This window comes from Roseateles asaccharophilus (assembly GCF_031458115.1).
Taxonomy (GTDB): domain Bacteria; phylum Pseudomonadota; class Gammaproteobacteria; order Burkholderiales; family Burkholderiaceae_C; genus Pelomonas; species Pelomonas asaccharophilus_A.
This window is the reverse complement of the sequence record NZ_JAVDXV010000008.1, coordinates 342,012-397,841: the sequence shown is the minus strand read 5'-3', so window position 1 is coordinate 397,841 and position 55,830 is coordinate 342,012. Positions and strand designations below refer to the sequence as shown.

The following is a 55,830-nucleotide window of genomic DNA, read 5'->3' as shown; positions in this document are numbered from 1 at the left end:
AGGTGCTCCACCGCCTCGTCCCATTCGATGAACAGCTGCACCCGGCCCTCGCGCAGGAACAGCACGTGGCTGACGACGCGCTCCAAGTCGCTGAGCAGGTGGCTGGACACCAGCACCGTGCGAGGCGCCAGCTTGCGGCGCATCGCGAACAGCGCGCGCATGAAGTCGCGGCGCGAGATCGGGTCCAGGCTGGCCACGGGCTCGTCCAGCAGCAGCAGGTCAGGGTCATGGGCGAGCGCCAGCACGACGGCCAGCTTCTGCTGGTCGCCCAGCGACAGCGCATCGGCTCGCCTGCCCAGCGGCAGGTCCAGCCGGGCGGCCAGCGCAACGGCACCGCGCAGGTCCACGTTGGGATAGATCGCGGCCATCTCGTCCAGATGCTCCTGCCCGGTCAGCCGCGCGAACAGATCGGGCGTCTGCGCCGCATAGCCCAGGCGGGCGCGCACGCTGTCGGGCAGCGCCGAACTGGGCTGGCCCAGCAGCCAGGACTCGCCCTCGTCAGGCGTCTGCAGGCCCAGCAGGCAGCGCATCAGCGTGCTCTTGCCGGCGCCGTTGCGGCCCACCAGGCCCACCACGGCCCCTTCGGGCACCTTCAGGGCTATGCGGTCCAGCAACTGCGGGCGCGCCGCGCTCCACTGGCTGTCGGGCAGGCGCAGGCTGAGCTGACGGGCCTCGATGGCGGGGGTCATGGGCGATCCTGTTCTATGGATTGAAAGGCTTGCTCCAGCGCCTTGACGGCCTGGGCGGGTGTGACGCCGAGCTGGTTCGCCTGCCGTGCCACGGCCAGCAGGGCCGGCTCCAGCAACGCGAGCCGGTCGCCGCCCACGCGAGCGGGCTGGGCGCTGGCGGCGACCACCATGCCCAGCCCGCGGCGGCGCTCCAGCAGGCCTTCGGCTTCCAGCAGGCTATAGGCCTTGCTGACGGTCATGGGGTTGATGGCGTGCCGCTCGGCCACGGCGCGCACGCTGGGCAGTTCGTCTCCAGCAGCCAATTGACCCCCCGCCACCAGCCGCTGCACCTGCTCCACCACCTGGCGGTAGATGGGCGTGGCCAGCTGGGGCTGGATGTCGAAGAGGACCGGCGAGGTGCTGCTCATGTGTATTAGTGTATTGCACACATAATACACATCGCAAGCACTAGCCGAACAATCGCCGCCAGCGCCGCTGCAAGTCCAGCCACTGCCGCCCTCGCGAGCGGTCGATGCGCTTCACGTCGATCAGCGAGAACGCGTCGTCGCAGCCGGTCAGCGTGTGCAGGCCGGCCGTGTGCGTGGCGCTGACGAGGTCGCCGGTCAGGCGCTCGGCACCGGCCTCGACGACGACGTGCCCTGGCATCAGCACCGGGAAGCGCAGCAGCCGCGTGGCGCCGCCATAGCCGGTGGAGCTGTCCTGCACGGGCAGCGTCAGCACGCCATCCCGCGCCACAAACGGCCGGCCAGCCGGCCGCGCGCCGTCTCGGGCCACGCGCACCGGGTTGGCCGCCAGCGGCGTCCACGGCCCGGTCAGCGTCGGCGCGTGCGCCATGTGCAATTCGCGCTGGTCGCGGGCGTTGGGGCCGACCAGCGTGTAGAACATCCACCAACGGCCGTGGAGCTCGACCAGCGACGCATCGGCGCCCGGCAGGCCGGCCAGCAGCGCGCACTCGCGCTGCCAATGGTCCAGCGACGCGTCGGTCGCGCGGTACAGCGCGATCTCACCAGCCTGGTAGCTCTCCGGAACCATCCAGGTCTCACCGCCGTGCTCGAACACCTGCGGATAGGACAGGTGGAAGGGCCGATCCAGCACGGTCGCCTGACGGCGCCAATGCAGGTCGGCCTTCGAAAACTCGTGGCGCTCGATATGGGCGCGCTTGGTACGGTAGTCGAAGGCTTCGACGAACACGTGCAGCGCGTCGCCGCGCACCAGGCCGAACGGGTCGGCGAGGTAGCGCCAGCGGCCGGCGTCGGGCAGCCAGGTGATGCGGTCGCGCACGGCGGCCAGCCGCGCGGCATCCACGTCGGCCAGCGCCAACGGCACGATGCCGACTTGCCAGAAGTCGGTGCGGGGAGCCTTGAACATCAGGCGGCGACAGCCTCTTCCTCGTCCTCCAACCGCGGTACCGGCACGGCCTGCCGACCCATCACGTCGCGATAGAAGGCCAGCGTGCGCGCCACGGCGTTGCTGCGATCGTAGGCCGCGGTCGCATAGGCGACCGTGCGGACGGCAAGCGGCAGCGCCCGCAGTCGCTGCAACTCGTCCGCGATGGCGCGGCCCAGTGCGTCGGCGTCGTCCACCGGCACCAGGCGGGCCGGCTGGCCGGCCAGCATTTCCAGCGGGCCCTGCGTCGCGGTCGACAGCACCGGGCGACCGGCGCGCATGGCTTCCAGGATGGCCAGCGGGAAGGCTTCCTCGCGCGACGGCGACACGAACAGGTCGAAGGCCTGCAGCGCGCGGTCCACGTCGCTGCGGAAGCCCAGCAGCCGGATGCGCCCGTCGCCGGCAGCCAACGCGCGCAGTTCCGCCTCCTCGGGGCCTTCGCCCAGGATGGCCAGCACCGCGTCGGCCGGCGCATGCGACTTGAAGCCGGCGATCAGCAGGTCCATGCCCTTGCTGCGATGCAGCCGGCCCACCGTGCCCACCAGCAGCTGGTCGGGCGCCAGGCCCAGTTCGGTGCGCAGGTCACCGGTGCCCACCGCCGCCGCGTCACGCTCAGGCGCCCAGTTGTAGATGACCCGTGCCAGCGCCCGGCCGGCCGGCAGGCCGTCGTGCTGAGCGCGATTGACGCAGACCAGCCCGTCCAGCCGCGCATGGTGGTGGGCCTTGTAGCCCACGTGCAGCGTGCCGATGCGCATGCCTTGCGCGCTGTGGGCAACGGCCTTGCAGGCGGGGCCGAGGTGACCGTGGCAGACATCGGCGCGCAGTCGGCGGGCCAGCGCCGCGACGCGCCAACCGCGCAGCAGCGGCAGCTTCAGGCCGTGGAAGGTCACGCCCGGCGCCAGCGCGCCGGCCACGGCCGACCCGGCCGAGCCGATCACGTGCACGCGGTGCCCCAGCGCGGCCTGCGCGTTGGCGAGATCGATGCAATGCCGCTCACCCCCCGCGATGCGGGACGAAAACACGACATGAACCAGGGTCAGCGGTTCGAAGGAAGACAGCATGGCGGTGGCGCAGCGGGGCACGATTTCAGTGCGCGCCAATTTACGTACAGACACATTCGGAAACTTTTGGAAAGCTGTACGCCGGCTTGCTGCTGGCCGTCTGTCCCGCTGCGCCTGTCGGCACCCGGTCTGGAAAAGCGGGGCCGTCACCCGCCTTTTCGGCGGCTTCGCGGGCTCAAGCATCCGCAGAATCGGCCGAGTGAAGTACCTGCAAGCCCTCCTCCTCAGCCTGGCCGTCGTGCTGGCGCCCTTCTCCCATGCCGCGCGCATCAAGGAAGTCGCCTCCGTCGCCGGGGTCCGTTCCAACCCCTTGACCGGCTACGGGCTCGTCGTGGGCCTGGATGGCACGGGCGACCAGACCACGCAGGCGCCGTTCACCGGCCAGAGCCTGCAGGCCATGCTGCAGCAGTTCGGCGTGATCCTGCCCCAGGGCGTCACCATGCAGCCGCGCAACATCGCCGCGGTCATGGTGACGGCCTCGCTGCCGGCCTTTGCCCAGCCCGGCCAGCAGCTGGACATCAATGTCTCGTCCATCGGCAATGCCAAGAGCCTGCGCGGCGGCACGCTGATCGCGACTCCGCTGCGCGGCGCGGACGGCCAGGTCTACGCCATCGCCCAGGGCAACCTGGTGGTGGGCGGCGCAGGCGCATCCGCCGGCGGCTCCAAGGTGCAGATCAACCACCTGAGCGCCGGCCGCATCCCGTCGGGCGCACTGGTCGAGCGCGCCGTGCCCACGCCGCTGGCCAACGGCGACTTCATCCAGCTGGACCTGAACAGCAGCGATTTCGCGACCGCCCGCGCGGTGGCCCAGGCCATCAACAAGGCCAAGGGCAACGGCGTGGCGCAGGCGCTGGACGGCCGCGTCGTGCGCGTGAAGGCACCCGCCACGCCGGACGAGCGCGTGGCCTTCCTGGCCGACGTCGAGAACCTCGCGGTGGACGCGGCCTCGCCGGCCGCGCGCGTGGTCATCAACGCCCGCACCGGCTCCATCGTCATGAACCAGGCCGTCACGCTGTCGGCCTGCGCGGTGGCGCACGGCAGCCTGTCCGTCACGATCAACTCCACGCCCATCGTCAGCCAGCCCAACGCGTTGTCCGGCGGCCAGACGGTGGTTACCGAGAAAGCCGACATCTCGGTCCGCCAGGAACCGGGCAGCCTCATCCAGCTGGCCGCCGGTGCGCGACTGGCTGACGTCGTCAAGGCACTCAACTCGTTGGGTGCCACCCCTCAGGATCTGCTCGCGATCCTGCAGGCGATGAAGAGCGCGGGCGCACTCAATGCCGAGCTCGAGGTGATCTGATGTCGTCCTTCCAGTCCATTGCCGGCCAGGGTCTGGGGAGCCTCGACGCTCTCAAGGCCCAGGCCTCGCGCGATCCCAAGGCCAGCATCCGCGAGACGGCCAAGCAGTTCGAAACGCTCTTCATGCAGGAAGTCATGAAGAGCATGCGCGCATCCACGCTGGCCAGCGGCATGCTGGACAACAGCGCCACGCAGCTGGGCACCGAGATGCTGGACCAGCAGTTCGCCGGCAAGATGAGCGGCCTGCCGGGCGGGCTGTCCGACGCGATCCAGAAGCAGCTGGCGCGCCAGATGGGCATCAAGGATTTCAGCCCCGAGGGCGTCAAGCGGGCCAGCCAGACGACGCTGGCCCAGGCGCTGCCAGCGCTGGCCACCAAGGGCATTCCCAACCACGTGCAGAGCTTCATCCAGCAGCACGACGCGTCGGCCAAGGCTGCCTCGGCGGCCACCGGCATTCCGGCCAGTTTCATGGTCGCGCAGGCGGCCCACGAGAGCGGCTGGGGCAAGCGCGAGATCGTGGGCGCCGACGGCAGCAAGAGCCACAACATCTTCGGCATCAAGGCCACGCCGGGCTGGACCGGCAAGACCGTGGACGTGAAGACCACCGAGGTCATCAACGGCCAGGCCGTCAAGGTGACGGCCAAGTTCCGCGCCTACGGCAGCTACGACGAGGCGTTCAAGGACTACGCCCGCCTGATCAGCAGCAACGACCGCTACTCCAAGGTCGTCGCGCAGGCGCAGGCGGGCAACGCCGCCGGCTTCGCGCGCGGCTTGCAGCAGGCTGGCTACGCGACCGACCCGGCCTACGCCGAGAAGATCGCCAAGACCATCCACACGACGCAGCGCGTCCAGAGCACGCTCGCATAAGGACTGAACGATGGCCGGCTTGCTCACCCTCGGCGCCCGCGCGATGTTCGCCCAACAGGCGGCATTGCAGACCGTCAGCCAGAACATCGCCAACGCGAACACGCCGGGCTACTCGCGCCAGGCCGTGGTGCTGACCACGTCGGCCGGCCAGTACACCGGTGCCGGCTTCTTTGGCAAGGGCGTGGACGTGCAGACCGTCGTGCGCTCGCACAACGAGTTCCTGACGAAGGAAGCCGCCACTTCCAAGTCCACCGCATCGGCCGACGCCACGCGCGCCGAGCAGCTGGCCCGCATGGAGAAAGTGTTCCTGCCCGGCACCGACGGCCTGGGCTATGCCGCCAGCCAGTTCCTGAACGCGATGATGGACGTGACCAGCCGCCCCAGCGACCCGTCCGCGCGCCAGGTCGCGCTGGGCCGCGCCGCCGAGCTGGCCACGCGCTTCTCCAACGCCGGCCAGCAGCTGACCGACCTGCAGTCCGGCGTCGTCAGCGACCTGAAGGCCAGCGTCACGGTGGTCAACGAGATCGTCAAGCAAATCGCCGCGGTCAACGACCAGGTGTCGCGCACGCAGGGCAGCGGCCACACGCCCAACGACCTGCTGGACCAGCGCGACCGCCTCGTCGCGCAACTGGGCGAGTACGTCGCCGTGACGACGCTGCCCGCCGACGATGGCACGCTGGGCGTGTTCATCGGCGGCGGCCAGCGCCTGGTGCTAGGCAGCCAGGCCACCACGCTGCAGGTCACGCCCGACCCCTACGACGCGACGCGCGCGCGGCTGTCCATGAACGAGGGCGGCCGGCTGCGCTCGCTGGACGACAGCGTGCTGACCGGCGGCTCCATGACCGCGCTGCTGCGGTTCCAGAACACCGACCTGCAGGACGCCCGCAACCTGCTGGGCCAGCTGGCCGCGGCCATCGGCACCCGGGTCAACGACCAGAACGCGCTGGGGCTGGACCTGTCCAACCCGCCCGGCAAGGGCGCCCAGATCTTCAACGTCGCGACGCCCCGCGTGCTGGCCGCCGCCAGCAACCTGCGCGACGACGCGGGCCGCTTCACCAGCGGCGTGCAGGCCACCATCGTCAACGCCGGCCAGCTGCAGGCCAGCAGCTACAAGCTGACCGCCAACGACGCCGGTGGCTACCAGCTGACGCGCCTGTCCGACGGCCTGGTGCGCAGCGTCAACGAAGGCGACACGGTCGACGGTTTCCGCATCAACTTCACGCCGGCAGCGCCCACGGCGGGCGAGAGCTTCCTCATCGAGCCGGTGGCCAACGCCGCCGTCGAGATGCGCCGCGTGCTGGACAACCCCAACGGAATCGCCGCGGCCTCGCCGGTGACGGCCTCCATGTCGGTCAGCAACACCGGCACGTTGACCGCCGAGAGCATCTACGCGGTCAACCCCAGCTTCGACGCCTCCCGAGCACCGATGACGATCGAGTTCGGTGCCGCGGACCCCGCCAACCCGGCCAACCGCCTGTACACGCTGACACTGGCCGACGGCAGCGTCATCAACGGCACGTGGAGCGCCAACCAGCCGATCGGAAACCAGCCGGCGCTGGGCATCGACCTGGGCTTCGAGCTGCGCACCAATGGCGTGCCGCGCGAGGGCGACCGCATCAGCATCGATCCCACCGTCTACACCGCCACGAACAACGGCAACGCCAAGGCCTTTCTGGACATCCAGAACGAAGCCTTCATCGGCCGCGAGGTGCTGGCCGATGGAACCATCACCGCAGGCTCCAGCATCAACGACACCTACGCCGCTGCGATGAGCGAGGTGGGCGCGCGCGTGCAGAGCGCTACCTATTTGTCCGGCGTGTCCACCAGCGTGGCCGCAGATGCCGAGGCCAACCGCGCCGGCCAGGCCGGTGTGAACCTGGACGAGGAAGCTGCCCGGCTGATGCAGTTCCAGCAGGCCTACCAGGCCGCCGCCAAGGTGCTGCAGACCGCCCAATCGCTGTTCGACGAAGTGCTGCAGATCGCCGCCCGATGATGGCCCACCCCCTACGCGCTTCGCGCGCCCCCTCAAGGGGGCGCATCCAGTGGCCCGGCAAAGCCGGCTCCACGGATGCCGCTCGGCCAGGCACTAGCCTGCCCACCGTGTGCCGTCCGATCGTTGTCTTCCTCGGGGACCGCTCATGAGACTTTCCACCGCCAACCTCTACGACGCGTCCATCGCCAACCTGCAGCGACGCCAGAATTCGCTGCAGAACCAGCAGCTGCAGCTGACGTCGGGCAAGCGCATCGCGCTGGCCAGCGACGACCCGACCGGCGCCGCGCGTGCCGAGCGTGCGCTGGCGACCATAGGCCGCGTCGATGCCAACCAGCGTGCGCTGGAAGCCAGTCGCAACAGCATGACGCTCGCCGAATCGGCACTCGGCGACGCCAACGAACTGCTGCAGCAAGCCCGCGAGACGCTGGTCTCAGCCGGCAATGGCACCTACACCGACCCTGAGCGCCAAGGCCTGGCCAACAAGCTCAAGGGCTTGCGCGACCAACTGCTGGCCATCGCCAACCGGCCTGACGGCGCCGGCGGCTACATCTTTGCGGGCCAGGGTTCGGCCAACCCGCCCTTCCTGGACCAGGCCAGCGGCGTCGCCTACGTGGGCGTGGCCGGCAACATCCAGACCGGCAACCTCGATGACTTCCAGCTCACCGTGGACGGCCGTGGCGCTTGGGAACAGGCACGCAGCGGCAACGGCAGCTTCGTCACCGAGGCCAACCCCAATTCCATCGACCCCACGCAGCCGGCGCGCGGCTGGATAGACGCAGGCCGCGTCACCGATCCGCCGCGCGTGACCGGCCACAACTACCGCGTCGACATCGTCGGCACCGCGCCGGCACAAACCTATACCGTCACCGACATCGATGCCGGCGGCGCCGTCGCCTCGGGCACGTTCACGTCGGGCCTGGCCATCCAGTTCGATGGCATCAGCGTCGCCATCGGTGGAACGCCCGTGGACGGGGACAACTTCTCCATCGCGCCGGCCACCAACAACCTGAAGCTGTTCGACGTGCTGGACCGCGCCATCAACGAGCTGAACACGCCGCTGCGCAACAGCGCGCAGATCCAGCAGAGCAACGTCGGCCGGCTGCGGGACCTCGACGCGGTGATGGGCAACCTGCAGAGCACGCGCAGCCAGGTCGGCGAGCGGCTCAACAATCTGGACGGCACCGAGACCCGGCTGGCAGGGCTGAAGCAGTACAGCACCGAAGAAAAGAGCGCCGCGGAGGACCTGGACATGGTGCAGGCCATCTCGGACTTCCAGAACCAGCAATCCGGCTATGACACCGCGCTGAAGACCTACGCCATGGTGCAGCGCATGTCCCTCTTCCAATACATCACTTGACCACCCCCTACGGCCTTACGGCCGCCTCAAGGGGGCACTCCCGACGGCCCGGCGGAGCCGGATCCGTGGGAGTCGCCGGGTAACGCCGACAGTGGGGCCGATCGTGAAGCTGTCACGATTTGCCGCCATGGCCAGCGAGCGGGCATGGCAGACTGCCGCAATCACCGCATCCTGCGCCGCGCCATGTCCGACAACGTCCCCGCCGCCCTCGACCACGCCATCCTGCCCGGCGTCGCGCTGGGCTATGCCCCCGTCATCGACCGCCAGCGCGCCATCGCCGGCACGCGGCTGACGCTGGTGCCGCTGCGTGCAGACGCCAACATCGACCACGCCGAGCTGCTGGCCGCGCTGACCGCCGCCTTTCCCAAGGGCGGCACCGTCCTCAGCCCGCAGGGCGAGGCCTTGCTGACCGCGCTGCTGCAGCAGCCGCCGGCCGAGCCCGCGCAGATCGAGGTGCCCGCTTTCATCGCCGCCGACGCGGCCCATGCCGACACCATCGCCGCGCTGAAGGGCGCCGGCCACACGGGTCTTTTGAAGGGCCTGCCCAGTTCCCCCCTGGCCGCGCCAGTGGCGGCCGTCTTCAAGCAGATCGTGCTGGAGCCGGGCCAGAGCGCGCCGGCCGGCACCGAGCTGGTCTGCGCCGGCATGCGGGGCGCCGCCGCCATCGACGACGCCTTCAAGGCTGGCGCCACCGCCGTCATCGGCTGGCCCATGGACGGCGCCTACGAAGCCGAGCCGGGCACCAAGACCGAGATCGCCGCCGACCTGCAGGTCATCATGGAGCTGATGTCGCGCGTGGACGAGGGCGAGGACGTCGAGCGCCTGGAACAGACCTTGAAGCGCGACCCCAGCCTGGCCTTCAAGCTGCTGCGATACATGAACTCGGCCGCCTTCGGCCTGCCGGTGGAGGTGTCCAGCTTCCGCCACGCCATCATGCTGCTGGGCTATGCACGCCTGAAGCGCTGGCTGGCGCTGCTGCTGACGACCGCCAGCAAGGACCACAGCATGCGGCCCATCATGTACGGCGCGGTCCGCCGCGGCCTCATCATGGAAGAGCTGGCCGCCGGCATGGAAGAGCGCGAGATGCGCGACGAGATGTTCATCTGCGGCCTGTTCTCGCTGCTGGACCACATGCTGAAGGCGCCGTTCGAGAAGCTGCTGCAGTCCATCCCCGTACCCGAGCGCGTGCGCCAGGCCCTGGTGGACGAGAGCGGCCCTTTCCTGCCCTATCTGGAACTGGTGCGCGCGCTGGAGTCGGAGTCGGTGTTCGACTACCGCGAGCGCGCCGACGCGCTGATGATCGGCGCCGGCGAGGTCAACGCCTGCGTGCTGCGCGCGCTGCACAAGGCGGCCCAGCTGGAATGACACTGGGACCCCTCGCCCAATCTCGCGCCGCTGGACGCGCGCGAGCCTGGTCGGTCCCCCGCGGGGACGGCGATGCTCGCGGCATTGAGCCGCACGCACATCGCCACAACGGGCCGGCTTGGGAGCGGCCCGGCGCCCGGCCCGAAATGAATCACCGGGTCGGATGACTGACGCCCATCCCACCGGCTGAACCATGTTCGGCCAGCCCCCCTCACCCGCGCTGCTGGACCTGGTCGGCGACCCGGTCCTGACGCTGCGTTCCGACCTGTCGGCGCTGCGCGCCAACCCCGCGGCCCGCGCCTGGCTGGGCACCGATGCCGCCGAGGGCTGGCGCCTGCTGCGCCAGGCCGCCGGAAGCCGGCTGGAAACCTGGCTGCGCGATGCGGCCCACGCCATCGACACCGGCCGCGCGCCGCCCCCTGCCCCGCCGCTGAAGCTGGCGGACGGCCAGCGTGCAACGCTGCACCTGCTGCGCGACCGCCCCAACTGGCTGCTCCACGCGCGGCTCAGCGCCGCCGACCCGGGCGAGCCGCCGCTGGGCGAATGGATGGCGCTGTCGCCGCTGCCCATGCTGCTGGCCGACGCCGCCAGCGGTGCCGTGCTGCGCCACAACGCCGCGTTCAGCCAGCTTTGCGCCGGCACGCCGCGCCAGCTGAACGACCTGCCCGACCTGCTGCAAGCGCTGCTGGGCTGGAGCCGCGGCATGCCTGTGCCCGCGCTCAGCAGCCTGCGCGCGCCGGACGGCCCGCTGGTCACCGAGGCCGAGTTCGTCGACCCGCAGGGCCGCCACTGCTGGCTGCAGGCGCGGCTGCGCTTGTGGCGCCAAGACGGCCGTACGCTGCTGCAGGCCGTGCTGGAGGACCAGAGCCTGCTGCATGAGCGCGACCTGGCTCATCAGCAGCTGGACGCGCTGATGGACACCGCCGCCGTGGGCCTGGCGACCTTCCAGCCGGAAGGTGGCTGGTTGAAGGCGCACCGCAAGAGCGCGCCTTTCAAGGGTGCCGGCAAGGGTGGCGTGGGCTCGCTGCAAGGCATCAGCCGCGACATCGTGGAACCGGCCTCGCTGCCGGAGTTCGAGCGCCTGCAGCGTGCGTTGAAGAAAGGCGACCCCGTCGAGGTGCGCTATGCCGTGCGCCACCCGGAGCTGGGCCGGCGCTGGCTGCTGACGCGCGTGGCACCGGGCCTGCTGGCCGGCGGGCGGCGCACCACGTCGGTCGTCACGCTGGACGTGACGGCCCAGGCCCAGGCCGAGAACGCGCTGCTGCTGCGCGCCGAGAGCGAACGCGCGGTGCTGGACTCGGTGCTGGTCGGCATCGTCACCGTGGGGCCGGACGGCATCGAGTGGATGAACCGCTCGGCGCGGCGCATGTTCGGCTGCGAGCTGGAGGACGTGCTGGGCCAGCCCATGGGCGTGCTGGCGCCGGAGGACAACGAGCATGCCTTCCACGCCGAGCCCGGCAGCGACGTGTTCGAGTGCCGGCTGCGCGGCCGCGACGGGCGCGAGTTCTGGGTCATCGGCAACGCGGTGCAGACGCCGCGCGACGACGGCGCGGAAGGCGGCACGCAGCTGACCTATGCGCTGCTGGACATCGACCGCCGCCGCCAGGCCGAGGCGCAGAGCCGGCTGGCGCAGGCGTCGCTGGCGCGCATCATCGAAGGCGCGCCCATGGCCATCACGCTGCACGAGGCGCACAGCCTGCGCATCGTCAAGTTGAACCAGGCCGCCGCCGCGATGGGCGGCCGCAGCGAGGCGCAATTGCTGGGCAGCGGCCCCGAGGCCTTGTTCGGCGCCCAGCAGGGCGAGCGCGTGGCCGCCGACATGCGCGAGGCGCTGGCGTCACTGGCCGTCGTGCAGCGCGAGTACCAGGTGCCCGCCGGCAGCGGCACGCGCGTCTGGGACACGCGGCTGCTGCATCTGGCGGGTGTCAGCGGCGACGACGCGCCTGAGCTGCTGCTGCTGGTCGCCAGCGACGTGACCGAGCAGCGCGCCGCCGAGCAGGCCCGGCTGCAGGCCGCCATCTCGCAGCGCGAGTTGCTGGTGCGCGAGGTGCACCACCGCATCAAGAACAACCTGCAGGGCGTGGCCGGCCTGCTGCAGCAGATCGCCGCGCGCCGGCCCGAGGTGGCGCCGGTGCTGAAGGAGGCCGTGGGCCAGGTGCAGGCCATCGCGCAGGTCTACGGCCTGCAGGTGGGCGCCAGCGGGCCGCTGGTGCTCAAGCGGGTGTTCGATGCCATCGTCGGCTCGGTGCAGCGCGCGCAGGGCCGCGTCATCACCACCACCGCCGAGGGCGGCGCGCTGCTGGACGACTGGTGCCTGCCCGAGGCGGAGGCCATCCCCATTGCGCTGAGCCTGAACGAATTGCTGGGCAACGCACTGCGCCACGGCGACGGCGCCGCGGCGCGCTGCCAGCTCATCTGCGACCCGGCCGGCGTCACGGTCGAGATCGTCAACACCGGCCACCTGCCCGACGGCTTTGAGCTGCAGAACGTGAGAAGCGGCGTGTCCGGCCTGGGCCTGGTGCGCGCGCTGCTGCCGCGCCGCAGCGCCATCCTCAGCCTGGAACAACAAGGCACAGACGTGCTGTGCCGGCTGGAATTGATTCCACCCAGCGTGGTTCACAATCCGGCCACAAAACCAAGTTCGTGAGGGGCGCGGTGAGCAAGGGCAAGATCCTGGTCGTCGATGACGACCGTCTGGTGCTGGCGACATTGAGTTATGGGCTGACGCAGGCCGGGTTCGAGGTCATCGACGCCGACAACGGCGACGACGCCATCCTGCTGGCCAGAGAACACCGGCCCGAGCTGGCGCTGCTGGACATCCGCATGGAGGGGCTGACCGGCTTCGACGTGGCCGCCTACCTGCGGGAGTACCTGCAAACGCCCTTCATGTTCCTGTCCGCATTCACGGACGAGGCCACCGTCGCCAAGGTCAAGGAGCTGGGCGCCGTCGCCTACCTCGTCAAGCCGCTGGACATCTCGCAGATCGTGCCCGCCGTGGAAGCCGCATTCGCGCGCGCCGCGGCACCCGAGCCGGTGGCCAGCCCGCCGGCACCGCCGCCGACCGAGTTCCCCACCACGCTGGACCCGACGGCCATGGCCGTGGGCGTGCTGATGCACCGCTATTCGCTGCCGCGCGACGAGGCACTGGCCCGGTTGATGAGCCTGGCCGCCGCCGATGGGCACAGCGTGCCCGAGCAGGCGCGGCGCATCGTCGATGCCGTCGAGCTGCTGGCAAGACCCGGCACGCGCTGACGCCCTCACCCGCGCTCCCCCGCCCTCACAGCGCGCGTATCGCGCCGTCCAGCAGTTCCAGCATCACCTGCACGCGCATCGGCTGCGTGCGCCGGCGCGCATAGACCAGGTGTGCGATCTGCGCCGGCCCGGCCCAGTCCGGCAGCAGCCGCACCAGCTCTCCGCTGGCCAGCAAGTCCTTCACCATCCAGCTGGGCTGGAACGCGATGCCGGCGCCTGCGCGCACCGCGTCCAGCAACGCAACGGCGCTGTTGACGCGGTAGCGCGTGGACAGTGGCACGTCCACGGTGCCCACCGGCCCAGTGAACGGCACCGTCTCTGCTTCGCCCTGCAGGTAGCGCAAAAAGGCATGCGGCGCGAGTTCGGCCAGCGCCTGCGGCTCGCCGTGGCAGCGTACATAGTCGCGTGACGCGACCAGATAGCGCGGCCAGACGGCCAGCTGCCGCGCCACCAGGTCCGGCGGCACCTGCGCGCCGATGCGCACGGTCAGGTCGAAACGCTCCTCCACCGGGTCGACGAATCGGTCGTCCAGCATCAGGTCGAGCTCCAACTTCGGGTAGCGCTGCAGCGCCTGCAGCATCAGCCCGTGCAGGTGCAGCTCGCCCAGGGCCACCGGTGCGGAGATGCGCACGCGGCCCTGCGGCTCGCAGGTGCGCGCGTCCAGCGCGGCCACGGCCTCGTCGTAGTCGTCCAGCAGGCGGCGGGCGCTGTCCAGAAAGCGCGCGCCTTCGTCGGTCAGCAGCACGCGCGCCGGGCTGCGCTCGAACAGCCGCGCGCCCACCGACGCTTCCAGTGCCGCCACCAGCTTGCTGACGGTGGGCTGCGTCGTCGCCAGCGAGCGCGCCGCGGCCGACAGGCTGCCCAGGTCCGCCACGCGCACAAACGCCTTCAACGCCCGCAGCCTGTCCATGTCTCCATTCCAATTTCGAATGCTTGGCGTTCGATTCTGCCGGCTTCCATCAAGACTTCGAATGAAGAACCATGGACGCCATGACGACCTCTTCCCTTCTTGCCCGAGCCGGTTCGCGGCTCACCCTCTGGCTGGCGGCCACCGCCGCGGCGACCGGCGCGCTGGCCCAGTCCGCCCCCACACGACCCGCCGACTGCACCGCATGGCGGCCCAGCTGGATCGCCAGCCCCCAGCCACTTTGGGACGAACGCCTGCCGCTGCCACTGGGCATGCCCACGCGGCTGGACGAAGTCACGCTGCGCCAGTCGCTGCGGCTGAGCGTCGGCGGTCCGCGGCTGCGGGTGGTCGTCGGCAACGAGTACGGCGTGCAGCCCCTGCGCATCACGGGTGCCAGCGTCCGCATTGAAGGCGAGGCGCAGGCCATGCCATTGAGCTTCGAGGGACGCACCGCCGTCGTCGTGCCGCCCGGCTCGCGATGGCTCAGTGACCCGCTGGAGCTGCCCACCCGCGGCGGGGAACGGTTGCAGGTGGACCTGCACCTGGCTGCAGGCACGGCGCTCGCCAGCTTCCACTGGGACGCGCGCGACCGCAGCGAGCTGCTGAGCGCCGACGGCACGAGCACCACGTTGAGCACGCGCGCCTTCCTCGCCGAGGTGCAGACGGCCGGCAGCGGCACCGCGGTCGTCGCCATCGGCGACTCCATCACCGACGGCAATGCCGCCACACCCGGCGCCGACCAGCGCTGGCCCGACCACCTCGCGCGCCGCCTGGCCGCCCAAGGCATCGCGGTGCTGAACGCCGGCATCTCCGGCAACCGGCTGCTGCGCGATGGCATGGGCAGCAGCGCCCTCGCCCGCTTTGACCGTGACGTGCTGCGGCATTGCGGCGTGCGTGCCGTCGTCGTGCTGCTGGGCACCAACGACATCGGCTGGCCCGGCGGCCTGTTCGCGCCGCAAGAGGCATTGCCAGACCTGCCGGAGCTTTCGGCGGGGTTCGAGGCGCTGATACGGCAAGCCCGCGCACGCGGCGTGCACGTCATCGGCGCCACGCTGCCGCCGTTTCGCGACGCACTCAAGGGCACGCCGCTGGAGGGCCACTACAGCCCGCAGAAGGAAGCGTTGCGCCAGGCGCTGAACCACTGGATACGCGAGGCCGGCGCCTTCGATGCGGTAGTGGACTTCGACGCCGTGCTGCGCGACCCCGTCCAGCCCGACCGCCTGCGGCCCGACCTGGACTCCGGCGACCACCTTCACCCCGGCGACGCGGGCTACCGCGCGATGGCCAAGGCGATTGTTCTGCCGCTGCTGCTGGAGGCCCGCCTTCAGCCCAGCGTGAAGTAAAAGCGCGCGCCCTCGCCCACGGCGGACTCGGCCCAGATGTCGCCGCCGTGGCGCCGCACGATGCGGCGCACCAGCGCCAGACCCACGCCCGTGCCCTGGAAGTCGCTGGCGCTGTGCAGGCGCTGGAACACGCCGAACAGCCGTTCGGCGAAGCGCATGTCGAAGCCGGCGCCGTTGTCGGACACGACGTAGACCTGCCGCCCACCCTGCTCCACGCTGCCGAAGCGGATCTGCGTGCATGGCAGCTTGGCGCTGTACTTCCAGGCATTGCCCAGCAGGTTCTCCAGCACCATGCGCAGCAGCGTGGGGTCGCCCTGCACGGTCAGGTCGGGCTCGATGTCCAGCTCCAGTTCGCGCTGCGGCGCGGCGCGCTTGAGCTCCTCCATCACGTAGCCGGCCTGCTGCGACAGGTTGACCGGCTGGCGCGCCAGCGGCCGCGTGGACAGCTGGGACAGCGACAGCAGCGCGTCGATCATGCTGTTCATGCGCGCCGCGGCGCTCATGACGCGGTCCAGGTGGTCGTTGCCGACGCGGTCCAGCCGCGCGCCGTAGTCCTCCTTGAGGATGCGCGCAAAGCCCTCCACGACCCGCAGCGGCGCGCGCAGGTCGTGCGACACGGTGTAGCTGAACGACTCATGCTCCGCGGCCAGGTCGCTGGTCGCCGGGGGCACCGCCACCGCAGTCTCTTCGGGTCGTGCCGTGCCCGCAAAGCCGGCGAAATGCCCCTGGCCGTCCATGCACGGCAGGCCGCGCAGGCGCCAGCGGGTGCCGCCATCGACGATCAGCAGCTCGGTGAACGGCTGGTGGGCCTGCACGCGCTCGCGAAGTTCACTCGCCTGCTCCGCCGCCGGGAACTTCTCCCACAACAGCTGCGTGCTGCCGCACGCCCCCACCCAGCTCGACGACGGCGCGCCTTGCGGTGCCTGCCAGCGCACCAACCGGTGCTGGGCATCGGTGGCCCATTGCCAATCACGTTGCAATTGGTGCTGCAGGTGCAGCTGCTGGCGCACCTCACGCAGCGGTTCGGCCAGGCGCTGGCGCGTCAGCCGCACGCCTGCATGCCAACCCAGAGCGGCGGCTACCAGCACCATCAGTCCAGTGAAGAAAGCCGTCAGCACCAGGGCGGCATGCACCAGGCCCACGTCGCCGCCCCAGACGCGCACCAGCGCGAGGACGACCAGCACGCCCAGCAGCAACATCAGCAGCGCGGCGGCCGCCAAGCCCAGGACCAGCAAGCGCATCGGCATCCGACGCTCCAGGCGGCGCGATGCCGCGCTGTCGTCGCTGAGACTCTTCATGCGCGGCATTGTAGGCAGCGCTCACTGGGGGGACGGTGCATATGCACCACCGCGTCGGCGGCGCTGTTTTCGTGCATTTCTTCGCGCTAGCCCCCCCACCCCCTCGCGATACATTTCTGAACAAGCCCGTGCTCCGTTCGCCCATGACCGCCTCCTCCCCCGCAGACCTGCTCGATCCCGAAGCGATCGCTCGCCTGCGCGAGCTCGACCCGAGCGGCGGCAACAAGCTGCTGGAGCGCGTCGTCGCCGCTTTTTCCACCTCGCTGGACCGCCTGCTGCCCGACCTGGCACGCGCCCGCGCAGGTGATTCCCTGGATCTGACCGTCGTCCGCCACGTGAGCCACACCTTGAAGTCCTCGTCGGCCAGCCTGGGGGCGCATGTGCTGTCCGCGCGTTGCGCGGACATTGAAGCGATGGCCCGGGAAGGCCGTACCGAAGGGCTTTCTGAACAGTTGGACGCTATGCTCCAGGACATCCAACAAGTACGCACGGCCCTGGCCGCGCTGCTTTGACGTCCCGCCCCATGCCGTCCCCCGGTCAAGCCATCGACGATCTGCCTGCGCGCCCTCGCGTCCTGCTCGTTGACGACGACGAGGTCAATCTGCTGCTCACCGCCGCGGCGCTGCGCGAGCGCGGCTTCGAGGTCACGGAAGCCTCCAGCGGCAGCGCGGCGCTAACCCAGCTGTCCACGCACGCGCCCGACGTCGTCGTGTTGGACGCGCTGATGCCCGAACTGGACGGATTCGAGACCTGCTCGCTGCTGCGTGCCACGCCGGGCTTTGAATCCTTGCCCGTGCTGATGCTGACCGGCCTGGACGACGAGGCCTCCATCAACCGCGCCTACCAGGCGGGCGCGACGGACTTTTTCGTCAAATCGTCGCAGTGGAGCCTGCTGGACGGCCGACTGCGCTATCTGCTGCGCAGTTCGCGCACGCGGCTGGAGCTGGAGCGCAGCAAGGCCCGCCTGGCGCGTGCACAGGACCTTGCCCGCATGGGCAGCTTCGAGTGGAAGCGCGACACCGCCGGCAGTTTCGTGATCTCCGCTGAAGGCCTGCGTGTGTTCGGCCGTGGCCCGCAGGACCGGCTGGATTTCGTCGGCGTCATGCGCATGGTGCCGGCGGATGACCGCCACGTGTTCCTGCGCCGGCTGCGCGACGTCGTGGCCCACACCTCCGTGCTGATCACCGACCTGCCGTTGACGCTGCCCGACGGCCGCCAGCGCGTCGTGCACATCGAGGCCGAGCCCGAGTTCAATGAACAAGGCCTGCTGAACGGCTACACCGGCATCCTGCAGGACGTGACCGACCGCCGCCAGGCTGAGGACCGCATCCGCCAGCTGGCGCACTTCGACGCGTTGACCGGCTTGCCCAACCGCCGCCAGCTGATCTGGCGCGTCGAGCGCGCCATTGAAAGCGCGCGCCGTGGCGGCCACGAGGTGGGCCTGCTGCTGATCGACCTGGACCGTTTCAAGGTCATCAACGACACGCTGGGCCATGCGGCCGGCGACGAGTTGCTGATCGAGGTTGGCCGGCGCCTGCGCAGCTGCGTGCGCCACTCCGACCAGATCATGGAAGGCGTGCTGGAGGGCCTGGGCAACCGCAGCCACCGCGGCCTGGAGGCCGTCGGGCGGCTGGGCGGCGACGAGTTCGTCGCGCTGCTGCCCGAGGTGGCCGACGAGCGCGACGCCGAGCGCGTGGCGCAGCGCGTGCTGGATGCGATGCGCGAGCCCATCTTCGTGGGCGGCCAGGAATGCTTCGTCACGGCCAGCGTGGGCATCGCTCTGTACCCGCGCGACGGCCAGACCATGGCCGACCTGCTGCGCAACTCCGACGTGGCCATGTACGCCGTCAAAAGCCAGGGCCGCAACGCCTCGGCGGTGTACTCGCCACAGCTGGCCGGCCACGGCAAGCAGAAGCTGGAGCTGGAAAGCGCGCTGCACAAGGCGCTGGAGCGCAACGAGATCGTGCTGCACTACCAGCCCAAGATCGACGTGCGCGCGGCCCGCATGGTGGGTGCCGAGGCGCTGATGCGCTGGCAGCGCGGCAACGTACTGGTGCCGCCGGCCGACTTCATCCCGCTGGCCGAGGAAACCGGCCTCATCGTGCCGCTGTCCGAGTGGGCGCTGAAGGAAGCGGCCCGCCAGGCCAAGCTGTGGTCGCTGCAGTTCGGCTTTGCCGACTCCATCGCGGTCAACCTGCCCAGCCGGCTGTTCGAACGCACCGATCTCGTCGAGCACATCCACCAGTGCGTCAGCGCCTATGGCGTGCCGCACCGGTCGATCCAGCTGGAGATCACCGAGAACAACCTGATGAAGGACCTGCAGAACGTCATCCCGTCTCTGCACCGCCTGAACGAAGTGGGCGTGGAGATCTCCATCGACGACTTCGGCACCGGCTATTCATCGCTGGCCTACCTGACCACGCTGCCCATCTCCGAGGTCAAGATCGACCGCACCTTCGTGCGCGACCTGGGCATCACGCCGCAGAGCTCCGCCGTCGTCACGGCCATCATCGCGCTGGCCCGCGCCCTGGGTCTGCGCGTCATCGCCGAGGGCGTCGAGACGCTGCGCCAGATGGAAGTGCTGCACCGCCTGGGCTGCTCGCTGATGCAGGGCTTCCTGTTCAGCAAACCCCTGCCGCCCGACGAGCTGGAGCGCTGGATCGCCCAGACCGTGCTGCCGCGCAAGGCGCCATGGATCACGCAGGCCGACGGCACCGCCGACCTCGTCCGCGGTCAACGCTAACCCTTTTCCTCGCTGAACGATGCGTTCCACGCTTCCGCCGGCCCAGCTCGCCAAGGCGGCGTTGCAACGCCTTGCCCAGGCGCGGCTGGAGCCCACGCCCGAGAACTACGCCCGTGCCTACGCCATCGAGGCCGGTGGCGAGCCTGGCCCTGCCGCCAACGGCGGCGTGCCCGAGAAGCTGCAGCAGCTGATGTCCAAGCTGATCAGCCTGGCCCTGCCTTCCGGCGCCTCGCGCCAGGACCTGCAGAGCGCGCTGCGCGAGCAGCGGCTGGACGAGTTGCAGCGCCAGGTCGACAAGCTGCTGGACACCGCCGGCCCTGGCGCCCAGGCCGAGGCGCTGGCGCAGGCCATAGAGCGCCTGGTGCGCGGCCTGGAACGCGGTGGCAAGCACTGGACGCTGGCGCGCAAGAAGGACGGCATCAGCCGCGTGCTGGAGCTGGGCCGCAGCGACAGCACCAAACTCGTCAAACGGCTGGGTCAGCTGATCGCCAGCTGGGACAAGGACGGCGACGGCAGCGGCGTCGAGACCGATGACGAGGGCGGCACGCCCAGCCAGTTCTTTGCCGAGAGTGCGTTTGCCGATACCGGGTTCCGTGAATCAAGCGGCTTTGGCGAGCTGAGCCGCACCGGCACGCGTGACAGCGGCGCCGCGCCGTTCGACGCGACCCCGTGGCTGGACATCGGCGGTGAGCTGAATGGCACGGTACGTCATGCGCTGCGCTCACCGCAGACCGAGGCCACGCCCGCCGATGCGCTGATGCGCGAACTGGATGCGGCCCAGGCCGAACTGAAATCCGGTGGTGCCAGTCCCGAGCGCGCCGCGCAGATGGCCGCGCTGTGCCTGCGCGCCCGCCACCTGCTGGACCACCGCCGCCACCTGTTCGACGAGCTGGGCGGCCTGTGCCGCGAGTTGAGTGGCAGTCTCGTGGATCTGGCCGAGGATGACTCCTGGGCGCGTGGCCAGGCCGAGGCGATGAACAACACCCTGGCGCAAGGCCTGTCGGGCCGTGGCGTTCGCACCGTGTCCGAACTGCTGGCCGGCACACGCGAACGCCAGCGCGCGCTGCGCGAGGAGCGCAGCAAGGCGCGTGACGCGCTGAAAGGCCTGATCCAGCGCATGCTGGCTGAACTGGGCGAGCTGGGCCAGCACACCGACCGCTTCCAGAACAACGTGGGCCGCTATGCCGATGCCATCGAGCAGGCAGACTCGTTGGAGAGCCTGGCCGGCACGGTGCGCGAGATGGTCGAGGAAAGTCGCAGCGTGCAGGGGCTGGTGGCGCAGACTCAGCAGCGTCTGACGCTGGAGCACGACCGCGCCGCCGCGCTGACGCAGCGCGTGGACGAGCTGGAGGGCGAGTTGCGCCGCCTGTCCAACGAAGTCCACACCGACCAACTGACCCAGGTGGCCAACCGCCGCGGGCTGATCCAGGCGTTCGGCATCGAGCAGGCCAAGGCCGAGCGCGAGTCCACGCGCATGGCGCTGGCGCTGCTGGACATCGACAACTTCAAGAAGCTCAATGACAGCCTGGGCCACCATGCCGGCGACATCGCGCTGAAGTCGCTGGCCGAGCGCACGCAGGCCTCGCTGCGCCCCGGCGACATGGTGGCGCGCTATGGCGGCGAGGAGTTCGTGCTGATGCTGCCAAACACGCCGTTGGACGAGGCCCAGCTGGTGCTGGTGCGGCTGCAGCGCTCGCTGTCGTCGGCGCTGTTCAACCACGAGGGCAAGGACGTCTTCGTGACCTTCTCGGCCGGCGTGACGCTGTACCGGCCCGGCGAGACGCTGGAGGCCGCGCTGGACCGCGCGGACGTGGCGCTCTACGAGGCCAAGCACACCGGCAAGAACCGGGCCTGTATCGCCGAATGAATGCGCTCGCGCTGCTGCTGGCCCTGGGCGCTGGCGCGGCGGCGCAGGGCACCACACCCCCGGTCGTGCTGTGCACCACCGAATTCCCGCCCTATGTCAGCACGGAGCTGCCCGACGGCGGTCGCATCACCGCGCTGGCGCGGCGCGCCTTCGCTGAGGGCGGCCTGACGGTCGAGACACAGCAGCTGCCCTGGGTGCGTGCCTTCGCGCTCGCCAAGGGCAGCGGCTGCCTGCTGCTGACGCTGTGGCGCAACGACGAGCGCGACGCACTCTTCCGCTATTCATTGCCGGTGGCGCGCATGGAGCTGGGCCTGTTCGTGCGCGGCGACCGCAAAGAGCCACTGCCGCCCGACGCCACGGTGGCCTACCAGCGCGGCTCCTACCTGCCGCCGGCACTGGCCGCGGGCCGATACAAGCTGCACGAGGTGCTGGACCCGCGGGTCGGCGTGGAGATGCTCAAGCGCGGCCGCGTGGACGCGGTGTTCTCAGAGCGCGAGACCTTGGATCACCTGCTGCTCCGCCAACCGGCGCTGGCCCAGGGCATTCGCTGGCACGCGCCCGCGCTGGAGGTCAAGACCACCCACATGGCCATCAGCAAGCAGCACCCACAGGCGGAGGCCTGGCTGGAGCTGCTGGATCGCGAGATCCGCCGCTCGGTCAGAAATTGAAGGCCAGGCGCAGCCCGCCCCAGTGCCGCCCCTTGACGACGATGGGCGCGGCGGCTTCCTTCAGCAGCACGAAGCGGCCGCCGCCCATGTCGCGACGGTAGGTCTGCAGCAGGAAGGGCCGCGTGTTGCGCGCCGAGGCCAGCCCCGTGCGGTCGTTGAAGATGCGGCGGTAGCGGCTGTTGGCCGTGTTCCAGACCGTGTCGCCCGGGCGCTGCGGCTGGCAGTACTTGCGGTTGTGCGTTGCGATGTAGCCGTTGCGGTCGGCCGAGATGCAGAACACGATCTTGTCACTGAAGCCCAATGTCTTCTCCTGCACCGTCGGGAACAGGCGATCGGTGAGCTGGCAGAAGCGCGTCGTGGACTGCTGGGGGTTGGTGCCTTCGATGGCCCGGTAGTTCTCGTCGAACAGGTCGGACTCGCTGATCTGGCCGTCGCGCAGCGCGGCCTCCAGCAGCTCGCTGATCTCGGCCGCGGCCGACTGCGCGGCGCGGATGAAGGGCATGTCGTCGACCTCGACGCCGCTCTCGGCGATCTGCTCGACCAGCACCTCCGACATGCGCAGGAAGCGGTCGCTGCCGTCGAACGCGACCTTCAGGCTGTGCGACGCTTCCGACACTTCGCGCCCCAGCTCGTTCGCCTGCTGGTTGAGCAGCTGCATCTGCTGGCCGCTGTCGGCGGCCGACACGGAGATGCGCTGCACGTCCTGCTCGACCTCGTGGAAAGCGGCGTGGATCTGGCTGGGCTTGGCGGGGTTTTCGGTCAGCTCGGCGCTGAAGCGGTCGATACGGGTCTGCAGCGTCGCGATGGCGCTGACGATGGCCTTGGACGACGCCTCGACCTGGCCGGCCAGCGCCTTCACCGCCTCGGCAACGACGGCGAAGCCGCGGCCGGCATCGCCCGCGTGCTTGGCCTCGACTGCCGCGTTGAACGCCACCAGCCGGGTCTGCAGCGAGATCTTCGTGATCTCGGCGGCGGCGTCGGACACCTGCGCCAGCGTGCTGGCCATGCCCACCACCTCGCCGCCCACGACGCCCAAGGCGCCACGTGCGCGCTGCACGGCCGCGGAACTCTGCGCGGTGGCCGTGGCGATGGCAGCCTGGGCCTGGCTGATCTGGTCGAGCTGCAGGGCCAGCGCCTGCATGGCCTGGCCCTGGGACTGCACGACGCGCTGTGTGTCTTCCAGCGCCCCGCGCACCTCGGCGGCATCCTTGCCGACGGTGGAAATGGAGCGCGACAGCTTCTTGACGACGTTCAACGCCGCGCTGTCGTCTCGGCGGACAGGCTCTTCGCGCGCTGTCTCGGAAGCCGACGAGACTCCGACCTTGGGCCACCTGAGCATGCGTTTGTCCCCTTGTTATCTGGCTGGGGACACCATCGTCAGTGCCCCGTATCTACCAATCGCGCAGCTTAACGCGCAACCTTGCAATCGACTGACTGTGCAACTGACACACGCGGGACTCCGTGACCTTGAGCACAGCCGCGATCTCCTTGAGATTCATGTCGTGCTCGTAGTACATGCTCATCACGTACTGCTCGCGCTCCGGCAGGTTCTTGATGGCGGCCACCAGCGCCTCGCGCATGCGATGGTCCTGCAGCTGCGCCATCGGGTTGGCGCTCTCGTCGGCGACGTGGCGGTCGAGATAGTCGTTGTCGCCGTCGTCGCCCGACATGTCTTCCAGATAGACCAGCTGCGTGCCGCGCACCTTGCCCAGCAGCTCCTGGTACTCGGCCAGCGGCAGCCCCATCTCCTTGGCGATCTCTTCTTCCTTGGGCGCGCGGCCCAGGCGCTGCTCGACCTTGTGCACCGCAACCTCGATCTCGCGCTGCTGGCGGCGCGTGCCACGGCTCATCCAGTCGCCGCCGCGCAGCTCGTCAAGCATGGCGCCGCGGATGCGCTGGGTGGCGAAGGTCTCGAACTGCACGCCCTGCTCCGCATCGAAGCGCGACAGCGCGTCGGTCAGGCCGATCAGGCCTACCTGGATGAGGTCGTCCACCTCCACGTTGGCCGGCAGCTTGGCGATCATCTGATGCGCCAGGCGTCGAACCAACGGGCTGTACTGCTTGATCAGCGTGTTGTTGTCGAGGCGGCCTTTGGGCGTGTACATGTTCTGCTCCCGGCGGAGATCAATGCGCTGCAATCAAACGGGAAGACACCGCGCGCGCCGGGCGCAGCAGGGTCGCATGGGAGGCCGCGTCGAGCGCCGCCCCTGGGGGAGCCGCCAGCAGCAGCTCGCGGGCCAGATGGCGCAGCTCGGGTGTCAGCGGCGCGTGGTGCGTGCGGGGGTCCATGCAGGCCCAGTCACGCAGCACCGCGCCGAGGAAGCCGTCGGCGCAGGAATGCAGCTGTTGCGCGATGCGGGTGGCCACGCGCAGTTGGGGTTGGCAGGCCATGAGCAGACTGTAGACCAACAGCCCCGCCCTTTGTGTGAGCCATTTCATACCGGCGTAGGCCTCGGTGACGCTGTGCGGATCTGTATCCGCCAGCAACAGCGGGCGCACCTCGCGCAGCGCAACGACGCGGGCCAGCTCGGCCGCAGGCGCGTGCAGCAGGATGACGTCGGCCTCGGGCGCGGCCTCGGCCACGGCCTCCAGGAATGCGGCCGCCGAACCCTGGGCGTTGATATGACGCAGGGGCAAGCCGCGCGCAGCAAGATAGGACACGCGCGGCGACAGCCGTTCAATGCAGTTGGACAGGTCCACCTGCGCCAGCTCGGACGGCTGTGGCGACAGCTCGCCGGCGTCCACCACCAGCGTGTGCAGGTTCAGTTCCGCGAACGCGGCGCACAGGCCTTCCAGCATGACGCCGGCGCCCATCACGCGCGGGTTGCTGACGACCGGCACGAAGCGGGTCTTGTTCGCCGCGAACAGGCGGCGAAGACCGTGGGCTTGGTCTTGCATCATGCTTGCCCCTCGTCCAAGGAGTACCTTGGCCGGTCCCCCGAGGGGACGGCGATGCTCGCGGCATTGAGCCGCTCACACATCGCCATGACGGGCCGGCTTGGGAGCGGCCCGGCGCCCGGCCCGCTCAACGAAAGAAGTGTCATCGTCGACATCAGTGGACAGCTCGCATGCCATCGATCAGCGGAGCGCCGGCGAAGATGAGGTTGACGTCGGTGTTGTCCATGCGCCAGGCGCCGGCGGCCGGGCTCTTCAGCGCGCGCTGCACCAGCGCGACGCTGGGCAGGCGGTGCCAGTCTTCCGGCACGCGCTGGCCGTTGGCCACGCCCAGCACCTTGAGTTTGTGGCGGATCAGCGTGTCCAGCGCCGGGGCCAGCTTGACGGCCTCGTCGATCTTGCTGAGCACCACGCCTTCGCAGGCCGCGCCCTTCCAGGCGCTGACGACGTCCTCGATGGTCTCGCCCTGCTGCGCGGCGTTGATGACCAGCAGCTTCTTGATGCTGGGGTGGGCCAGCATCTCCAGCAGTTCCTGCGTGCGGGTGTCGCGCTGGGCCATGCCGGCCGTGTCGATCAACACCAGCTTCTTGCTGGACAGCAGGTCCAGCAGGTCGTCCAGCGACGCGCGGTCGTGCGCGGTGTGCACCGGCACGCCCAGGATGCGGCCGTAGGCGCGCAGCTGCTCGTGGGCGCCGACGCGGTAGGCGTCCAGCGTGATCAGGCCCAGCTGGCCGGCGCCGTACTTCGTCGCGAAGTGGGCGGCCAGCTTGGCGGTCGTCGTGGTCTTGCCGACGCCGGTGGAGCCGATCAGCGCGAACACGCCGCCGCGGTCCTCGATGGCGGGCGCGGCCTCGTCGGTTTGCAGGTTGCGCGACAGCACATGGGCGGCCCAGGCGCTCTCGTCGGCCGGGTCGGTGGGCGAGCCGGCGCGGAAGTCGGACGGGCAGCTCTCGGCCAGCTTGCGTACCAGCGCCGGCGAGAAACCCAGTTCCAGCAGCTTTTGCGTCAGGCGCGCCTGCACGGGCTGGCGCTGCAGCTTCTCCATGAAGGCCAGCGACGAGAAACGCTCCTCGATGAGGCCGCGCATCTGGCGCAGCTCGGAGGCCATGTCCATCTGACTGCGCTGTGTGGCCGTGGGCTGGCCCGGCAGCGGCATGGGCTCCGCCACCGAGATGTCGCTGAGCTGCGGCACCACGCGTTGCGCAACGGCGGGGGGAATGCGGATCTCGTCGCGCAGCACGGGCGGCGCGGGGCGCGGCTGGGGCTGCGTCGCCGGCGCGGCGGCCCGGCGGGGTGCCATCGCGGCCATCGCCTCGGCGGCGCGACGCTCGCGCTGCGCGCGGGCGGCGTCCAGCGACAGAGCGGCCGATTGCGGCTGTGCCGCCGGCGCGGCCTGCACGACCGGGTCAGGCTGGCCGGTCATCTCCGCCTGGCGGCGGCGCAGCACGCGCTCGCGCACATAGTCCTGGAAGCTCAGCGTGCTCATGGCCAGCTGCTCCACGTCGCCGCCGACGCCATTGGCCTTGAAGCTGGGCTCCTGGCGGTGGGCACGCTCGGCGAAGGACGCGCGCTGCTGCGGCTGGGCGGGCTGCTGCGGCTGTTGGGGCGGCACCTGCGGGCGGGCCACGGTGCGCGGCGCGGCCGCGGCAATCTGTTCGATCTGGCCCATGCCTTCCGGCGCCATGGCCAGCACCTCGACGCCACCGGGCACCGACTTGTTGGACAGCACCACCGCGTCGCCCCCAAAAGCCTGTTTGACCAGGGCGAGCGCCTCGCGCGAAGTGGGCGCGTTGAATTTGCGGACGTTCATGCTGTGCCTCCGATGATGGAGCCGATGCGGATGGTGTGGGTTTCAGGGATCTCGCTGTGGCCGAGAACCTTGAGACGGGGCGCGGCGCGCTTGAGCAGGCGGGCCATCGGGGCGCGGATCAGGTCGGGCACCAGCAGCGTGGCGGGTACGCCGCGGTCTTCCTGCTTCTGGGCGGTCTCGGCGGCACTGCGGGCCAGCGTGTCAGCCACGCCAGGATCCAGCGCCGCGCCGTGCGGCGAATTGAGGGCCTGGGTGACCAGGCGCTCCAGTTCGGGTTCCAGCGCGATGACGTCCAGCTCGCGGGTGGAGCCGTAGATCTGCTGCACGATGGCCGGTGCGATGTGGGTGCGGATGCGGCGCGCCAGCTCCTGCGGGTCGGTGACCGCGACGGCGTTCTCGGCCAGGCATTCGACGATGGAACGCATGTCGCGCACGTGCACGCCCTCTTCCAGCAGCAGCTGGAGGACTCGTTGCAGGGTGGCGATGCTGACCATCTTGGGAATCACGTCTTCGATCAATTGCGGCGCCTGCTTGGTGAGGTGTTCCACCAGCGATTGCGTCTCCACGCGGCCCAACAACTTGGCCGCATGCACTTGCATCAAGTGTGAAAGGTGGGTGGCCACGACGGTCGAGCAATCAACGACCGTAAACCCGCTCATTTGGGCCATCTCCCGCTGCCGTTCCTCGATCCACACGGCCGGCAGGCCGAAGGCGGGGTCGGTCGTCGCGGTGCCGATGAGCTTCTGCGTCGCGTGGCCGGGGTTGATAGCCAGCCACATGCCGGGGAAGGCCTCCGCCTCGCCGACGACCGCGCCACGCAGCGAGATGCGGTACTGGCTGGGGCGCAGCTCCAGGTTGTCGCGGATGTGCACCGGCGGCGGCAGGAAGCCGACCTCCTGCGCGAACTTTCTGCGCACGCCCTTGATGCGGGAGAGCAGGTCGCCCTCCTTGGTCTTGTCCACCAGCGTGATTAACCGGTAGCCGACTTCCAGGCCCAGCGTGTCCACCGGCACCAGGTCTTCCCAGCTGGCCTCGCCGGTGCCTTCGCTGGGCGGCATGATGGGCTTGACGGCCTTGGCGGCCTCCGCGGCCTGCTCCCTGCTGCGCAGCCACCAGGCCAGATAGCCCAGGCCTGCGGCGATCAGCAGGAACACGACATGCGGCATGCCGGGGATCAGGCCCAGCGCGCCGATGACGGCGGCCGTGATGGCCAGGCTCTTCGCCGAGCCGAACACCTGCTTGCCGATCTGGCTGCCGATGGCCTTGTCCGTGCCCACGCGCGACACCACCATGGCGGCGGCCACCGAGATCAGCAACGCCGGGATCTGCGCCACCAGCGCATCGCCCACAGCCAGCAGGATGTAGCTGTTGGCGGCCTGGCTGGCGGACAGGCCGTGCTGGGCGATGCCGATGATGAAGCCGCCGACGATGTTGATGACCAGTATCAGCATGCCCGCGATGGCGTCGCCGCGCACGAACTTGCTGGCACCGTCCATGGAGCCGAAGAAGTCGGCTTCGTCGCTCAGCTCGGCGCGGCGGCGCTTGGCCTCCGCCTCGTTGATGAGGCCGGCGTTCAGGTCGGCGTCCACGGCCATCTGCTTGCCGGGCATGGCATCCAGCGTGAAGCGCGCGCCGACCTCGGCGATGCGCTCCGCACCCTTGGTCACCACGATGAAGTTGATGACCACCAGGATCGCGAACACGATCAGGCCGACCGCGAAATTGCCGCCGATCAGGAAGTGGCCGAAGGCCTCGATGACCTTGCCGGCGGCACCCGTACCGGTGTGCCCTTCCAGCAGCACGACGCGTGTAGAAGCGACGTTCAGCGACAGCCGCATCAGCGTCGTCAGCAGCAGCACGGTCGGGAAGGCCGCGAAATCCAGCGGCCGGATCATGTGGGCGGCCACCATCGTGACCATCACCGCCATCGCGATGTTGAACGTGAACAGCAGGTCCAGCACGAAGGGCGGCAGCGGCAGCACCATCATCGCCAGCACCAGCAGCACGGCGATGGGGGCGCCCAATGCGGCAATCACGCCGGCGCGCGGGCCGAGCAGGGCTTGGATCTTGGCGGTGAGCTGGTTCATGAGGCGGATCGGATCTCAACCGCATTCTTCGCGTCGGAGCGAAAAACTTGAGGTGGAGAAGCGGCGGGAAAGCCTGCTTGTTCCGAGGCCGCAAGCTGCGGCTTATTCCGCGAAATCCTCGTCCGGCTCGGGCGCCCAGCCCGGCTTGTTGTGCGGATCGAGTTCCGGCGGCACATGCGGCTTGGGCATGTCCGGCGTGTTCAGGTTGCGCGACCTCATCGCGGCGCGCAGCTGGTACACGTAGGCCAGCACCTGGGCCACGGCACCAAACAATGCTGCGGGGATCTCATGGTCGACCTTGGCGTGCGCGTACAGCGCGCGGGCCAGCACCGGCTGCTGCAGCACCGGCACCTTGCTCTCCTTGGCCAGATCGCGGATCTTCATGGCCAGCAGGTCGGCCCCCTTGGCGACGACCTTGGGCGCGCCCATCTTGCCCTCTTCGTACTTCAGCGCGACGGCGTAGTGGGTGGGGTTCATGACCACCAGGTCGGCACCGGGCACGGCGGCCAGCATGCGGCGCTTGGCCATCTCGCGCATGCGGGCGCGCACCTTGGCCTTGATCTCGAGGTTGCCTTCGACTTCCTTCAGCTCCTGCTTGGCCTCTTCGCGGCTCATGCGCAGGCGGCGCAGCCACAGCTGGCGCTGCAGCGGTACGTCAATGGCGGCGAACACCGCCAGAGCGACGGCCAGCAGCGCCAGGCCGCCCATCAGCTGCTGGCCCGCATAGGCCAGTGCCGATGGCAGCGGCACGGACATGATGCCCACGTAGGCCGCCAGCCGGTCCTTCAGCACCATGGCGCCCACGATGCCCAACACCAGCGCCAGCAGCACCGCCTTCAGCGCCGTGCCCAGGCCCTGGCCGGTGAACAGCCGCTTGAGGCCGCCCAGCGGATTGAGGTGCGTGAACTTGGGCGCCAGCGGCTTCATCGTCCAGTTCCAGCCGCCGCTGGCGAGGTTGCTGGCAATGCCCGCCACCATCAGCAACAGCCCCACCGGGCCGGCCACCATCGCGAAAGACAGCGTCATCTCGACGAGGCGCTCGCCCATGAAGCCCGGCCGCGCCAGCAGGTTGGCATCAAAGCGCAAGCCGCTGATGAGCATCTGGCGCAGCTTCTCGACGATCTGCGGCCCGCCCGCGGCCAGCACCGCGCCGCCGGCCACCATCATCGCGAAGTGAGGCAGGTCGCGGGAACGCGGCAACTGGCCGTCGGCCCGGGATCTTTCGATCTTCTTGGGCGAGGCGGGTAGGTTGCGGTCCTGTGCGTCTTGGTCAGCCATGGCGTGCTTCGCCCCATTCGAGGCGCTGACCGAATTGTTCGAGGCCACCCCGAAAACTCGAGCGAGAAAAGCGGGGTGCTCGCCCGCCTATTTCTAGCCGCCCCCCCTACTGCTGGCGTTAGGTGTGCAGGATTCCCGCCACCTCACCGGGCGGTGGCTGTGACCGGTTGTAACCTTCTCGCATGCGTCACCGCCTGCCTCGCCTGCTCGTACTGCTGGCTGCCTTGTGCAGCGACGGCCTGGCACTCGCGCAGTCATTGACGATCGAATACCGCGACAAGCCGCCCTATAGCTACACGGAGGCCGGCAAACCCGCCGGATTCCTGATGGAACGCACGGCCCGGCTGCTCAGGCGCGCAGGCATCGAGGCGAAGTTCGTGGAGGTGCCGATACGGCGCACGCTGCAGCATCTGCAGGCCAACCAGGCCGCCATCTGCTCGCCCGGCCTGTACAAGAACCCGGAGCGCGAGGCCTTCGCGCGCTTCACGCTGCCCATCCACCGCGACAAGCCGCACGTGGTGCTGGCCCATGCCAGCGCCGTTGCGCAGATCCGCGCCATTCCGCGCGTCGCCCAGCTGATCGCCGACGGCTCGCTGCAGGTGGGCCTGCTGGACGGCGTGTCCTACGGCCAGCAGCTGGACCAATACCTGGCGGCGACCGCCCGGCCGCCCGTGCGCGCGCACCTGACACCGCTGCAACTTGCCCGCATGGTGGGCGCACGCCGCGTGGACTACATGCTGATCGACGAGGAAGACCTGGGCTGGCTGCGCCGCGACGCCGAGTTTGCGCCCCTGCCCCTGGTTCGCATCGAGTTCGCCGACATGCCGCGCGGCGAACTGCGCTATCTGGCCTGCTCGCCGCAGGTGCCGGCCCAGATGCTGGACAAGCTCAACCAGGCCATCCGGGATCTGGTCCCCGAGGCTCAGGCCGACTGATCAGGCCCGGCGGCGGCGCGCGACGTACAGCACGGACAAACCCAGCGCCAGCAGCACGGCCGACATCGGCTCCGGCACGCTGGTGACCGGCTGCATCAGGTTCAGTCCTGTCTCGGACCACAGGCTGACGCCAGCGAGATCGACCGCACTGCCATCCGCCAGTTTCACGCCCTGCACGCCGTTCCAGGCCAGCGTGTGGGAGGCATCCATGAAGCTGTAGGCCACACCGGCCATCTGGTCCGTACAGCCGGACGGGCAATAGCTGTAGCCGCCGCGGCCGAAGGCCTGCGCCCAGGCCCAGGCATTCAGGCCCAGCGGCGTTCCGGTCATCAGCCAGGCGCCCATGGGCTGGGCGCCGAATTGCAGCGTATTGAACGTGACGTTGCCGTTCACATCCACCTGGTAGGTCCTGGTGCCCGAGTTGTAGAGCGTGCCGGCACCCCAGCCCGGGCTGGTGATCTGCAGACCCCAGTGGTAGTCGTTGCCGCCCTGGGCCCAGCCGCCAGCCACGGCGGTACGCGTGACGCCGGCGGTGCCTTCGAAGCGAACGGAAAAATCGACCCACACCAGCGCGCCCGCCGCCACGCCGGCCACGTTCAGCGTCATGCTGTCGGCAAATCCCCCCGAGGCGTAGCCGTAGCCGGTGCTGTCGCTCTGCGAGTACGTCGGTGGACTGGCTGTCCCGGTGCCCTGCCCCGAGGCGAACACGCTCACGAGGCCCGGCGAGACGCTGGCGAACGAGTGTCCCGTGGCAGACGCCGTGTACTGCGCATTGGTGGTCAGCGCGTAGGCGGCGTTGCTGAGGTTCAGCGGTTCCGGTTTCGTCGTGGACGCCGAGCGCTCAGCCGGCTGATGCTCCGTGCTGCCCGGCGCCCCGATCACGGAGACGCCCGCACCGGCGCGCGTCAACACGGAGGCGCTGTAGGCCTGAACGGCCAGCGGCAGCAAGCAGGCCGCCAAGGCCAGGCACCGGACCAGAGACGTACGCGCAGTCATGGAATCCCCTGGAGATCGCAAGCGCGCGATGCTAGGAGGGGCTGACCGCCGACCGATTCCCTAAAGTGATCACTAACCCCTCAGACGAGTGGGCTGCACATGAAAAAGCCGGCACAGGGCCGGCTTCTCGGGGGGCGGAACGGGCTCAGAAACCCAGGCTCGCCAGCAGATCGTCGACCTCGCCCTGGTTGGTGACGACGTCGGTGCGGCCTTCGGCATTGACGACCGGGCCTTGCAGGATGGTGGGATCCACCTTCTCGCGCTGCTCGGGCGGCACCACCTGGACCAGCAGCTTCACGAGGCTGTCTTCCAGGTCGTTGGCCAGGTTCACGACCTTGGCGACCACCTGGCCGGTCAGGTCATGGAAGTCCTGCGCCAGCATGATGTCGGTCAGGTGGCTGTCGATGCTCTGCGTGCGCTTCTCGACGTCCTGCACGAAGTTCATCACGGCGCCGCTGGCCACGGCGCGCACCGGGTCAGCCACGATGGCGGCCGCCAGTTCCTGCGTGGCCTTGCTGATACCGGCGTGCTCGGCCTTGGCCTGATCGACCGAGTTCAGCACTTTCTCGGCAGCGGCGGCCGTCTTGGTGGCGATGTAGCTCAGGCGGCTGCGGGCGTCCGGCAGGCCGTCGGTCGCCACCTGCAGCTTGGGCATGACGCCCAGCCGCTGCATGGTGTCGTGCAGCGTGCGGGTGATGGTGCCGAGCTGCTGGAAGACCTCGGGCGAGACGAGCAGCGGCTCCTGGGCCTTGCCCAATTGGTCCAACTGGTCCATCGACATGGGAGTCCCCTTTTTATTGTTGTCAGGCGGCAGCAGCGAGCTTCTGCATGATCTTCTGGACTTTTTCTTCCAGAGTCGCCTTCGTGAAGGGCTTGACGATGTAGCCGGCGGCACCGGACTGGGCGGCCAGCACGATGTCTTCCTTGCGGGCCTCGGCCGTGACCATCAGCACCGGCAGGTGCTTCAGCGTCGGGTCTTCTTTGATGGCCTTCAGCAACTCGAAGCCCGTCATGTTGGGCATGTTGATGTCGCTGACGACGAAGTCGAACTTGGCGCCCTTCAGCATGTTCAGCGCTTCGACGCCGTCTTCGGCTTCTTCGCAGTTGTTGTAGCCGATTTCTTTCAGCAGGCCGCGCACGATGCGGCGCATGGTGGAGAAGTCGTCGACAACCAGGAATTTCATGTCAGCGCTCATGGCGATCCTCTCTCTGTGCTGGCGGGATTCAGGGGTCAGCCCGCAGTCTAGTTCTAGCGCGCCGACGCTGGCGTTTGAGTTTGAGGCATTTTGCCGATAGCGGGCACTTGCGTAACACCACTCTCCGCCGCCGAAGGCTCCGGCTCAGGCTCCTCCGGCAGGTTCTTCAGCACCGCATCCTCCGCATCGCGGTTCATGACGATGATGCTGATGCGCCGGTTCAGGGGGCTGTTGGGGTCCTTGACCTCCAGCAGCTTGCTGGCCGCCAGGCCCTGCACGCGCAGCATGCGTGCCTCGGACAGCCCGCCCGCCACCAGCTCGCGGCGCGACGCGTTGGCGCGGTCGGCCGACAGCTCCCAGTTGCTGTAGCCCTTGTCGCCGCCCGGGAAGGCCTGGGCATCGGTGTGCCCTTCCACCGTCAGCCGGTTGGGCACCTCGGTCAGCACGGCGCCCAGCTCCTGCAGCAGCTCGCGCATATAGGGCTTCACGACGGCGCTGCCGCTGTCGAACATCGGGCGGTTGCCCTCGTCGACGATCTGGATGCGCAGGCCCTCGCGGGTCATGTCCAGGCGGATCTGGCCACCCAGCGCCGCCAGCTTGGGGTTCTCGGCCAGCACTTCCTCGACCTTGGTCTTGAGCTGCTCCAGCCGCGAGCGCTCCGCCTTGCGCTGCTCTTCCTTCAGCGCGCGCAGCGTATAGCTGGACTTTTTGGCGGCGCTGTCGCCTTCCTTGACCTGGCCGGTCTCGCGGGTCAGGTCCTTGCCGCCGCCGCGGATGACGCTGGACGAGTCGCCCGAGCCCGAGCCGCCCAGCATGGCCACGCGCAACGGCGACTGGAAGAACTCGGCAATGCCCTTCTTGTCGCCCTCGGTCGTGGAGCCCAGCAGCCACATCAGCAGGAAGAAGGCCATCATGGCCGTGACGAAGTCGGCGTAGGCAATCTTCCACGCGCCGCCATGCGCCGCGTGGCCGCCCTTCTTCACCTTCTTGATGATGATGGGCTGAAGTTTCTTGGCGTCTCCTGCCATGTCAGTGCCTTGTCGTCACTACTTCTTCTTGACGTGGCTCTCCAGCTCGCTGAACGACGGCCGGTCGCCCGAGAACAGCACCTTGCGGCCGAACTCGATGGCCACCTGCGGCGCGTAGCCCTGCATGCTGGCCAGCAGCGTGGTCTTGATGCACTGGAACTCCTTGCCGCCGTCCTCGACCTTCTGCTCGAGAAGACCCGCGAGCGGCTCGGCGAAACCGTAGGCCAGCAGAATGCCCAGGAAGGTACCCACCAGCGCGGAGCCGATCATGCCGCCCAGTACCGCCGGCGGCTGGCCCACCGAGCCCATGGTGTTCACGACGCCCAGCACGGCGGCCACGATGCCGAAGGCCGGCAGGCCGCCCGCCAGGCGCTGCAGCGCGGCCACGGCGGCGTGTTCTTCCTGGTGGTGGGTCTCGATCTCGCTGTCCATCAGCGATTCGATCTCGTGCGCATTCAGGTTGCCCGACACCATCATGCGCAGGTAGTCGGTGATGAATTCAGTGACGTGGTGGTCGTTGCCCACCGTCGGGTACTTCTGGAACAGCGGCGAGCTGTGCGGATCCTCGACATCCTTTTCAATGGACATCAGGCCTTCCTTGCGGGCCTTCTGCAGGATGTCGTACATCAGCGCCAGCAGCTCCATGTAGCGGGCCTTGCTGTACTTGCTGCCCTTGAAGCAGCGGCCCAGGCCGGCCGCGGTCGCCTTGACGACCTTCATCTGGTTGTTGGCCAGGAAGGCGCCGATGGCTGCCCCGAAGATGGTGATCATCTCGAAGGGCAGCGCGGTCAGGATGACGCCGATGTTCCCGCCGTGGGCGATGAACACGCCGAAGATGCAGACCATCGAGATGGCCCAGCCAATGAGGACGAACATGCGTGGTCGAGTTGAGGGGGTTCAGGCCATATCGGCCCGATTCCGGGGGGCTTGAGATAAGTATGCCGCGCCGGCAGGCGCGGCGATGCATTCATTTGGCCGGCTTTGCCGCACCTTTCCGCACCGGACGGTACAGCCAGACGAACCGCCCGCCCGGCAACTGCCAGTTCGACGTCGACTCCACACCCGGCACCGCGAAGTCCAGGCTGACCAGCCAGCCGTCCGCCGCCATCTCGGCGCAGGCCTTGTCCCAGACCCGCGGCATGGATTCGGGCCGCTGGAACACATAGACCAGCGCAAAATTGCCCCAGTCATCAGCCCACAGGTCACCGCGGCGTACGGTGGCTCCCCGCACCCGCCAGCGCGCCAGCAGCGCCAGCGGCCGGCTCCACTCCACGCCCTCGACGCGGGCCCGCGGATAGACGCGAACCAGCTCACGCAGGCCGTCGCCCACGCCGCAGCCGGCATCCAGCACCCGGGCGCCGGGCGGCAGCGGGGCCTGGGCCGGCAGTTCATCGAGCGCGCCGCGCGGCGTGGGGAACAGCGGCGCCTCGGTCCAGCTACGCCGCGGGTACAGCCACCACAGCAGCGCCAGCGGCGCCAGCCACAGCAGGCCGGACGAGCCGCCTTGCCAGCCCAAGGCCAGCACCGAGGCTGGAAAACCCAGCGCGACGATGAGCCGGCGCCAGCGCTGCGTCTGCAGCCAGCCGATCAGCGCGCCCAGCGCGGCTCCCAGCGCCAACGCCGGTCCGGGCGTGACACCGGCCGCCAGCGCCGCTGCATAGAGCAGCCAGGCGGCCAGCCACGCCAGCAGCGCCGGCAGCGGCCAGGCGGGGGCCAACCGGCTCAGCATGGCCAGGGGTGCATGGCGCGCAGCGCCTCGGCCTCGGCCTCGCGGCCCGTGCCGTCCAGCACGACGGCCAGGTTGTGCGCGGCCAGGAAACTGCCGCGCCCGGCCACGGCACCGGGCTGCTCGGGATGCTCGCCCAACTCCAGGCAGCGACGCCAGGCCGCCTCGGCCATGGGCAGCGCCTCGCCGGCCTGATCGGGCCGCGACGCGGCCAGGTCCAGCAGCAGGTCGCCGATGGTGAAGAAGAAGTCGGGCGACCCGGCGCCGGCGTCCATCTGCGCCTGCGCGAAATCCATCGCGTCGGCATGCCGCCCCAGGCATTTCAGCGCGAACAGCCGCCGCGCCACGAGGTCCAGCCACCACGGCGACGCCGCCGCGCCCGGCAGCCCGCAGGCGCGCGCAAACGCGGCCTCGGCGCCGTCGTGCTCGTCGTAGACGGCGTGGTCCTTGCCCAGCTGGTACCAGAGGTAGGCGTCGTCGGGTGCGTCGGCCAGCGCCTGCTCCAGCAGTCGCCGGTTGCGGCCGCGCTTGTCCGCGAGCCGCTCGGCCGCATAGCCGTCATGGCCCACCACCAGCGGCAGCCGCTTGACCGGCAGTGCGTGCTGCGGCTGCTCGTGCACGCGGCCGGCGTAGCGCACCGGGCCGGGCAGCACGCGGCTCAGCCAGCCTATGGCCTCGGCCTGCTGCCCGGCCGCGACGTCGAAACGGTCGCGCAACTGCAGCGCGCCGACGAAATCGGGCGCCGTGTGGCGCAGCGCCTGCAGCGCCTCGCCGCCATCCATGAGCCACTCGTCGGCATCCAGCACCAGATGCCAGTCGGCGCCGGCCAGCGTCAGCGCGTGGTTGCGCGCGGCGGCAAAGTCGTCACACCAGGTAAAAGTCTCCACGCGTGCGCCGCAGCTGCGTGCGACCTGCACCGTGTCGTCGCGCGAGCCGGTGTCCAGCACCAGCATGTCGTCCACCCAGGGGCGCACGCTGTCCAGCAAGCGGCCAATGTGCTGCGCCTCGTCGCGCGCAATCACGACAAGGGCCAGGCGGCGCGGGGCAGCGGTCATGGCCGCATTGTGTTCACGCGCGCGAGGCCGATCGGGCATTTCAGGGCCGGATTTCCCCCATTCCACCGGGTTTCATCCTGGCGCGCACGCGCCTAGAGTGGCGGTTCTTCCCACGTCCGCGAGGCTGTCCATGATCCCCCGCACGCTGCATGTGATCTGGGTCGGCGACGAATCCAAACGCCCCGACAACTGCATCGCCACCTGGCGCGAGCACAACCCCGACTGGACCGTGCGCGTCTGGGGCAACGAAGACCTGGCCAGCTATGGCTGGGTGAACGCCGCGCACATGCGCGACATGTCCAGGCGCGAACTCAACGGCGTGGCCGACCTGATGCGCTGGGAGATCCTGTACCACGAGGGCGGCTTCGTCGTCGATGCCGACAGCATCTGCAAGCGCCCGCTGGAGCCCTGGCTGTTCGAGGGCGAGGCCTGCGCCTGCTGGGAGAACGAGCTGATCCGCCCCGGGCTGATCGCCGCCGGCTATGTGGCCTCCAAGCCCGAGAACCCCTTCTTCGGCCAGATCATCCTGGACCTGCAGAAGGAACCCACCGTCGTCGACCGCATGGCCTGGCAGAGCGTGGGTCCGCTGTTCCTGACCGAGCAGGTGCGCTTGCAGCGCTACTCGGGCCTGACCATCTGGCCCAGCCACTTCTTCATCCCGCGCCACTTCACCGGCCACGAATACACCGGCGGCGGCCCTGTGTTTGCCGCTCAGGAATGGGGCAGCACGCTGGGCAAGTACGACGAACTGCACAAGAGGAAGGTCGCATGAACGCCCCAGCATTGGCTACCGAACGCAAAGCCCTGGACGACCTGCCCGTCTCCCCGCTGGAGTACGCCCACCAGAAGTACTTTGTGCAGAAGGTCAAGGTCGGCGAGGACTTCGTCGGCGTGCCGCGGCTGGACGCCTTCGTCGCGCTGTGCGCCGACAAGCGCGTGCTGCACGTCGGCTGCGTGGACTGGCCCATCACCGACCTGAAGCGCTCGCTGCACCTGCAGCTGGACGAGCACTGCACATTGGATGGCTTCGACATCCACGGCGAGGCCTTCGAGCTGATGCGCCCGCACCTGAAGGGCCGCCTGTTCAGCGACTGGGCCGAAGTGACCGAGCACTACGACACCGTGCTGGTGCCCGAGGTCATGGAGCACGTGCCCGACGTGCAGGGCTTCCTGAAGCAGCTGGATGCGCTGGGTGCCGATCAATACATCATCACCGTACCCGACGCCTACTCGTGCTTCCGCCGGCACTTCGACTACAACAGCGGCGCGCAGACCTTCGTCGAAGTCGTGCACCCCGACCACAACTGCTGGTACACGCCGTTCACGCTGAGCAACGTGATTCGCAAGTACACGCCCTGGCAGATCGACGGCATGTTCTTCTTCAACGGCATGTCGCTGCTGGTGGCATGCAGCCGCCCCTCTCCGGAAGCACCCGCCGAGTGACGACGCCCGCCACTCTGCGCAGCCAGGCCGCGGCGCTGCGCCTGGCCGGCCGCCCCGCCGAGGCCATAGACCCGCTGCTGCAGGCGCTGGCGCTGGCGCCCACCGACACCGACACCTACCTGCAACTGGGCTTCGCGCTGCAGGCGCTGGGCCTGCACAGCCAGGCGGTGGAAGCCTTGCGCACGCCGGCCATCCTGAACCCGCACAGCGTCATGGCCCAGGGCTACCTGATCCATGCGACGCAGAAGGCGGCCGACTGGTCGCAGCTCGACGCCGACCTGGCCGCGCTGCGCGCCGCGCTGGCCGCCAAGCCCGCCACGGCCGACGACGAGTTCGGCATGCCGTTTGCGCTGGTGGGCCTGCCGCACACGCGCGCCGAGCTCCTGAAAGCGGCGGCGCTGGCCAGCCGCCATGTCGCACGGGGCCTGAAGCCGATGACGCCGCACAGGCCCGTGCCCCGCGAGCGCATCCGCATCGGCTACCTGTCGGCCGACTTCCACGCCCACGCCACCGCCGCGCTGCTGGTGGACTTGCTGGAAAGCCACGACCGCCGGCGCTTCGACATCAGGCTCTATTCGCATGGTCCCGACGACGGATCGACGCTGCGCCGACGCATCGCGCAGGCCGGCACGCTGGTTGACGTCAGCGCGCTGAGCATGGCCGCCACCGCCGAGTGCATCCGCGCTGACGAGGTGGACATCCTCGTGGACCTGAAGGGCCACACCGCCGGCAGCCGCCTGGCCGCCCTCGCCTGCCGGCCTGCGCCGGTGCAGGTGAGCTGGCTGGGCTTCCCGGGCACCAGCGGCGCCGGCTTCATCGACTACGTCATCGGTGACCCGGTCGTCACGCCGCTGGATCATGCGGCCGACTACAGCGAGTGCATTGCGCAGCTGCCGCACTGCTACCAGCCGCAGGACCGGCGTCGTGCGCCCGGGCCCGCGCCGACGCGCGCCGAACAGGGCTTGCGGGATGACGCGCTGGTGCTGCTGGGCGCCAACGCCGCCTACAAGATCACGCCTGCGCTGTGGGACGCCTGGATGGAGGTGCTGCGGCAGCTGCCCGATGCGCAGCTGTGGCAGCTCAGCGGCGGCGAGCAGGCGGATTCGCGGCTGCGCGAGGCCGCGGGCGCGCTGGCCGACCGCATCGTCTTCGCGCCGCCGGTGGGCATGGACGAGCACCTGGCCCGCCTGCAGGTCGCCGATCTGGCGCTGGACAGCTGGCCCTGCAACGGCCACACGACCACCAGCGACGCGCTGGCGGCCGGCGTGCCGGTAGTGACCTTGATGAACGACGGATTCCCCGGCCGCGTCGCGGCCAGCATCCTGGCGGCGGCGGGGCTGGAGAGCTGCGTCACCCAGGACGCTACCGCCTATATGGCGCGGATCTGCGAACTGGGCCGCGACGCGCCAGCGCGCTCGGCGCTGCGCGAGCGCATCCTGGCACGAGCGCCCGGCCTCTACGACACCACGCGCTTCGCGCGCGATCTGGAGTCTCTGTACCAGCGCATGTGGGAACGCGCGCTGGCTGGCCAGCCACCGTCAGCCTTGCCCGCCGCCTGAGACGACGATGTCTCGCGGCGCTTCGCCCGCGAGCCGCAGCTGGTGCGCTTCAAGGTAGGCGCTCTCAAGGTGGCGCGTGAAGCGCGGCGTATCAAAAAGGGCCGAGCCGTCGCGGGCGGCGAGCAATCGTTGCCGGATCGCGCGCAGTTCATCCGGTTGCTGCGCGAGACGCTTCGCGGTGGCGACGTAGTCGGCCGCGCTCTTCGTGACCAGCTCCGGCAACCCGACGGCGTTCAGCAGACTGGCCGCCATGCGCGCCGGGAAGGATCGCCCCTGCAGCGTCAGCACCGGCAGGCCCATCCACAGCGCGTCGCTGGCGGTGGTGCCTGCGTTGTAGGGCAGCGTGTCCAGGAACAGGTCGGCCGCGGCCAGACCGGCCAGATAGGCCTCCCGACCGGTGCGCTTGGCAAAGTGCAGGCGTTGCGGGTCCAAGCCCAGCGCCTGGGCATGCGCGCACAGGTTCACGCGCGCCTGCTCGTCTTCCTCCAGCACCCACAGCACGCCGCGCGGCACGGCGCGCAGGATCTCGGCCCACATGGCGAACATGGCGGGGTTGAGCTTGCAGGGGTTGTTGAAGCAGGCGAAGACAAAGGCATCCGCCGGCAGTCCCAGCGCGTCGCGCGGCGTGGGCTCGGGGCGCGGACGGCGCCGGTCGTTGGCCTGGTAGGACGGCAGATACACGACACGCTCGTCGTAGGCGTCGCGCGCCTCGGCGGGAATCAGCGTCGCGTCGGCCAGCAGGTAGTCGATCACCGGTGAGCCGGCCGTGCCCAGCGTACCCAGGTACTGCATCTGCACCGGCGCGGCGCGCCAGGACAGGATGCCAGTGCGGGCACCGTCGGTCAGGCCCGTCACGTCCACGGCGATGTCCACGCCCAGGCGGCGTGCCAGGTCGGCGATCTGCGCGTCGGGCAGACGCTCCACGTCATGGAACTGATCGAACGCAGCGCGCAGGCGCTGCTGCATGGCGTCGTCGCTGGCCGCCCCATAGTTCAGCGCGATGACCTCGAACTGCGCGCGGTCGTGCAGCTCGATGATCTCCGCCATCAGGAACGACACCGGATGCGAGCGGAAGTCGCGTGACAGATAGGCGATGCGGATGCGATCGCTGGGCTCATGGCTTGATGCGACGCTCGGCGCCCACTCGGCCTTGGGCGGGAAGCTGTGCTGCGCCCAAGTGCGCGCCGCCTGCTGCTGGGCGACGGGGTCATCCAGCAGGCACTGCAGCGCCAGCGGCTGGATCACTTTCTGGCCCTGGGCCACGGCCTGCCGCAGCATGGCCAGCTGCTCGTCCAAGCCCTGCCACTGATAGATATGCATGGCAGCGTACAGCCTCAGGCCGGCGAGCCAGTCCGAGTCGGGCTTCAACGCGAGGGCGTGCTCGAAGTCGTCGAGTGCCGGGGAGAACCGCCGCGCCAGCAGACGCAGGTTGCCGCGGTTGTTCAGCGCTTCGACGAATTGAGGATTGAGCTTCAGCGCCTCGTCATAGGCAGCCAACGCGTCGGCGGCGCGGTGCAGCTGGCGCAGCGCGATGCCTTTCAGGTTCAGCGCATCAGCGCTGGGCGGCACGGCTTCCAGGTCCGCCAATGCCGCGGCGCACTGGCCCATCCTCAGGCGCACGCGAGCGCGCTCGATGATGTAGGCGCCTTCCTTGGGCATCAGTGCGATGGCACGGTCCAGCGCCTGCAATGCGGCATCGAACGCCTGCAGCTGCAGGTGGGCCAGCGCCAGCGCATGATGCGCGGCGGCATCGCCGGGTTGCAGTGCGAGGGCGCGTTCGTAGGCGGAGACAGCCTCGGGCACACGCCCCAGCTCGACCAGCGTGACGCCCCAGTTGTAGAACGGCTGTGCAGCGGCCGGCTTGAGCCGGCAGCGCGCGGCATAGCAACGCTCGGCCGTGGCCCATTGGCCGGCACCGGCGAGCAGGTTGCCCAGCCGCAGCCAGGGCTCGGGCTCGGCAGGAAACTGGTTGACGGCCTGGCTCAGCAGCTGCGCCGCCTCGTTGGCCTGGCCCGCCGACTGCAGCGCGGCGGCGCGTTGCACCAGGGCGGCCGAGCCACCAGGCTTGGCGCGTGCAGATTTCATGAATGCATCTTGCCTGCGCGCACCTTGGCGGCGATCAATGCATCTGGATGGAACCCTGCGCACGGCCCTTGCCGGCGCGAGCGGGCGGATTGCACAGGCCGCAGACGTAATGGCGGGCCACCTCGTGGGGGTGCGTGACGAAGTGGCCGTTGCACTTGGAGCACTTGGTCAGCGTGAGCATGCCGTTGTCGACGAACTTCACCAGGCGCCAGGCGCGGGTGACCGACAGCATCGCCTCCAGGCCCTGGGCCTGGGTCTGCTCCTGGTACAGCTGGTAGGCCTTGATGACGGTGTCGATCTCGTCCATCTCGGCGGCCTTGTTCAGGTACTCGTGGATGTTCAGGAACAGGCTGGCGTGGATGTTGGGCTGCCAGGTCATGAACCAGTCTGTCGAGAACGGCAGCTGACCCTTGGACGGCGACTTGCCGCTCACTTCTTTATAGAGGCGCAGCAGGCGCTCGTAGGACAGGTCGGTTTCGGACTCCAGCACCTGCAGGCGCGCACCGAGGTGGATCAGCTGAACGGCACGTTCGATCTGCTTTGCTTCGGTGAGGATGCTCTTGACGCGCATGGTGGGCTCCGGAATCTGTGACTGAATGTTCGACGGCGTGAGATCAGGCGTGCTCGTGGCGACCGGCCATCAGGATGGAAGCGTGCAGGCGGCTGACGCTTTCGTTCGCGCCCGGCTTGCTGTGGTTGGTCAGCAGGCCCCACACCAGGTCGTCGTTCATGCGGAAGGCGCACAGCAACGTGTTGCCGGAGGCGATCTTCATGATCTGCGCCGGGCTCAGCGTCGAGATCAACGTCGCCGTCTCCTCGCTGATGCCCAGGCGGTACAGGGCCTGCTCGCGGTCGGCGCGGATCAGCGTCTGGGCCAGCATCAGGTAGGACAGGTTGGCTTCACGGATCTCGGCGAGCATTTGGTCTGCGTTCATGGCGGGCTCCGGTTTCAGAGGTAGAGGGGTGTTGCGGATCAGTGAAACGGATTGTGTTGACCCCTCTTCTTTCGCGATATCAGGCGCTGTCGGTGCGCGGCGTCACCCTGGCAGGAAGGGCTTGTCAGGCAAATTCCTACAGCCGCGTCGGGCCCGGAAACGCCGAGGCCCCGCAGCTTTCGCTGCGGGGCCTCGTGAGGAGAATGCGTGGCTGGCGTCAGTCGCGCAGGCGACGCAGACGCTCCAGCTCGATCATGGCCACCGGCACCAGTTCCGGCGCCTCGGCCTGCAGGCTGTCACGCCCCGGGCCCTGCTGCAGTTCGTTCAGCACGCCGATCGCCCGGTCCACCTCACCGCGGCCCGACAGCGCGAAGGCCAGCGTGTACAGGCTGGGGCCATGCTGGGTGTGCACCTGCAGTGCGCGCTCGGCATAGCCGGCAGCGTGCTCCAGGCGGCCGGCGGCCAGCAGCAGCGCCGCCATGTCCGACATCAGGTCGTGGCTCATGGGCTCGCCCTGCAGCGCGTCATACAGCATGCCCAAGCCGCCACCCAGGTTGCCCTTGGCCGCTTCCGCGAACGCGGCATTGCGCGCCCGGGCCAGCAACAGCTTGGGATCGTTGGCGGGTGCAGCCACCGGACGATGGGCATTCTTGGTTTTGGACGACGCGTTCAGGGCTCGCATGGCGGGACTCCAGTCCGGCACAGGGTTCGGCCGGGATGGCTCGCACTTTAGGAACCGGCCTGCCCACCGATTCCATGAAAAGCGCCGCTTTCACGGGGCGCTTTCGCCGCGGCAACCCAATCGAACAAACAAGAGGGTCCTGCTACTTTTATTCAATAGATCACGCCCTTGACAAATGTGGCTAAAGAAACTTCCACCGCACACCGATAGCCATCCCAACGGCGCTGCAAACAGTTCCGTGGTCCGGCTGGAAGGCCGGGAAGGTGTGACATGGCTCACAGGGTGAGACACGCCTTCCCGATTGACCGGCGTCGGGCGTTACCGCGAGGGCAAGCCGAAAGGCGGGCCACTGCGGAAGCACGGGTGCCACACCCGGGCACTCGGTCTTCGTCCGGCGTTTTTGCCGGGTTCTCTCTAGCTGAAAAGGAAGCGCACCATGGCCTCGGTCATCAACACCAATCTGCTGTCGCTCAATGCGCAGCGCAACACCTCCACCTCGCAGTCGGCGCTGTCCGTGTCGATGCAACGCCTGTCCTCGGGTCTGCGCGTCAACTCCGCCAAGGACGACGCTGCCGGTCTGGCCATCTCCGAGCGCCTGAATGCCCAGGTGCGCGGCTCCAACGTTGCCATCCGCAACGCCAACGACGGCATCTCCCTGGCTCAAACGGCAGAAGGCGCGCTGTCCAAGGTGGGCGACTCGCTGCAGCGCATGCGTGAACTGGCTGTCCAGTCGCGCAACGCCACCAACACCAGCGCCGACCGCGACTCGCTGGACAAGGAATTCGGCGAACTGGCCAAGGAAATCCAGCGCGTGCTGGGCGGCACGACCTTCAACGGCCGCGCCATCCTGGCCACGTCCGACGCCGGCACGCAGACCTTCCAGGTCGGCGCCAACGTGACTTCCAACGACCGCATCGACGTCGCCACGAGCGACATGACGACCGCGACGGAAATCACGACCGTGGCCGGTTCCGACAACACCGGCACGGGCCGAGCTGTCATCAACGGCGCCACCGTCGGCGACATCGACACGGTCATCACCAACATCGACTCGGCGCTGAACAAGGTCAACTCCGAGCGCGCTACGCTGGGTGCCTCGCAGAACCGTTTCGACCAGGTCATCAGCAACCTGCAGATCTCGGTCGAGAACCAGAGCGCTGCCAAGAGCCGCATCACCGACGCCGACTTCGCCCAGGAAACGGCCAACCTCTCCCGAGCAAGCATCCTGCAACAGGCCGGCAACGCGATGATCGCCCAGGCGAATCAGATTCCGTCGCAAGTGCTGGCGTTGCTTCGATGACGCCGGGCCAGCCTCGCTGGCCCTGAGTGATCTGTCCACTCCGAAGGCAGAGGTTCTCACGCCACCAGCACAAGCCCCTTGACGCCTCCCGCCACGGCGGGGGCGTTTTTTGGGCCGGCGTGAAAAAAGCATTCAAGTCGATCCTCTCGACCGACGATAAGCATCCCAACGGGTTCGCAAATCCTTTCAAGGACGGCCCGGAAAAGACGCCTCGTCTACGAAAGGATTGAACATGCCCCAGATCATCAACACCAACCTCGCCTCGCTGAATGCTCAGCGCAACACGGCGATGTCGCAATCGTCCCTGGCCGTGTCCATGCAGCGCCTGTCGTCGGGCCTGCGTGTCAACTCCGCCAAGGACGATGCGGCCGGTCTCGCAATTGCCGAACGCATGAACGCCCAGGTGCGCGGCATGAATGTCGCCATCCGTAACGCCAATGACGGCATCTCGCTGGCGCAGACGGCTGAAGGCGCGTTGTCCAAGGTGGGCGACTCGCTGCAGCGCATGCGTGAACTGGCGGTGCAGTCCCGTAACGCCACCAACACCAGCGCCGACCGCGACTCGCTGGACAAGGAATTCGGCGAGCTGGCCAAGGAAATCCAGCGCGTGCTGGGTGGCACCACCTTCAACGGCAAGGCGGTGCTGGCCACGGCCGACGCGGGTACGCAGACCTTCCAGGTGGGCGCGAACACAACCGACTACGACCGCATCGACATCGTCACGTCTGACATGACCACCGACGCCGTCATCACGACGGTCTCGGGCTCCGACAACCTGGGCACCGGCCGCGCGGCGATCAACGGCACGACGTTGACGGACATCGACACCGTCATTACTTCCATCGATGCGGCCTTGAACAAGGTCAACTCCGAGCGCGCCACGCTGGGTGCCTCGCAGAACCGTTTCGATGCGGTCATCTCCAACCTGCAGGTGGCGGTGGAGAACCAGAGCGCCTCGCGCAGCCGCATCATGGATGCCGACTTCGCCCAGGAAACCGCCAACCTGAGCCGCGCGCAGATCCTGCAGCAGGCCGGCAACACGATGGTGGCCCAGGCCAACCAGCTGCCGCAGCAGGTTCTGGCCCTGCTGCGCGGCTGATCCCGGGCGCCACGGAAGGCGCCACCCTTCTCGACGAGGCAACACGCGCGGGCCCGGCCAGGCCGGGTCCGCACGCCCTCCCCCACGCGCCGCCAACCACCTCGCCATCGGTCCCGCGGAGGATTTGAATAGGCGTGGTTTGGCCCTTTGATCGGGCTTTTGGTTCAGGCACGCACTTTCAGAATTCGGGCTATCGGATCGCGATTCATTCGATCCGGACTGAATTCCCGAGGAGTGCGTAAATGCCCCAGACCATCAACACCAACATCGTCTCGCTGAACGCGCAGCGGAATCTGAACGCTTCGCAGTCGTCGCTCGCGACGTCGATGCAGCGCCTGTCTTCAGGCCTGCGGGTGAACTCGGCCAAGGACGACGCCGCCGGCCTCGCGATCGCGGAACGCATGAACACTCAGGTGCGCGGCATGAATGTCGCCATCCGGAATGCCAACGACGGCATCTCGATGGCGCAGACGGCCGAAGGCGCACTCGGCAAGCTCGGTGAGAACCTGCAGCGCATGCGGGAACTGACGGTCCAGGCCCGCAACTCCACGAACAGCAACTCCGACAAGGACTCGCTGAACAAGGAATTCGAGCAGCTGGCCTCGGAAATCTGGCGGATCATCAACGGCACGACCTTCAACGGCAAGCCGATCCTGGCCGACACCACAGGCCTGCCGCAGACCTTCCAGATCGGCGCCAACACGACGGTCAACGACGCGATCGGCATCAATGCGGTGAACCTGACGACGGAGCCCACCATGGTCTCCATCGTGGGCGACGGCACGACCGGCTCCTTCGCGCGCATCGACGCCACGGCAGACTTCACGGCACTGGGCCTGGTGATCGACAACATCGACCTGGCACTGGACTTCGTCAACAACACCCGGGCCACCTACGGCGCCATCCAATCACGTTTCGACGCGGTGATCTCCAACCTGCAGGTCGCCGTCGAAAACCAGGCGGCCGCCCGTAGCCGCATCATGGACGCCGATTTCGCCCAGGAAACCTCCAACATGAGCCGGGCACAGATCCTGCAACAGGCTGGCAATGCGATGGTCGCCCAGGCGAATCAGCTGCCCCAGCAGGTGCTGGCACTGCTGCAACGCTAAAAAATTTGCCCCGGGGCCTAAAGTTCCGGCAAGCTCTGGCCGATATCGCTCTGGCATATCGGCCTTTTTACTTTCAGCAGCCATGGCATCCATCAGTTCCGCAGGCATAGGCAGCGGCCTCAACGTTGAGGACCTGGTGAGCAAGCTCGTCGCTGCGGAACGTACACCCATCACGCAGCTCAGCACCCGAACCGATGGCCTGAAGACCGAACTGTCGGTCTTTGGCAAGGTTCAGAGCGCTCTGGCGACGCTGCGCGACGCCGCATCCAAACTCAACAACCCCAGTTCCTGGGCAGGCACGCTGGCGACGTCCAACAACCCCACGGCCGTGTCGGTTTCCGCCGGCAGCGGCGCGGCCATTGGCAGCGTGGCGGTGTCGGTCAGCAAGCTGGCCCAGTCCCAGACGCTGGTCAGCGGCACGCCCTATGCCGGCTCCACCACCACCGTGGGCCAGGGCAGCCTGACCATCACGCTGGGCAAGTGGGCCACCGACGGCGCCGACCCGCCCACCTACACCGGCTTCACCGACAAGGCGGGCGCCACGCCGATCACCATCAACATCGGCGCCGGCCAGGACACGCTGGCCGGCATCCGCGATGCGATCAACGCGTCGGGTGCCGGCGTCACCGCGTCCATCGTCAACGACTCCACCGGTGCCCGGCTGACGCTGCGTTCGACTGAAACCGGCGAAACCAATGCCTTCCGCATCGAGGGAACCGGCGGCCTGACCAGCCTGTCCTACGACCCGCGCGTCGGCGTCACCTCGCTGATCCAGACGCTGCCGGCCCAGAACGCCCGCGCGCTGATCAACGGCATCGACGTCAGCTCCGAGTCCAACACGCTGAAGCAGGCCATCGACGGCCTGAACATCACGCTGCTGAACACCACCACGGTGCCCGCGAGCATCGCGGTGACGCAGGACAAGGACTCGATCAAGAAGCTCATCACCGACTTCACGGCCGCCTATAACGCCGTGAACTCGCTGCTGCGCGAGCAGACCAAATACGACGCCGGCAGCAAGACCGCCGGCGCGCTGCAAGGCGACTCCACCGCGATCGGCCTGCAAGCCCAGCTGCGCTCCATCATCGGCGGCACCACCACGTTCGCCGGCAGCATTGGCCGCCTGGCCCAGATCGGCCTGGAGCCCGGCACCGATGGCAACCTGACAACCTCGGACACCAAGCTCACGACGGCCCTGTCCGACCTGGACAGCCTGAAGAAGCTGTTCATGGGACTGGACAGCACTGACAGCGCCAACAGCGGCTTCGCACAGCGCATCCGCAGCTACGTCGACGGCGCGCTGAGCACCGAAGGCCGCGTCAGCAGCAAGCAGGCCGGCCTGCAAAAGCAGATCGACAGCAACAACAAGCGCATGGACCAGATGGAAGACCGTGTCGCGCTGACCGAGAAACGCCTGCGCGCCCGCTACACGGCGCTGGACACGCAGATGGCGCAGCTCAACGGCCTGTCCAACTACATCACGCAGCAACTTGCGAACCTGAACCTGAACAAGTGAGGCTCGGCAGCGCGTGCTGCGACCCTGAATCAAGAACGGCGACCTCCAGGTCGCCGTTTTTCTTGAGTTGCCGCATTGCCGGAACAAGCGCAAAGTTCCAGGCAAGTTCTCAGGAAGAGCAGCTCAAGTCGGCGTGCCGGAGGCCGAAAAACAGTCAACACGACGACGCCTCCCCCGACACCCATGTACGGCAACATGTCCTCCCCCTTCGCAGCCCGCAACCAGCGCGCCTCGATGTACGCCAAAGTCGGCCTTGAGACGGACGTGCAGGGCGCCAGCCCGCACCGCCTCGTCGCGATGCTGTTCGACGGCATCTTCGACGCGATGGCCCAGGCCACACAGGCCATCCATGCCGGCAACGTCGAGCTGAAAGGCCGGGCGCTGACGCGCGCGGTACGCATCCTGGACGAGGGCCTGCGCGCCGGCTTGGACATGTCGGCCGGCCAGCTCGCCGTGGACCTGCGCGAGCTGTACGGCTATGTCTGCATGCGCCTGACTCAGGCCAACCTGAAGGGCGATCTCGACGCCATCGAGGAATGCCAGCGCCTGCTGGGCCCCGTGCGCGAGGCGTGGAATGCCATCGGCCAGTCGCCCGCCGCGCAAGGCGCTCCCGCCGCCCGCGCCGCCTGAGCCTCGCCCTCCGACCCCATTCCGGTATCCCTGCAATGAACTCCGAACTGCTGAACTACTACGAAGCCATCGAGCAAGCCAGCGCCGACATGCTCACCGCTGCCCGTACCGGCAACTGGGACGAGGTCGTCAAGCTCGAAGGCGCCTGTGTGCTGCTGATATCGCAGCTCAAGGCCGCCGCCAACCAGAACCAGCTGGCACCCGGCGAGTCGCAGCTGAAGACGCGCATCATGCAGCGCATCCTGCTGAACGACGCCGAGATCCGCCACCTGGCCGAGCCGTGGCTGGAGGACCTCAATCACGTGCTGAAGGGCAGCAGCCGGATGGTCCATTGACCCCTCGTCCGGTCTCGCCAGGCTGAACGCCGGCGAGCCCAGCCGGTCCCCCGAGGGGACGGCGATGCACGCGGCATTGAGCCGCATGAACATCGCCCTGGCGGGCCGGCTTGGGAGCGGGCCGGCGCTCGGCCCGCAAACACAAGACCCTTCGCGCGACTACCATCGCGACATGAGCGCCCCTGAACCCGTCTCCGAGGAATTCCGCGTCACCGCGCCTGCCGAGATTGCGGCCTATCTGCTGCAACTCCAGCGCGCGGAAGCCACTGTGCTGCTGAGCGCGCCGCCGGGCCAGGGCCTGTCCAGCCGCATCACGACGCTGGACGCCGATGCCGACGTGCTGGGGCTGGACATCGGCGCCGACCCCGAAGGCATCAGCCAGGCGCTGGTGGCCAGCGGTGAGATCACCGCCGTGGCCTACCTCGGCGCCATCAAGCTGCAGTTCGAACTCGACGACGCGGTGCTCGTGAGCGGCGAACAGGGCGCCGTGCTGCGCAGCAGCCTGCCCGAACGGCTGTACCGCTTCCAGCGTCGCCAGGCCTTCCGCGTGCAGCCCGCGGGCAGCATCTACCCGCGCGTGCTGCTGCCGGGTCACCAGGAGTTCGGCCGCGCGCTGCGCGTGCTGGACATCAGCATTGGTGGCCTGGCGCTGGCCTTGCCGGCCGACGCCACACCGCTGCCCACCGGCGAGATCGCCAAGGACCTGACGTTGGAGCTGGACCGCATCACCGCGCTGCGCGTGACGCTGCTGCCCCACCATGTCAGCCCGATTGCCGGCGACGCTGGCGGCACCCAGCAGCTGGGCTGCTCCTTCGTCGACCTGGAAGCCAACGCCGCCCGCGCACTGCAGGTCTACGTGGACCAGACGCAAAAGCGCCGTCGGCTGCTGAAGCTGGACACATGAGCCGCATCCCGTCGCGGGACCGGGCCGAGCGCCGGGCCGCTCCCAAGCCGGCCCGCGCCCCCTCAGGGGACCGACGCGCGTACCCGCGCGTCGAGGGGCGAGGCTTCACGCTGCTCGAGGCCGTCATCACCATCGCCGTGCTGGCCATCCTGCTGTCCGCGGCCATCCCGAGCTACAACAGCTACATCGCCCGCCAGAAGCTGCGCCACGTGGCCGAGTTGCTGGAACTGGACCTGCGCCGTGCCCGCACGCTGGCGGTGGACGAGGGGCGCAACGTGCACGTCAGCTTCCAGAGCGGCCCGCAGTGGTGCTGGGGCGCCAGCCGGCAGGCACCCTGCAATTGCGCCACCGGCATGCCGCGCTGCGAGCTGGGTGGTATCTCTGCCATCCACCACAAGGGCACGCTGCTGCAGTCCGGCCAGGGCGTCATCTTCGAGGCCGGCCTGGGCCGCGCGCTGGGCTGGGCACGCATCGGCATCTCCAACGACCGCAACCAGCAGCTCTACATCGACTTGAATCCGCTGGGCCGGCCATCCATATGCGGCAGCGACGCACGCAAAGGCTCTTGCTGAACCTGGCGCACCGCGCTCAGATCTGCATGTTCATGATTTCGGAGTAGGCCGACACCAGGCGGTTGCGCACCTGCAGCGTCGCCTGGAAGCCGATCTGGGCCTTCTGCATGGCCACCATGGTCTCTTCGAGGCTGACGGTGGGGTTGTCCAGCTGCAGCTCACGCTGCATCTTCGACACCTCCTGCTGCTGGGCGCTGACGCTCTTCAGCGCCTGCGTCATCGCATCGCCGAAGCTGGCGCCCGACGGCGCGGTAGGCTTGACGGACAGGGGCTGGCCATTGACCCCCAGGCCCGCGCGGGCGGCGGCCTGGGCAAAGTCGAAGGGGCGCAGCTTCATGTCCATGGGCCGGAACTTTGTCAGCAAGTCACGGGCGCGAAGCGACGAGATGCGCGGGTGCAGTCGGCCACTTCGGCGCTTTCTTGAGGGGCCTGGCACGAATAATTTGCGCCATCGCCGGATTCCCGGCCCCCGCTGTATCCGCCCACCCGATGGACAACGCCCTGAGCGCCCCCGCTGCTGCCGCCCCGGTGATGATCACCCCGGCCGACACCGCGCCGCCCAACTTCGTGCAGCGCCTGAGCGGCCTGCCGATGCGCAGCAAGCTGACCATGGGCGCCGGCCTGCTGGCGCTGGCCGGCGCGGTGCTGGCCATCACGCTGTGGTCGTCGCAGGGCGACTACCGCCCGCTGTACAGCGGCCTGTCCGACAAGGACGGCGGCGCCGTCATCAACGCGCTGTCGGCGCTGCAGGTGCCCTACAAGCACGAGGGCGGCGGCACCATCCTCGTGCCGGCCGGCCAGGTCTACGAAGTGCGCATGAAGCTGGCCGCGCAAGGCCTGCCCAAGGGCGGCAACGGCAACACGGTGGGCTTCGAGCTGATGGACAAGTCCTCCATCGGCCAGACGCAGTTCAACGAACGCCTGAACTTCCAGCGTGCACTTGAAGGTGAATTGACCCGCACCATCACCGCGATGTCCGACGTGGCCGATGCGCGCGTGCACCTGGCCATCCCGCAGCAGAACGGCTTCTTCCGCGAGCAGCAGAAGCCCAGCGCCAGCGTCGTGCTGACGCTGCGCGGCGGCCGCACGCTGGACCGCAACCAGGTCGCCGGCATCGTGCACCTGGTCTCCAACGCAGTGCCCGAGTTGCATCCCAAGGCCGTCAGCGTGATGGACCAGACCGGCGCGCTGCTGTCGCAGAGCGGCGCCGACCCGGCCACCGGCCTGGACAGCCAGCAGCTGCAATACAAGCAGCAGGTCGAGGCGGGCTACAACAAGCGCATCTTCGAACTGCTGGAACCGGTGGTGGGCCGCGACAACCTGCGCTCCACCGTCACGGCCGACGTGGACTTCTCGCAGACCGAGGCCACCGCCGAGGAGTACCGCCCCAACCAGGGCGCCAACACCCAGGCCGCGGTGCGGTCAAACCAGACCAGCGAGTCCAACAACAGCAATCCGACGCCGCCCACCGGCGTGCCGGGCGCCGCGACCAACCAGCCGCCGGCCCAGGCCACCGCCCCCATCAACGGCGCCAGCGCTCCGCTGCAACCCACACAGGGCGCCGGCGGCACCAACAGCAGCCGCAAGGAACAGACCACCAACTACGAGCTGGACAAGACCGTGCGCGTGACGCGCGGCGCGGTGGGCAATGTGAAGCGGCTGAACGCGGCCATCGTGGTCAACCATCGCTCGGTGACCGACGCCAAGGGCAAGACCACGCAGCAGCCGGTGTCCGCCGAGGAGATCACGCGGCTGACCGACCTCGTCAAGGAAGCCATGGGCTTCAACGCCGAGCGCGGCGATTCGGTCAAGGTCATCAGCGCCCCCTTCGTGCTGGACAAGACCGAACCCACCGACGTGCCGATCTGGAAGCAACCCTGGCTGCTGGACATCGCCCGCAGCGCCATCGTGCCGCTGGCCTTCGTCGCCATCGCGCTCATCGCCGTGTTCGGCATGATCCGCCCCGCCATCAAGGCCGCCGCACCGCTGCCACCGGAAGACAAGCCCGAGACGGTGGACGAGCTGGTCGACGACCCTGACCTGATGCTCGGCTCCGACGGCATGCCCAAGCTGGAGGCTCCGCTACACAACGAGAAGCTTGACCGCGCCCGCGCGCTGGCGCGCGACAATCCGGTGGCCGTCGCCAACATCGTGCGCGACTGGATGGGCGGACAAACCGCATGACCACCCCCTACTCGCTTCGCGAGCCCCCTCAAGGGGGCGCTGCCGACGGCCTGGCAAAGCCAGTTCCGTGGCAGCCGCTTGGGAAGACACTACGCCTCAGCTATTGAGGTTTGACGATGGACGACAAAGGCACCGAAAACGCCGCAATCCTGTTGATGTCGCTGGGCGAAGAAGAGGCCAGCGAGGTCTTCAAGCACCTGTCGCCCAAGGAAGTGCAGGCGCTGGGCGAAACCATTGCCAAGCTCAAGGTCATCAAGCGCGCCCAGGTCGAGGAGGTGCTGGAGAAGTTCGACTCGGTCGCCGAGACGCACAGCACGCTGGTCACCGACACCGACGAGTACGTGCGCGCCGTGCTGCGCAAGGCGCTGGGCGAGGACAAGGCCAACCTGCTGCTGGACCGCATCCTGCAAGGCAGTGACGTGTCCTCCATCGAAAGCCTCAAGTGGATGGACGCGGCCTCCGTGGCCGAGTTGCTGCGCAACGAACACCCGCAGATCATTGCGGCCATCCTGGCCCACCTGGACTTCGATCAGACCAGCTCGGTGCTGAAGCTGTTCACCGAGCGGGGCCGCAACGAGGTGCTGATCCGCATCGCGACGCTGGACGGCATCCAGCCGACCGCGCTGAAGGACCTGAACGAGGTCATGAGCCAGATCCTGGCCGGCGGCGAGCGCATGAAGAAGAGCTCGCTGGGCGGCGCCAAGACGGCGGCCGAAATCATCAACATGATGGGCTCCAGCGTCGAAGCCTCGGCGCTGGACTACATCCGCGAAGCCGACGCCGACCTGGCCCAGAAGATCATGGACAACATGTTCACGTTCGACGACGTGAACAAGATCGACGACAAGGGCATCCAGGCCGTGCTCAAGGAAGTGCAGAGCGAGAGCCTCATCGTCGCGCTCAAGGGCGCCAGCGCCGAGCTGCGCGAGAAGATCTTCCGCAACATGTCCACCCGCGCGGCCGAGACGCTGCGCGAGGACCTGGAGACGCGCGGCCCGGTGCGGCTGTCCGAGGTCGAGGCCGAGCAGAAGGAAATGCTCAAGATCGTGCGCCGCCTCGTCGACGAAGGCCAGATCGTTCTGGCCGGCGGCGGCGACGACCAGTTCGTTTAAGGTCGCGGCATGGTCACGCGACAACCGCCCCGCCAAGTTCCCCCGCCCGACCGCCGCGAAGGCGAGCGGCGCGGCAGCTATGCGCGCTTCATCCCCGGTGAGGAAGTCCAGGGCGCCAAGGCCTGGAGCCTGGACCACCTGGGCGACACGCCGGCCTCGCCGTTTGCGCCCATGCGCCCCGGCACGCCCGCCGCCCAGCCTCCCGCCACGGCAGCAACCGCCGCCGAGCCGCCCCCGCCGCCCGAGCCCGATCTGCAGGAACAGCTGCACGCCGCTCGACAAGGCGGTTATCAGGACGGCTACCGCGACGGCATGGCCGCGCTGGACGCGTTCAAGCACAGCTTCGCGCAGCAGGTCAGCGCGCAGGTCGGCCAGCTGGTGAAGAACTTCGATGCCGAGATGCAGGCGCTGGAAGGCGACATGGCCCAGACGGTGGCCCGCATCGCGGTGGAGCTGGCGCGCCAGGTGGTGCGCAGCGAGCTGGAACAGCGCCCCGAGCTGATCGCCCGCGTGGCGCACGACGCCGTCGAGGCGCTGCAGCTGTCGGCCCGCCATGTGCGCGTGCGCGTGCACCCCGACGACTACCCGCTGGTGCGGGAAGGCGCCGGCACCGAGATGCAGGCCCGCGAAGCCCAGCTCATCCCCGATCCAGACGTGGCCCGCGGCGGCGTGAAGGTCGACGCCGACATCGCCAGCGTCGACGCGACGATCGCCACGCGCTGGCAGCAAGCCGTCTCGGCGATCGGCCAGCCGGCGATCTGGGAAGACCGCCGCGGTAGTGACGATGAATCTCTCTGAACGCAGCGAGCGCTGGCAGCGCTACCTGTCCGACCTGGAAACGCTGGCCGGCAATCCCACGCCGCTGGAGTCGCAGGGCAAGCTGGTGCGCGTGGCCGGCCTGGTGCTGGAGGCCACCGGCATCAAGGTGCCGCTGGGCTCGGTGTGCCGCATCCAGATGCCCAGCAGCGGCAGCAATCCACGCCGCGGCGCGGCGCCGGTGAACGCCGAGGTCGTCGGCTTCTCGGGCGACCGCGCCTACCTGATGCCCACCGACGAGGTGCAGGGCCTGTCCAGCGGCGCCACCGTCGTGCCGCGCCATCTGCCGCCGCTGGCGCCGCAGCTGGGCCAGCCGCTGCACCCCTGGCGCCGCGGCGAGGACCGTGGGCTGCACCTGCCCATGGGCGACGGCCTGCTGGGCCGCGTGGTGGATTCGCACGGCCATCCGCTGGACCGCGGCGGCGAGCTGGGCGGCATCCACAACGAA

Annotated in this window: 52 protein-coding genes (2 of these 52 running past the window's edge); 28 read left to right on the top strand and 24 right to left on the bottom strand. The window is 68.8% G+C overall.

The genetic code is table 11. The features are described from left to right. The 4 genes in view from J2X21_RS20850 to J2X21_RS20835 are tightly spaced (at most 40 nt apart) and all read right to left on the bottom strand, a layout consistent with a single transcriptional unit that may run on beyond the window. A protein-coding gene (locus J2X21_RS20850) for an ABC transporter ATP-binding protein (protein WP_310331796.1) crosses the window boundary here: on the bottom strand, positions 1–689 show its 5' portion. 154 nt of this gene lie to the left of the window's left edge; the window shows 689 of its 843 coding nt (coding positions 1–689); it begins with the start codon at positions 687–689; the stop codon falls past the left edge of the window. After that, a complete protein-coding gene (locus J2X21_RS20845) occupies positions 686–1,096 on the bottom strand; it encodes a GntR family transcriptional regulator (protein ID WP_310331795.1) in 411 nt (136 codons plus the stop codon). Before J2X21_RS20845 ends, J2X21_RS20850 begins: the two co-directional genes overlap by 4 nt. A 40-nt stretch (positions 1,097–1,136) precedes the next feature. After that, positions 1,137–2,057 carry a glucosamine inositolphosphorylceramide transferase family protein gene (locus J2X21_RS20840; protein ID WP_310331794.1) on the bottom strand — a complete coding sequence of 307 codons (921 nt, stop codon included), beginning with the start codon at positions 2,055–2,057 and terminating at the stop codon, positions 1,137–1,139. Next, positions 2,057–3,136: a glycosyltransferase gene (locus J2X21_RS20835; RefSeq protein WP_310331792.1), complete on the bottom strand. Its 1,080-nt coding sequence runs from the start codon at positions 3,134–3,136 to the stop codon at positions 2,057–2,059. Before J2X21_RS20835 ends, J2X21_RS20840 begins: the two co-directional genes overlap by 1 nt. 208 nt (positions 3,137–3,344) lie before the next feature. On the opposite strand from J2X21_RS20835, the gene J2X21_RS20830 reads away from it, so the two are divergent. The 7 genes from J2X21_RS20830 (at position 3,345) to J2X21_RS20800 (ending at position 13,269) form a co-directional block, all read left to right on the top strand. After that, entirely contained in the window at positions 3,345–4,436 is a 1,092-nt protein-coding gene (locus J2X21_RS20830; RefSeq protein WP_310331846.1) for a flagellar basal body P-ring protein FlgI, read from the top strand. Next, positions 4,436–5,302: a flagellar assembly peptidoglycan hydrolase FlgJ gene (gene flgJ, locus J2X21_RS20825; RefSeq protein WP_310331790.1), complete on the top strand. Its 867-nt coding sequence runs from the start codon at positions 4,436–4,438 to the stop codon at positions 5,300–5,302. The genes J2X21_RS20830 and flgJ overlap by 1 nt, the downstream gene beginning before the upstream one ends. Before the next feature lie 10 nt (positions 5,303–5,312). After that, positions 5,313–7,295 carry a flagellar hook-associated protein FlgK gene (gene flgK, locus J2X21_RS20820; RefSeq protein ID WP_310331788.1) on the top strand — a complete coding sequence of 661 codons (1,983 nt, stop codon included), beginning with the start codon at positions 5,313–5,315 and terminating at the stop codon, positions 7,293–7,295. 145 nt (positions 7,296–7,440) lie between these two features. Further along, positions 7,441–8,652: a flagellar hook-associated protein FlgL gene (gene flgL, locus J2X21_RS20815; RefSeq protein WP_310331786.1), complete on the top strand. Its 1,212-nt coding sequence runs from the start codon at positions 7,441–7,443 to the stop codon at positions 8,650–8,652. Positions 8,653–8,835: 183 nt separating this feature from the next. After that, entirely contained in the window at positions 8,836–10,017 is a 1,182-nt protein-coding gene (locus J2X21_RS20810; RefSeq protein WP_310331784.1) for an EAL and HDOD domain-containing protein, read from the top strand. Positions 10,018–10,210: 193 nt separating this feature from the next. Beyond that, positions 10,211–12,664, top strand: a complete 2,454-nt coding sequence (locus J2X21_RS20805) for a PAS domain-containing sensor histidine kinase (protein WP_310331783.1) — start codon at positions 10,211–10,213, stop codon at positions 12,662–12,664. Positions 12,665–12,672: 8 nt separating this feature from the next. Then, a complete protein-coding gene (locus J2X21_RS20800; protein WP_310331781.1) occupies positions 12,673–13,269 on the top strand; it encodes a response regulator in 597 nt (198 codons plus the stop codon). A 25-nt stretch (positions 13,270–13,294) separates the two neighbouring features. Here the strand turns inward: J2X21_RS20800 and J2X21_RS20795 are convergent, their stop codons facing one another. Continuing rightward, on the bottom strand, positions 13,295–14,179 hold the full coding sequence (locus J2X21_RS20795) for a LysR family transcriptional regulator (RefSeq protein ID WP_310331780.1): 885 nt from the start codon (positions 14,177–14,179) through the stop codon (positions 13,295–13,297). Between the two features lie 80 nt (positions 14,180–14,259). Here J2X21_RS20795 and J2X21_RS20790 point away from each other — a divergent pair, with 80 nt between their 5' ends. Next, on the top strand, positions 14,260–15,519 hold the full coding sequence (locus tag J2X21_RS20790) for an SGNH/GDSL hydrolase family protein (RefSeq protein ID WP_310331777.1): 1,260 nt from the start codon (positions 14,260–14,262) through the stop codon (positions 15,517–15,519). Here the strand turns inward: J2X21_RS20790 and J2X21_RS20785 are convergent. Continuing rightward, positions 15,501–16,817, bottom strand: a complete 1,317-nt coding sequence (locus tag J2X21_RS20785) for a sensor histidine kinase (protein WP_310331776.1) — start codon at positions 16,815–16,817, stop codon at positions 15,501–15,503. The two genes, J2X21_RS20790 and J2X21_RS20785, sit on opposite strands and share 19 nt — an antisense overlap. Positions 16,818–16,960: 143 nt before the next feature. On the opposite strand from J2X21_RS20785, the gene J2X21_RS20780 reads away from it, so the two are divergent. The 4 genes from J2X21_RS20780 to J2X21_RS20765 are packed head-to-tail and all read left to right on the top strand — an operon-like array spanning position 16,961 to position 22,095. After that, the gene (locus J2X21_RS20780; RefSeq protein WP_310331773.1) at positions 16,961–17,329 is read left to right on the top strand and encodes an Hpt domain-containing protein; all 369 of its coding nucleotides are present in this window, start codon (positions 16,961–16,963) and stop codon (positions 17,327–17,329) included. 11 nt (positions 17,330–17,340) lie between these two features. Further along, the gene (locus tag J2X21_RS20775) at positions 17,341–19,560 is read left to right on the top strand and encodes a putative bifunctional diguanylate cyclase/phosphodiesterase (protein WP_310331772.1); all 2,220 of its coding nucleotides are present in this window, start codon (positions 17,341–17,343) and stop codon (positions 19,558–19,560) included. 19 nt (positions 19,561–19,579) lie between these two features. Next, positions 19,580–21,427 (top strand): GGDEF domain-containing protein, encoded by a 1,848-nt coding sequence (locus J2X21_RS20770; protein ID WP_310331770.1) that lies wholly within the window; start codon positions 19,580–19,582, stop codon positions 21,425–21,427. Continuing rightward, positions 21,424–22,095, top strand: a complete 672-nt coding sequence (locus tag J2X21_RS20765; RefSeq protein WP_310331768.1) for a substrate-binding periplasmic protein — start codon at positions 21,424–21,426, stop codon at positions 22,093–22,095. The genes J2X21_RS20770 and J2X21_RS20765 overlap by 4 nt, the downstream gene beginning before the upstream one ends. On the opposite strand, the gene J2X21_RS20760 is transcribed toward J2X21_RS20765, so the two are convergent. The 6 genes from J2X21_RS20760 to J2X21_RS20735 form a co-directional block, all read right to left on the bottom strand. After that, the gene (locus J2X21_RS20760; protein WP_310331766.1) at positions 22,085–23,350 is read right to left on the bottom strand and encodes a methyl-accepting chemotaxis protein; all 1,266 of its coding nucleotides are present in this window, start codon (positions 23,348–23,350) and stop codon (positions 22,085–22,087) included. The two genes, J2X21_RS20765 and J2X21_RS20760, sit on opposite strands and share 11 nt — an antisense overlap. Before the next feature lie 136 nt (positions 23,351–23,486). Further along, on the bottom strand, positions 23,487–24,200 hold the full coding sequence (locus tag J2X21_RS20755) for an RNA polymerase sigma factor FliA (RefSeq protein ID WP_310331764.1): 714 nt from the start codon (positions 24,198–24,200) through the stop codon (positions 23,487–23,489). A 19-nt stretch (positions 24,201–24,219) separates the two neighbouring features. Beyond that, complete coding sequence (locus J2X21_RS20750; RefSeq protein ID WP_310331761.1) at positions 24,220–24,996, bottom strand: flagellar biosynthesis protein; 777 nt, start codon at positions 24,994–24,996, stop codon at positions 24,220–24,222. Between the two features lie 151 nt (positions 24,997–25,147). Continuing rightward, the gene (gene flhF, locus J2X21_RS20745; protein WP_310331759.1) at positions 25,148–26,800 is read right to left on the bottom strand and encodes a flagellar biosynthesis GTPase FlhF; all 1,653 of its coding nucleotides are present in this window, start codon (positions 26,798–26,800) and stop codon (positions 25,148–25,150) included. After that, positions 26,797–28,887, bottom strand: coding sequence for a flagellar biosynthesis protein FlhA (flhA, locus tag J2X21_RS20740; RefSeq protein WP_310331757.1), 2,091 nt, complete (start codon positions 28,885–28,887; stop codon positions 26,797–26,799). The genes flhF and flhA overlap by 4 nt, the downstream gene beginning before the upstream one ends. Positions 28,888–28,989: 102 nt before the next feature. After that, complete coding sequence (locus tag J2X21_RS20735) at positions 28,990–30,165, bottom strand: EscU/YscU/HrcU family type III secretion system export apparatus switch protein (protein ID WP_310331755.1); 1,176 nt, start codon at positions 30,163–30,165, stop codon at positions 28,990–28,992. 182 nt (positions 30,166–30,347) lie between these two features. Here J2X21_RS20735 and J2X21_RS20730 point away from each other — a divergent pair, with 182 nt between their 5' ends. After that, positions 30,348–31,100, top strand: coding sequence for a substrate-binding periplasmic protein (locus J2X21_RS20730; RefSeq protein WP_310331753.1), 753 nt, complete (start codon positions 30,348–30,350; stop codon positions 31,098–31,100). On the opposite strand, the gene J2X21_RS20725 is transcribed toward J2X21_RS20730, so the two are convergent. The 7 genes from J2X21_RS20725 to J2X21_RS20695 form a co-directional block, all read right to left on the bottom strand. Then, complete coding sequence (locus tag J2X21_RS20725; RefSeq protein WP_310331752.1) at positions 31,101–32,060, bottom strand: PEP-CTERM sorting domain-containing protein; 960 nt, start codon at positions 32,058–32,060, stop codon at positions 31,101–31,103. Positions 32,061–32,241: 181 nt separating this feature from the next. Next, the gene (locus J2X21_RS20720; RefSeq protein WP_310331845.1) at positions 32,242–32,871 is read right to left on the bottom strand and encodes a protein phosphatase CheZ; all 630 of its coding nucleotides are present in this window, start codon (positions 32,869–32,871) and stop codon (positions 32,242–32,244) included. Between the two features lie 28 nt (positions 32,872–32,899). Next, positions 32,900–33,292: a chemotaxis response regulator CheY gene (gene cheY / locus J2X21_RS20715; protein ID WP_310331751.1), complete on the bottom strand. Its 393-nt coding sequence runs from the start codon at positions 33,290–33,292 to the stop codon at positions 32,900–32,902. Positions 33,293–33,345: 53 nt separating this feature from the next. Next, positions 33,346–34,320, bottom strand: a complete 975-nt coding sequence (gene motB, locus J2X21_RS20710; protein ID WP_310331749.1) for a flagellar motor protein MotB — start codon at positions 34,318–34,320, stop codon at positions 33,346–33,348. Positions 34,321–34,338: 18 nt separating this feature from the next. Then, positions 34,339–35,196 carry a flagellar motor stator protein MotA gene (motA, locus tag J2X21_RS20705; RefSeq protein WP_310331747.1) on the bottom strand — a complete coding sequence of 286 codons (858 nt, stop codon included), beginning with the start codon at positions 35,194–35,196 and terminating at the stop codon, positions 34,339–34,341. A 91-nt stretch (positions 35,197–35,287) separates the two neighbouring features. After that, entirely contained in the window at positions 35,288–36,049 is a 762-nt protein-coding gene (locus tag J2X21_RS20700) for a class I SAM-dependent methyltransferase (protein WP_310331746.1), read from the bottom strand. Then, a complete protein-coding gene (locus J2X21_RS20695; protein ID WP_310331745.1) occupies positions 36,043–37,101 on the bottom strand; it encodes a glycosyltransferase in 1,059 nt (352 codons plus the stop codon). Before J2X21_RS20695 ends, J2X21_RS20700 begins: the two co-directional genes overlap by 7 nt. A 130-nt stretch (positions 37,102–37,231) precedes the next feature. Here J2X21_RS20695 and J2X21_RS20690 point away from each other — a divergent pair, with 130 nt between their 5' ends. From J2X21_RS20690 to J2X21_RS20680, 3 genes are read left to right on the top strand one after another with little or no spacing between them, the layout of a single operon-like run. Then, positions 37,232–37,873, top strand: a complete 642-nt coding sequence (locus J2X21_RS20690; RefSeq protein ID WP_310331744.1) for a glycosyltransferase family 32 protein — start codon at positions 37,232–37,234, stop codon at positions 37,871–37,873. Continuing rightward, entirely contained in the window at positions 37,870–38,544 is a 675-nt protein-coding gene (locus tag J2X21_RS20685; protein WP_310331742.1) for a class I SAM-dependent methyltransferase, read from the top strand. Before J2X21_RS20690 ends, J2X21_RS20685 begins: the two co-directional genes overlap by 4 nt. Then, positions 38,541–40,103, top strand: a complete 1,563-nt coding sequence (locus J2X21_RS20680) for an O-linked N-acetylglucosamine transferase, SPINDLY family protein (protein ID WP_310331740.1) — start codon at positions 38,541–38,543, stop codon at positions 40,101–40,103. The genes J2X21_RS20685 and J2X21_RS20680 overlap by 4 nt, the downstream gene beginning before the upstream one ends. Here the strand turns inward: J2X21_RS20680 and J2X21_RS20675 are convergent. The 4 genes from J2X21_RS20675 to J2X21_RS20660 all read right to left on the bottom strand — a co-directional run bounded on the left by J2X21_RS20675 (position 40,083) and on the right by J2X21_RS20660 (position 43,805). Next, positions 40,083–42,188: an O-linked N-acetylglucosamine transferase, SPINDLY family protein gene (locus J2X21_RS20675; protein ID WP_310331738.1), complete on the bottom strand. Its 2,106-nt coding sequence runs from the start codon at positions 42,186–42,188 to the stop codon at positions 40,083–40,085. The genes J2X21_RS20680 and J2X21_RS20675 overlap by 21 nt on opposite strands. Positions 42,189–42,222: 34 nt before the next feature. Next, positions 42,223–42,759: a flagellar transcriptional regulator FlhC gene (gene flhC / locus J2X21_RS20670; protein WP_310331736.1), complete on the bottom strand. Its 537-nt coding sequence runs from the start codon at positions 42,757–42,759 to the stop codon at positions 42,223–42,225. 43 nt (positions 42,760–42,802) lie between these two features. After that, on the bottom strand, positions 42,803–43,123 hold the full coding sequence (gene flhD, locus J2X21_RS20665) for a flagellar transcriptional regulator FlhD (protein WP_310331735.1): 321 nt from the start codon (positions 43,121–43,123) through the stop codon (positions 42,803–42,805). Between the two features lie 217 nt (positions 43,124–43,340). After that, the gene (locus tag J2X21_RS20660) at positions 43,341–43,805 is read right to left on the bottom strand and encodes a tetratricopeptide repeat protein (RefSeq protein WP_310331732.1); all 465 of its coding nucleotides are present in this window, start codon (positions 43,803–43,805) and stop codon (positions 43,341–43,343) included. Between the two features lie 436 nt (positions 43,806–44,241). Between J2X21_RS20660 and J2X21_RS20655 the strand changes: the two genes are divergently transcribed. From J2X21_RS20655 to J2X21_RS20620, 8 genes are all read left to right on the top strand, one after another. Continuing rightward, complete coding sequence (locus tag J2X21_RS20655; protein WP_310331730.1) at positions 44,242–45,105, top strand: flagellin N-terminal helical domain-containing protein; 864 nt, start codon at positions 44,242–44,244, stop codon at positions 45,103–45,105. Positions 45,106–45,337: 232 nt separating this feature from the next. Continuing rightward, complete coding sequence (locus J2X21_RS20650; RefSeq protein WP_310331728.1) at positions 45,338–46,204, top strand: flagellin N-terminal helical domain-containing protein; 867 nt, start codon at positions 45,338–45,340, stop codon at positions 46,202–46,204. Positions 46,205–46,446: 242 nt separating this feature from the next. Further along, the gene (locus J2X21_RS20645) at positions 46,447–47,313 is read left to right on the top strand and encodes a flagellin N-terminal helical domain-containing protein (protein WP_310331726.1); all 867 of its coding nucleotides are present in this window, start codon (positions 46,447–46,449) and stop codon (positions 47,311–47,313) included. 82 nt (positions 47,314–47,395) lie between these two features. Next, positions 47,396–48,829 (top strand): flagellar filament capping protein FliD, encoded by a 1,434-nt coding sequence (fliD, locus tag J2X21_RS20640; RefSeq protein WP_310331724.1) that lies wholly within the window; start codon positions 47,396–47,398, stop codon positions 48,827–48,829. 195 nt (positions 48,830–49,024) lie between these two features. Beyond that, complete coding sequence (gene fliS, locus J2X21_RS20635; protein ID WP_310331723.1) at positions 49,025–49,459, top strand: flagellar export chaperone FliS; 435 nt, start codon at positions 49,025–49,027, stop codon at positions 49,457–49,459. 35 nt (positions 49,460–49,494) lie between these two features. Then, positions 49,495–49,794: a flagellar protein FliT gene (locus tag J2X21_RS20630; protein WP_310331721.1), complete on the top strand. Its 300-nt coding sequence runs from the start codon at positions 49,495–49,497 to the stop codon at positions 49,792–49,794. A 172-nt stretch (positions 49,795–49,966) separates the two neighbouring features. Continuing rightward, a complete protein-coding gene (locus tag J2X21_RS20625; protein WP_310331719.1) occupies positions 49,967–50,698 on the top strand; it encodes a flagellar brake protein in 732 nt (243 codons plus the stop codon). Continuing rightward, the gene (locus J2X21_RS20620) at positions 50,695–51,270 is read left to right on the top strand and encodes a pilus assembly FimT family protein (RefSeq protein ID WP_310331717.1); all 576 of its coding nucleotides are present in this window, start codon (positions 50,695–50,697) and stop codon (positions 51,268–51,270) included. The genes J2X21_RS20625 and J2X21_RS20620 overlap by 4 nt, the downstream gene beginning before the upstream one ends. A gap of 16 nt (positions 51,271–51,286) precedes the next feature. Here J2X21_RS20620 and fliE read toward each other — a convergent pair whose 3' ends face one another. Next, on the bottom strand, positions 51,287–51,613 hold the full coding sequence (fliE, locus tag J2X21_RS20615; protein ID WP_310331715.1) for a flagellar hook-basal body complex protein FliE: 327 nt from the start codon (positions 51,611–51,613) through the stop codon (positions 51,287–51,289). Positions 51,614–51,759: 146 nt separating this feature from the next. On the opposite strand from fliE, the gene fliF reads away from it, so the two are divergent. From fliF to fliI, 4 genes are all read left to right on the top strand, one after another. Further along, positions 51,760–53,454: a flagellar basal-body MS-ring/collar protein FliF gene (gene fliF / locus J2X21_RS20610; RefSeq protein ID WP_310331713.1), complete on the top strand. Its 1,695-nt coding sequence runs from the start codon at positions 51,760–51,762 to the stop codon at positions 53,452–53,454. A gap of 116 nt (positions 53,455–53,570) precedes the next feature. Next, on the top strand, positions 53,571–54,566 hold the full coding sequence (fliG, locus tag J2X21_RS20605; protein ID WP_310331711.1) for a flagellar motor switch protein FliG: 996 nt from the start codon (positions 53,571–53,573) through the stop codon (positions 54,564–54,566). Positions 54,567–54,575: 9 nt separating this feature from the next. Then, on the top strand, positions 54,576–55,364 hold the full coding sequence (locus tag J2X21_RS20600; RefSeq protein WP_310331709.1) for a FliH/SctL family protein: 789 nt from the start codon (positions 54,576–54,578) through the stop codon (positions 55,362–55,364). After that, on the top strand, positions 55,351–55,830 hold the beginning of the coding sequence (gene fliI / locus J2X21_RS20595; RefSeq protein ID WP_310331707.1) for a flagellar protein export ATPase FliI. It continues 951 nt past the right edge of the window; only the first 480 of its 1,431 coding nucleotides appear in the window; the start codon lies at positions 55,351–55,353; its stop codon lies beyond the right edge, outside the window. Before J2X21_RS20600 ends, fliI begins: the two co-directional genes overlap by 14 nt.

What these genes read in the sequence shown, in the direction of transcription:
- J2X21_RS20735 (WP_310331755.1), bottom strand. Translation starts at nt 30,165, where the DNA reads ATGGCTGACCAAGACGCACAGGACCGCAACCTACCCGCCTCGCCCAAG.
- fliD (WP_310331724.1), top strand. Translation starts at nt 47,396, where the DNA reads ATGGCATCCATCAGTTCCGCAGGCATAGGCAGCGGCCTCAACGTTGAG.
- J2X21_RS20695 (WP_310331745.1), bottom strand. Translation starts at nt 37,101, where the DNA reads ATGACCGCTGCCCCGCGCCGCCTGGCCCTTGTCGTGATTGCGCGCGAC.
- J2X21_RS20795 (WP_310331780.1), bottom strand. Translation starts at nt 14,179, where the DNA reads ATGGACAGGCTGCGGGCGTTGAAGGCGTTTGTGCGCGTGGCGGACCTG.
- J2X21_RS20845 (WP_310331795.1), bottom strand. Translation starts at nt 1,096, where the DNA reads ATGAGCAGCACCTCGCCGGTCCTCTTCGACATCCAGCCCCAGCTGGCC.
- J2X21_RS20625 (WP_310331719.1), top strand. Translation starts at nt 49,967, where the DNA reads ATGAGCGCCCCTGAACCCGTCTCCGAGGAATTCCGCGTCACCGCGCCT.
- flgJ (WP_310331790.1), top strand. Translation starts at nt 4,436, where the DNA reads ATGTCGTCCTTCCAGTCCATTGCCGGCCAGGGTCTGGGGAGCCTCGAC.
- J2X21_RS20770 (WP_310331770.1), top strand. Translation starts at nt 19,580, where the DNA reads ATGCGTTCCACGCTTCCGCCGGCCCAGCTCGCCAAGGCGGCGTTGCAA.
- flgL (WP_310331786.1), top strand. Translation starts at nt 7,441, where the DNA reads ATGAGACTTTCCACCGCCAACCTCTACGACGCGTCCATCGCCAACCTG.
- J2X21_RS20655 (WP_310331730.1), top strand. Translation starts at nt 44,242, where the DNA reads ATGGCCTCGGTCATCAACACCAATCTGCTGTCGCTCAATGCGCAGCGC.
- fliF (WP_310331713.1), top strand. Translation starts at nt 51,760, where the DNA reads ATGGACAACGCCCTGAGCGCCCCCGCTGCTGCCGCCCCGGTGATGATC.
- J2X21_RS20645 (WP_310331726.1), top strand. Translation starts at nt 46,447, where the DNA reads ATGCCCCAGACCATCAACACCAACATCGTCTCGCTGAACGCGCAGCGG.
- J2X21_RS20675 (WP_310331738.1), bottom strand. Translation starts at nt 42,188, where the DNA reads ATGAAATCTGCACGCGCCAAGCCTGGTGGCTCGGCCGCCCTGGTGCAA.
- J2X21_RS20685 (WP_310331742.1), top strand. Translation starts at nt 37,870, where the DNA reads ATGAACGCCCCAGCATTGGCTACCGAACGCAAAGCCCTGGACGACCTG.
- J2X21_RS20765 (WP_310331768.1), top strand. Translation starts at nt 21,424, where the DNA reads ATGAATGCGCTCGCGCTGCTGCTGGCCCTGGGCGCTGGCGCGGCGGCG.
- J2X21_RS20790 (WP_310331777.1), top strand. Translation starts at nt 14,260, where the DNA reads ATGACGACCTCTTCCCTTCTTGCCCGAGCCGGTTCGCGGCTCACCCTC.
- motB (WP_310331749.1), bottom strand. Translation starts at nt 34,320, where the DNA reads ATGGCAGGAGACGCCAAGAAACTTCAGCCCATCATCATCAAGAAGGTG.
- fliG (WP_310331711.1), top strand. Translation starts at nt 53,571, where the DNA reads ATGGACGACAAAGGCACCGAAAACGCCGCAATCCTGTTGATGTCGCTG.
- J2X21_RS20730 (WP_310331753.1), top strand. Translation starts at nt 30,348, where the DNA reads ATGCGTCACCGCCTGCCTCGCCTGCTCGTACTGCTGGCTGCCTTGTGC.
- J2X21_RS20690 (WP_310331744.1), top strand. Translation starts at nt 37,232, where the DNA reads ATGATCCCCCGCACGCTGCATGTGATCTGGGTCGGCGACGAATCCAAA.
- J2X21_RS20840 (WP_310331794.1), bottom strand. Translation starts at nt 2,057, where the DNA reads ATGTTCAAGGCTCCCCGCACCGACTTCTGGCAAGTCGGCATCGTGCCG.
- flhA (WP_310331757.1), bottom strand. Translation starts at nt 28,887, where the DNA reads ATGAACCAGCTCACCGCCAAGATCCAAGCCCTGCTCGGCCCGCGCGCC.
- cheY (WP_310331751.1), bottom strand. Translation starts at nt 33,292, where the DNA reads ATGAGCGCTGACATGAAATTCCTGGTTGTCGACGACTTCTCCACCATG.
- J2X21_RS20600 (WP_310331709.1), top strand. Translation starts at nt 54,576, where the DNA reads ATGGTCACGCGACAACCGCCCCGCCAAGTTCCCCCGCCCGACCGCCGC.
- J2X21_RS20775 (WP_310331772.1), top strand. Translation starts at nt 17,341, where the DNA reads ATGCCGTCCCCCGGTCAAGCCATCGACGATCTGCCTGCGCGCCCTCGC.
- J2X21_RS20810 (WP_310331784.1), top strand. Translation starts at nt 8,836, where the DNA reads ATGTCCGACAACGTCCCCGCCGCCCTCGACCACGCCATCCTGCCCGGC.
- J2X21_RS20755 (WP_310331764.1), bottom strand. Translation starts at nt 24,200, where the DNA reads ATGTACACGCCCAAAGGCCGCCTCGACAACAACACGCTGATCAAGCAG.
- J2X21_RS20620 (WP_310331717.1), top strand. Translation starts at nt 50,695, where the DNA reads ATGAGCCGCATCCCGTCGCGGGACCGGGCCGAGCGCCGGGCCGCTCCC.
- J2X21_RS20835 (WP_310331792.1), bottom strand. Translation starts at nt 3,136, where the DNA reads ATGCTGTCTTCCTTCGAACCGCTGACCCTGGTTCATGTCGTGTTTTCG.
- J2X21_RS20700 (WP_310331746.1), bottom strand. Translation starts at nt 36,049, where the DNA reads ATGCTGAGCCGGTTGGCCCCCGCCTGGCCGCTGCCGGCGCTGCTGGCG.
- flhF (WP_310331759.1), bottom strand. Translation starts at nt 26,800, where the DNA reads ATGAACGTCCGCAAATTCAACGCGCCCACTTCGCGCGAGGCGCTCGCC.
- J2X21_RS20660 (WP_310331732.1), bottom strand. Translation starts at nt 43,805, where the DNA reads ATGCGAGCCCTGAACGCGTCGTCCAAAACCAAGAATGCCCATCGTCCG.
- J2X21_RS20785 (WP_310331776.1), bottom strand. Translation starts at nt 16,817, where the DNA reads ATGAAGAGTCTCAGCGACGACAGCGCGGCATCGCGCCGCCTGGAGCGT.
- flgK (WP_310331788.1), top strand. Translation starts at nt 5,313, where the DNA reads ATGGCCGGCTTGCTCACCCTCGGCGCCCGCGCGATGTTCGCCCAACAG.
- motA (WP_310331747.1), bottom strand. Translation starts at nt 35,196, where the DNA reads ATGTTCGTCCTCATTGGCTGGGCCATCTCGATGGTCTGCATCTTCGGC.
- J2X21_RS20780 (WP_310331773.1), top strand. Translation starts at nt 16,961, where the DNA reads ATGACCGCCTCCTCCCCCGCAGACCTGCTCGATCCCGAAGCGATCGCT.
- J2X21_RS20630 (WP_310331721.1), top strand. Translation starts at nt 49,495, where the DNA reads ATGAACTCCGAACTGCTGAACTACTACGAAGCCATCGAGCAAGCCAGC.
- flhC (WP_310331736.1), bottom strand. Translation starts at nt 42,759, where the DNA reads ATGCGCGTCAAGAGCATCCTCACCGAAGCAAAGCAGATCGAACGTGCC.
- J2X21_RS20650 (WP_310331728.1), top strand. Translation starts at nt 45,338, where the DNA reads ATGCCCCAGATCATCAACACCAACCTCGCCTCGCTGAATGCTCAGCGC.
- fliS (WP_310331723.1), top strand. Translation starts at nt 49,025, where the DNA reads ATGTCCTCCCCCTTCGCAGCCCGCAACCAGCGCGCCTCGATGTACGCC.
- J2X21_RS20720 (WP_310331845.1), bottom strand. Translation starts at nt 32,871, where the DNA reads ATGGACCAGTTGGACCAATTGGGCAAGGCCCAGGAGCCGCTGCTCGTC.
- flhD (WP_310331735.1), bottom strand. Translation starts at nt 43,123, where the DNA reads ATGAACGCAGACCAAATGCTCGCCGAGATCCGTGAAGCCAACCTGTCC.
- J2X21_RS20750 (WP_310331761.1), bottom strand. Translation starts at nt 24,996, where the DNA reads ATGATGCAAGACCAAGCCCACGGTCTTCGCCGCCTGTTCGCGGCGAAC.
- fliE (WP_310331715.1), bottom strand. Translation starts at nt 51,613, where the DNA reads ATGGACATGAAGCTGCGCCCCTTCGACTTTGCCCAGGCCGCCGCCCGC.
- J2X21_RS20805 (WP_310331783.1), top strand. Translation starts at nt 10,211, where the DNA reads ATGTTCGGCCAGCCCCCCTCACCCGCGCTGCTGGACCTGGTCGGCGAC.